We start from the raw sequence: 57,671 nt of genomic DNA, 5'->3' as shown, positions 1-57,671 counted from the left end.
GGAGCCGATCGCACGCGAGATCTTCAAACTGCCCTGGGTGGAAATCGGCACCCATACGTTTAGTCATCCCTTCGACTGGCCGGAACTCAAGGAAGGTGATCTCGCAGGCCAGGGTCAGACCCAGGCGGGCTTCGCTTATAATCTGCCGATCAAGGGCTATCGCTTTTCGCTGGAAAAGGAAGTCGCGGGTTCCACGCGCTATATCAACGAAAACCTCGCGCCGCCCGGAAAGAAGGTGAAAGCCGTGCTGTGGAGCGGCAACGCCTTGCCGCCGGAGAAGGCGCTGGATATCGCCGACCGGCTGGGCATCGTCAATATCAACGGTGGCAATACCCATGTGATGTCGGACAATCCCACGTTGACCGACGTGACGCCCATGCTGCGCCCGATTGGTGATCGTCTCCAGGTCTATGCGCCGGTGATCAACGAAAACATCTACACCAACGATATGACCGGCCCGTACTGGGGCTTCCGGCGCGTGATCGAAACCTACAAGCTCACCGACGAGCCGCGCCGCCTCAAGCCGATTGATATCTATTATCACTTTTACTCGGCGGGCCAGCCCGCGTCGTTGAACGCACTCCAGGACGTCTACGCCTATGCGCTGAGCCAGCGCACGTTGCCGATCTTTGCCAGCCAGTACAGCGAGATCGCGACCAACTGGTACGACATGGGAATCGCGCGTCGCCTGGATGGTGGCTGGCAAATCACCGGCGCCACCCAGATGCGCACGCTGCGGCTACCCGAAACGCTCGGCTGGCCGGATATCGCGGACTCGAATGGCGTGGTGGGCGTGAGCGATCTGCGTCAGGGACGTTATGTGGCGCTTTCCGGCGAGCCGCGCGTCACCTTGCGTTTGGACGAAAGTGTACCCTCGCATCCCTATGTGCGCCGCTCGAATGGGCGGATTACACAGTGGCGAAATACAGGTGGCGGTGTATCGCTGGAAATGGCGTCTGAATATGTGCCGCTCGAGATCGAGCTGGCTGGGGTAGGCGGTTGTCGTGTTTCCGCCGACGGGGCGTCGCGCCGCGGCGGCGGTAACACGGTCACGCTGCGTTACAAGGCCAGCACATCCGGGCCGGTAAGGATCGACTGTGGCTGAAAACAACGAACAGAAAGACCAGCCGAAACGCACACGCTTCGTTCGGCCGCTTACCCTGCTGATCATCACCGGCGTGCTCGTGCTCGCCCTGGTGCTGCTGTTTCCCGCGCGACGCTTTCTGTCGTTGAGCCAGGGCAAGGCGGATCAGGATAAGCCCAGCAGCGTTTCCATCACCTATCTGGAGGCATTGCTCGAAGCCAATCCGGATGACGAGCAGCTGCGTTTGAAACTGGCCCGCCAGCTGGCCGAGGCCGGGAATATTCCCAAGGCGCTCGAGGTCATGCAGCCGCTGGCCGACAGCGACGACGCCAATGCGCGCTGGCTGTATTACCAGATTTCCTGGCAGGCATTTAACGCGCTCGAGGCGAATGATCCGCGCCGTGACGCCCAGCGCGGTGAATTGCTGGCGCAGATGAACCGGCTGGAACAGAACCCGGATCTGAGTGCCGATCAGCTCGAACTGCTGGCCCAGCGCTGGCTCGAGGTGGGCGAGCCGGCGCGTGCGGCGAGCCTGTATGAACGGTTGGCCGAACAGAATCCCGATCGTGCCTATGCATGGTATGGGGAAGCCGCGCGCTGGTGGCTGGCCGCCGACGCGCCGCAACGGGCCGCCGAGGCGTGGCAGTCGGCCTTCGAGATCGCCGAGGACGAAGACCGGCGCCGCGACGCCGCGCTCGCCGCACTGGATGCCGCCCAGCAGACCAACGACGGCAGCAGCCTGCGCATGGCGGGCGAGTTCATCGATGCCTATCCGGACGATCCGACGTTCCTGGATATCGGTATCGAAATGGCGCTGGCGAACAATCGCCTGGCGCAGGCCCAGATTTGGTCGCGCCGCTACGTGCAACTGCGGCCCGACGATGAAAAGGGCCTGGAACGCAATGCCCAGATCGCGCTTGCGAACAACCAGCTCGACGAAGCGCTGGCCGGCCTGCAGCGGCTGGTGGATCGTAATCCGAACAACGTCAGCCTGCGGGCGCAGTTGGCCCAGGTCCAGGTCTGGGCTGGCCAGCCCGCGGCGGCACTGGCCAACTACAAGTGGCTGGCACGCCAGAGCGGCAACGACGAATACGATAACCAGATCATCGATATCGGCACCGATCTCAACGATACGGCTGCCGTACTGGCCGCGCTCAACCGGATTCAGTCGCGGCATCCGCTCAATAGCAGTCAACGCCGTCTGCTCGTCGATGTGCTCAACAGCGAGGGCGATCCGGATCGGGCGATCGCGCTGTTGTCGAACTGGGTCCATGGCGGTTCTCCGGATCGCGAGTTGTGGGTCCGGCTGGCGTCGCTGCAGGAGCTGAACGGCGATGTGCAGGGTTCGTTGGATACCTGGAACGAGATTGCCGCGCGATTTGGCCGCGGTGTGGAAGAAAGCCAGGCCCGTGGCCGGCTGCTGACTCGCGCCTGGCGGCTCGACGAAGCGCTGGCGGTGATGAACTCGTTGCCGAACAAACCGGGTACGGCCACCGAGCAGCAGGTCTATTACTGGGAAACCATCGGCGAGTTGGCCTGGAACCAGAACCGACCGGCGATCGCACGCGACGCCTACTATCAGCTGTATCTGGGGCGCAAGCTCACCCCGAACGGCTATCTGCGCCTGGTACAGAGCGCGGAGGCTACCGGCCGTATGGATATGGCGATGGAAGTCGCACGTACGGACTGGCGCGAAAATCAGCATGTCGACATGATCGTGTCGATGCTCGGTGCCGCGCAGCGTGAGCAACGTCCGGACCTCACCCGCGAACTGATCGCCATGGCCGAGACGCGGCCGGATCTGTTTGCCCAGTCCGCCGATTACTGGCAGCTCTACGGCGACTATCAGTTCGATCAGCGCCATCTCGACCGGGCGCGGGTGGCATATTTGAAGTCGCTGTCGCTGGCGCCGGACGATGCCGGCGTGCGCTCGGCGCTGTTGTACACGCTTGCCGAGGGCGGGTATACGGACGAACTGGCACGCTACGTCAACGCCTGGTCCGACGATGCCAAGAACGATGTCCGCCAGTGGCCGGTGTTCGCGATGGCGTACAGCCGCCTGGGCCAGACCCGTATGGCGCTGCCGTGGTTCGACCGTGCGGTTGAGCACGATCCGGACAACTATCTGCTCGTGCTCGATTATGCCGATGCGCTCGAGCGCGGGCGCCGTTTCGACTCGGCACGTCGCATGCGCGAGTACGCGTTGCTCGAACTGCGTCCGCGTCTGATGGCGAATCTGCAGTCGCAGGGCAAGCTAACGCGCGAGCAGCGCGAGGAAGACGGCCGCATTCTTGCCGTGCAGGCCACGATGCTGGGCGCCGACGACGATCGCGCCTGGTTGCGGCGCGCGCTCGATGGTCGTCGCGGCGATGAACTCACGCCCACCGATGTGGAACTGCTCTTTGGCTATTACCTGAGCCAGGAAGAGCCGGCCTATTCGCGTTACTGGCTCCTGCAGGCGCACCGTCGCCGCGTCGCTACCGAGGACTGGCAGGAACTGGCGGTGGCCCTGCAGGCCAACGACCAGGTGGCCATGCAGCGTATCCTCGCGCGATCGCGTCCGGACGGGGATATCGGTATCGCCGATCGTATTAGTGCGCTGCGCCAGCTCGATTACCGTGCGCGGGCGCTCACGCTTGCGCTGGACCACGAGCGTCCGGGTGAGCCCTATGTCACGGGTATCGACGTCGTGCCGCGCTATGCCGCCGAGCTTTATCAGGAAATGCCGCAGAACTTCGGCACCGAACTGATCGTGCGCAGCATCAGCGATCTGGATATCAATTCCGAAAGCGTGTTTCTGCGCCTGAGCGGCGAAAAGCTCTCCACGCGTGTAGAGGTTGGTACCCGCCAGCTCTCCGCGGACGATGATCTGGTGGATCTCGACGGGCTCGAGGACGAGCAGTTCGCCAATCTGGTGCTCAACTGGCGCGAGCGGCGCGGCCTGACCACCGTACGTGTGGGCGCGGTATCGACCGATGCCAAGGATGTCGCCCAGTTCGGCGTGCGCCAGGATTGGGAAATCACCAGCAACCTCGGCGCCTCGGTGTTCCTTGACATCAATTCGCTGCCCGACGAAACCGGTCAACTGCGTGCGCTGGGTCTTCGCGACGATCTTGGCCTCGGCCTGGAATGGGTGTTGAACTCGCGCGACAGCTTCTCGCTGACGGCGCGTTATTCGCAGTTCAACTCGCGCGAGGATCGTAACGACCTGGGCGACGGTTACGGCGTGGAGGCATCCTTTGCGCATTCCCTGATGGTGGGGCCGACCCATCAGGTACAGGCGCGGATTTTTGCCGATACCGAGCAGAATTTCCTCGAGGACGACCTGCCGGCGGACATGGCTGCGCGCCTGCCGGCCGGCACGAACCTCAACGATGTCGTGCCCACGCGCTATACCTTCCTCGGCGCCGGGCTGTCCTTCGCCCGCGGTATTCCGGGCGAGGAGTATCCGCTGGTGGCATCGCCGCGCTATCAGTTGAATATCGACACCGGCTATGCGCTACCGGATAACGACTTCGGTATCAGCGCCAACTTCGCGATCGGTACCCGGATTCTGGGCAGCGACGAGCTGAGTCTGAATTTCGGGGTCGATCAGACAGGCAGCCAGACGCAGGACAATTCCTACACCGGCTCGATCAAGTACCAGTATTTCCTCGGCCGGTAAACGCGCCGACTACATGAACGCTCAACACAACGTCACTCGCAGGCAGGGAGAAACCACCACCATGAAACGTACTACTCTTATCGCAAGTCTGTTCGCGCTTGCCATCGCCATGCTCTCCGGCTGTGCGGTCACCGATGTGCACCGCAGCCAGCAGCTGGACAGCTCCGCACGCTGGGCCTTGTTGCCGATCGCCAACTATGCGGAAACGCCGCAGGCCGGCGAGCGTGCCGCCTCCATTCTGACCACGCTGTTGCACCAGAAAGGCGTGAACATGCTCACGGCTGCTCCGCGCAGCGATAACGGCGGTCTGCCGGAATTCGACCAGAACGCGGCGCTGGATCAGGCGCTGAGCTGGGCGCGTAGCCAGGGTTATCAGTACGGCGTGACCGGTGCGGTCGAGGAATGGCAGTACAAGACCGGCCTCGACGGCGAGCCCGCCGTGGGCATCAGCCTGCGCGTGATCAACGTCAACACCGGTGAGACCGTGTGGAGTGGTTCCGGTGCGAAGGCCGGCTGGGGCTATGCCACGGTCAGCGGTACCGCCCAGAAGCTGATGAGTGATCTCGTCGGCGACATGCCGCTTTAAGTTACGTAAAAGCCGGCACGACAGTACGAAAGGTAGCCTATGGTCACCCAAATTGAAGACGTGAACTACCAGGTGCCACCGATCTGGGTGCGCATGCTGGAAACGGCGGTACTTACGCTACTCGTGCCGGTCGTCGGCTGGTTGTTCAACGCCGACGATCCGCTGTTCTATGGGAGTTCGTTCGCTTGGCTGATCCTGGGTCCGCTACTGGCGGGGCTGCGCTACGGCTTTCTGTTCGGCTTTGCCTCGGCGTTGCTGACGGTGGCGATCATGATGGTGGCCGCCGGCGCGGGCTGGACGACCGATGCGTTGCCGATCGAGTATGCAATCGGTGTGTTGCTCACGGGCATGGTGGCCGGCGAGTTCACCGATATCTGGCGTCGGCGCATCACGCAGATGAAGATCATCAACGACTATCAGGGCACCCGCCTTGAAGAGTTCGTGCGTAATTTTCATGTACTGCGTGTTTCCCATGACCAGCTCGCCGAGCGCCTGGCGGCCAACCCGCATAATCTGCGCGACGTATTGCTGGCGTTGGCCGAGCGTTTCGACGTGGTCGAGCCGGGCGACGACATTCTTACCGAGCGTGCGACGGATCTGTTGAGCTTCATCTCGCATGAAGGACGCGTGGAGCAGGGCGCGATCTATCGCGTCGATGAGCGTGAGCGCGTCGAACGCGAGCCGCTGGCCTTTATTGGTGGGCGACCGATCGATCGTGACATCGCGACCGATCCGATGGTGCAGGCCTGTCTTGAGCATCGCAGCATGATCAGTCTCAAGAGCGAGATGGAAGAAGAGCTGCAGGATCGGACGCAGCCGTTGCTCGCGGTCATTCCGCTGATCGACGTCAACGACAAGATCTGGGCGATCGTGACGGTCACCGAGATGCCGTTCGTCGAGTTCGAACGTGGCAATCTGCATCTGCTGTCGGTGCTGGGCGGTAACCTTGGCGATATCATCACCGAGGCCTATGCGCGTACGCCGGCAGATGCCGAGCTGGCACGCTTCCAGTTCGAGCAGCGGCTCAAACGCTGGTCGCGCTACGCCTCGCGTTACAAGCTCAATTCGTTGCTGGTGGCGTACGAGGTGCCCGGGCATATCGATAACGTCAGCAGTGAAACGCTCATCGATCTGATCTACGAGCAGCTGCGTGCACTCGACTATGCCTGGACCACGGACCTGGGCCACGACGCGAAGCTGATCTTCGTGCTCATGCCGTTGACGCCGGCGCGTGGTTCGGCGGCCTATCGCGAGCGTATGACATTGCTGCTCAACGAGCGTTTCGGCATCGATGTCGCGGAAAGCGGTCTGGTGTTCCACCAGCGCAATGTCGACGGCAAGCAGTCGGCGGCCAATCTGGTCGCCGGTATCCGCCGTCAGGCCGAGCAAAATGCGCCTGCTTAGTCTCATCCTCATTCCGCTGGGCCTGCTGATCGAAGCGCTGGCCACGTGGGCGTTCGTCATCGGCTGGCACGCACCGGTCGGCTTGATCACCATTTTGCTGGTGCATTTGGTGGCCTGTGCGGTGTTGATCGTGGGCTTGTACCTGGCCCTGCCGCCGACCTACAAACGCCCGGTCGGCGGCGGCTTTGCCTTTCTGGCCACGGCCAGCGTGTTTACCCCGCCGCTGGGCGCGATCGGCTTGACCGTAGGCATGCTCGCCGGGCTGTATTTCGCGTATCGCGAGAAACCCAAGGCCTGGGACGCACTGGCAATTCCGGATCTGCCGTTTCAGCCGGTGAGCGTGGACCCCAACGACGTATTCATGCGCGACGGGCTGTCGTCGGTGTTGACGCATTTCGATGATCGTAACCGGCGCCAGCAGGCGATTCTGGCCTGTCGCCATCTGCCACGGCGTGATGCTGTGCCGATTTTGCGCTCTGCACTCAGCGACTCCGCGGACGAAGTGCGCCTGCTGGCCTATGCCATGCTCAATTCGATCGAGCGGGATCTGGAAGGCCAGCTCAACCATGTCCGCGACGCGATCGCAGCCAGCGGCGACCCGGATGGTGAGCTGCACGAAGAACGCGCGTTGTTGTTCTGGGAGTTTTCCTATCTGGAACTGGCCAAGGGCAGCGTGAAGGATCTGATGCTGACGAAGTCTCGGGATGCGATCGACACCGCGATCGAGCGCCACGATACGGCCCAGCGTTCCTTGCTGCGTGCACGTATCTGTATGGAACTGCGTGATTACGACGAGGCCGAGGATGCGCTGCGGCGCGCCGAACGGCTTGGACTTTCCGGCGACGATGTCGCGCCGCGCTGGGCAGAACTTGCATTCGTGCGCGGCGACTATCGCGATGTGGCCCCGGCGCTCGAGCGCATGAGCGCGCGCGCGGCGAACAACCCCGTTATGCGGCCGGTAATGGAGTACTGGTTATGAAATGGCCCACCCTGCGACCCAACGACCCGCCAGCGGATGTCACGCTGCTGCTCGAAGGCACCTACCCGATGGTGCGCGGCGGCGTGGCCAGCTGGGTGGAGCAGATGATTCGCGGCTTGCCCCACCGGCGTTTTGCGATTGTCTTCATGGGCGGTAGCGAAGCCGCCTATAACGGCATTCTCTACGACAAGCCCGACAACGTGGTGCATCTGGAATGCCATTACTTGATGGATGTCGGTCGCGGCGTCGACGAACCGCGGCAGTTCGAAGGTAACCGCAAGGCGTTCAAGGCCAGCGACAATCTGCACCAGTACTTCAAGGATCCACGCAGCTCGGACCCGAACACCCAGTTGTGTGAAGTCGCACAACTACTGGGCAAGAAGGGCGGTCTGGCCCACGAGGATTTCCTCTACAGTCGCCAGGCCTGGGAACAGATCGTGGAGTACTACCGCAAGTACTGTACCGATCCGTCGTTCCTGGATTACTTCTGGTCGGTGCGCAACATGCATTCGCCGTTGTTCATGCTCGCGCGCATCGCCCGCAATCTGCCGCCGACGCGCTGCCTGCACTCGATTTCGACCGGCTATGCTGGTTTTCTCGGGGCGCTGGCGCGGCATATGCACGACCTGCCGTTCATCGTGACCGAGCATGGCATCTATACCAAGGAACGCCAGATCGATCTGACCGAGGCGGATTGGATTCGTACCTATGACGACGTGCTCACGCACGGGTTTCGTCATGACGTGAGTTATATCCGCCGGCTGTGGATTCGTTTTTTCGATGGGATCGGCCGGCTGACCTATGCCGCGGCCAACCCGATTACCACGCTCTACGAGGGCAACCGCGAACGCCAGATCATCGACGGCGCGCCGGCCGAGCATACGCGGGTGATTCCTAATGGCATCAACATCAGCCGGTTTGCGCCGCTGCGCGAACAAACCGGTCAGAACACCGCGCCGATTATCGCGCTGATCGGGCGCGTGGCGCCGATCAAGGAAATCAAGACGTTCGTGCGCGCCATGCGTATCGTGGCCTCGCGTCTGCCGGGCGCCCAGGGCTGGATCGTGGGTCCGGAATCGGAAGACCCGGAATACGCACAGGAATGTCGGGATCTGGCCGCCCAGCTGGACCTGGGTGGAATTGTGCAGTTTCGCGGTTTCCAGAAAGCCGAGGATGTCTTCGCCCGTATTCGCGTAGCCACGCTGACTTCCATCAGCGAAGCCCAGCCGCTGGTGGCTCTCGAGGCGATGGCCTCGGGCATTCCGGTGGTATGTACCGACGTCGGTTCCTGCTATGAGCTGGTACACGGTCATCCCAAGGAACGCGCTACATCGCTGACCACGCCGCCGGATCCGGCGCATGCCGCCGGCCGGATCGTGCCGATTGCCGACCCGGGCGAAACCGCGGCCGCCATTCTCGATCTACTGACCGATCGCGAGGCCTGGGAAGCGGCGCGAGAAGTCGGCATGAAGCGCGTTGACGAACACTATTCCGAGCAGCTCATGCTCGAACGTTATGAACATCTGTATGCGGAAGCGGGCGATCAACGCGCGCGGCCGATAGCGGCCGCAGGGGAGTAGGGCATGGCCGGTATCGGTTTCGAGCTGCGCAAGCTGCTACGCAAGGACAGCTATTTCGGTCTGCTGCGTGCCTACGGTTACGCCGGCATCATCAGCTCCGGCCCGTGGGTGCTGTCGATTCTGGTCATCATGGCCATCGGCCTGCTCACGCTGGGGCTGTTGCCGGATCGCTCCCAGGAGATCTGGCAGTTTCTGGTATCGGTGACCTACCTGGTTGCGTCGTCACTGAGTCTGTCGGGCATCGCGCAGCTGCTGTTCACCCGTTTCGTGGCCGATCGGCTGTTCGAAAAGAAGGACGGCACGATTCTGCCGAACCTGATCGGCCTGCTGACGATGATGAACCTGCTGGCCGCCGCGATCGGGCTGACGGTGCTCTATACGCTGTTCGGTGGCACGCCGCTGCTGTATCGCGTCGAGATGTTCGTGGGCTTCGTGCTGCTGACCAATATCTGGTGCATCACGGTGTTCATCACAGGCATGAAGGCGTATCGCCAGGTGCTGTGGGCGTTTTTCATCGGCTACAGCATCACTTTCATACTCGGTATGGCGCTGCGCCGTTACGATCTCGAAGGCCTGCTCGGCGGTTTCGTGATCGGCCAGGGCATTCTGTTCTATATTCTGCTGTTCCTCGTGCTGCGCTATTACCCGGGCGACCGCATCGCGGCGTTCGATATTCGTCACGCCAAGATGACGTATCGCTCGCTGGCCTTTACCGGGCTGTTCTATAACCTCGGCCTCTGGGCAGACAAGTTCCTGTTCTGGTACAACCCGGCGACCTCGGAACAGGTGATCGGGCCGCTGCGCGCCTCGCCGATCTACGATTTCCCGATCTTTCTGGCCTATCTGTCGATCGTGCCGGGCATGGCCGTGTTCCTGATTCGTCTGGAAACCGATTTCGCCGAACGCTACGACGCCTATTACGATGCGGTACGCGGTGGCGATACGCTTGCCCATATCGAACTGCGCCTGGATCGCATGGTCGAGACGGTGCAGCAGGGTGTTTACGATATCTTCAAGATCCAGGGCATTACCGTCGTGGCGCTGTTGCTGATTGCGCCGTCGCTGATCGACTGGCTGGGCTTTTCCCAGTACTACGTGCCGCTGTTCAATATCGATATCGTCGCGGTGGGCATGCAGGTGTTGTTCATGGCGATTCTCAACGTGATCTTCTATCTGGATAAACTCAAGATCGCGCTCGGCCTATGCCTGTTGTTCTTCGTTAGTAACGTGCTGCTGACGTTATTGAGTATGTATCTCGGGGCGATCTTCTACGGCTACGGCTTCGCCATCTCGCTGATGATCTCGTCGCTGGCGGGCCTGGCCTTCCTCGACCGCGAGTTCCAGAAGCTCACGTATCAGACGTTCATGCTGCAGCGTCAGGGGTGAACCGCCCACGGCTACGCAACCCCGCCGGCGACTCTAGCCGGCGGGCGAGTAGCCCGTTCTGTGTCGGCGGCGCTAATCCGACCTTCGCCCAAGCCCGCAGCTTCGCCGAAGCCGCGTAGGTTGGCTTCGGCAGAAGGCCGTACGCCAACGCGGAACCGCCCGATGGCCAGTTCGGAGCGCGCTGGCCGTATCGACCCGCCTGGCCACGATCCTTGTTGGATTACGCTGCGCTAATCCAACCTACGCCTGCAGGCTCCGCCGAAGCCGCGTAGGTTGGCTTAGGCCGAGGGCCGTACGCCAACACGGGACCGCTCCATGGCTGAATGTGAGCACTTCGGCTGCAAGCGCGGTGGTGGCGTGACTCCGCCGCGTTAGATGATCCCTCGTAACCCAGCGCGCGATGCTATGGTTGGCCATCGTCCACGGGAATCTCATCGCTGTCCGGCACGTCGGGCGTCTTGGTGCGGCAGCTGGCCGGGGCCTTCGTGAACCCGGCGGTCGTCGTACAGCGCCAGGTTAAGGCGTCGCCAGATGGTATGGGGCGTAGCGTCATCGTTTCGTCGGAAAGCGCACTATCGCCACTAAATCGCGCGGTGATGACGCCGTCCGCGACCACGACGCTGGACACGTAGGTGCCGCTGATATCGGCGGCCGGCGGAATGCTGCCGGTGCCGTTATCAATACCGGTCAATCGATGGCGCGCCTGATACGCGTTCGCGACCTCGGTTTTCAGGCCGCCCGCAAGACTCAGCCCTTCGGAAAACTGTGCGCGTGCCACATAGCCGTAGTACGAGGGCACGGCAATAGCCGCGAGTATGCCGATGATCGCGACCACGATCATGAGTTCGATCAGCGTGAAGCCGGACGTGCGGCGGCTGGCGTTGCTACGTAGCTTTCCGCGAATAGTATTAATGTAATCGACCGGTGTTTCGATGGGCGGTAGGGCGTGTGGCGTTGGAACGCGCTGGTCGCTAGTGTGCCGACGGGGGGCGAGCGTTTGTAGTCCGCCGCGGATTGTGAATCTCGACTGCTCTGTTCTGAAAATTTGTGGCGTAAGCTCCGGCATGGTGTAACGCCAACATCCCTTTGGTATAGCCACGCGATTATGCCGGTTTTGAGCGGCTTGCGTGTCGGGGATATCTCCTTTGCCTAGGAGTTTATGCATATGCTGGCCCCACTATTCTCCTTGCAGTCGATCCGCGTTGGCAGGACAAAAGCTATCGGTTTTGTTTTGACCGTCTTCCTGTAGAAAGGAAGTTCAGCTTGAGAGCCCTTTATGCTCCCTCGTATCGCAAACTACCCGTGCTGTCCTCGATAATGATTGTATGCAGAAACGAATAAAAATATTAATTATTACGCGTAATCTCCCGCCGCTCCTCGGTGGGATGGAGCGGCTCAATTGGCATATGGCGGCTGAACTCGCTAAGTATGCTGAGGCGCATATTGTCTCGCCACGCGGGTCGGCCGCGCTTAAGCCCGAGGCTGTCGAGGTCGATGAAGTGCCGCTCTCGCCGCTCTGGAGATTCATCGCCGTAGCCACCTGGCGAGCAATACGGGTCGCACGCAAGTTGGAACCGGACATAATCTTAGCGGGAAGCGGGCTGACCGCCCCTATCGCAGCGGTCACCGCGAAAGCCTCTGGTGCTCGAAGCGTGGCGTACGTCCATGGGTTAGACGTCAGCATTGCGAGTCTTTCGTATCGAGTGCTCTGGCTGCCATTTCTCAGGCGCGTAGACCGGGTTATCGCCAATAGTCACGCTACCGCAGATCTTACGCGTGACATCGGCGTTGCCGCCGAGCGTATCGCCATCGTCCACCCGGGCGTTGATTTGCCGGCGGCCGCTCCCGATCCAAGCTTGGGCGACGCATTCAGGCTACGTTATGGCCTTGGCAATCGTCGGTTTTTATTGTCCGTCGGCCGCTTGACTCAGCGTAAGGGGTTGCGTGAGTTTGTCGTTGAGGTGCTACCGCGCGTAGTCGAACAACATCCCGATGTACTACTCGTGATTATCGGCGATGTGCCGGTCCATGCGTTGAAGGCTGCTGCACAATCGCCCGCCGATATTCAGGAGGCTGCGAACCAGGCGGGTGTTGGAACGAATATTCGGTTTCTTGGACCGATCATCGACCGCGACCTGCTTGCTAGCGCCTATCGCGCCGCCGCCGTACATGTGTTCCCCGTGAGACATATCGCCGGGGACCCTGAAGGTTTCGGGATGGTGGCGGTGGAAGCCGCCGCTTACGGTTTGCCCACCGTCGCCTATGCGACGGGCGGCGTGATTGACGCGGTAGCCGATGGTTATTCCGGTCATCTCGTGCCTGTCGGGCAGCCGGTGGTGTTTGCCGAGTGCATCCACAGGCTCCTGGACGAGCCTTTGAGCGAAGCGGGTTTATACCAACACGCCAAGCAGTTCGCATGGCCGGCTTTTGGCCAGGCGCTCGCGCAGGAAATTAAAGGCCTATGCTTGGCCTCCAGGCGTTGAGTCGATGGACGCTGCTGTGAAACCGACCGCTATCGCAGTATGGTTTCCCACCGTGCGCACGGGTACCGGTACTGACATTTTTACACAACGGCTCGTCTGCCAGTTACGGGCGCAGGGTATACGTGCACATATCACGTGGTTGCCACTACGGGCCGAATATGCGCCATGGACGGTGTCCGTTCCCAAGCCACCCGCCTGGGCGAGGCTGGTGCACGTCAACACTTGGCTGCATCCGCGTTTTCTGCCGCGCGGTTTGCCTGTAGTTGCGACGCTGCACCATGCTGTTCATCACCCCGACCTGCGTCGCTATAAGGGCAATCTCCGTGCCGCCTACCATCGTTTCTGGATCGCGCCCCGAGAACGTCGCATTATGCGGCGCGCGGCCCGGGTAGTCGCCGTCAGTCGCTTCGTCGCCGACACCGCCAAACGCACGTTGGTTGGAGTCCCGGCCGACGTAATTTACAACGGCGTGGACACCCGTTTTTTTCGGCCGGGTGAACGAAAGCGGCGGCCAGATGAGCCTTTTCGGCTGCTGTATGTCGGCAGCTGGAGCGCGCGCAAGGGGGTGGATTTGCTTGGGCCGATCATGGACGAGCTGGGAGACGAGTTCGAGCTGTTTTATACCGCGGGCGGGGTAGTCGGCGAGAAAATGCCTCGCAATACGCATGACCTGGGACGGCTGGTTGGATCCGATGCCGTTGTCGCCGCGATGCAAAGTGCCGATGCCCTGTTGTTTCCATCGCGTAGCGAAGGCTTGCCACTATCCGTAATTGAGGCCATGGCTTGCGGCCTGCCGGTTATTGCGACACGAGGTTCTTCGCTATCCGAGATAGTCCACGATGACGTTACAGGGATTACTTGCCGCCAGGACGATGTGTTGGAGTTTGCACGCGCTATTCGTCGGCTCGCGCATGAAAATGGCTTGTGTTCTTCGCTTGCTGAAAATGCACGGCAGGCAGCGTTAAGCCGCTACTCGGCGGCAACGGTATTAAACGCCTATATCTCCATCTACGGCGATATGGTGCAGCATGGGAAACGCGCGTGAAGAGTCCGCGTGAGTTCCGCAAGTATCATGGTCGGCATGTCCAGACAGATTGGCACCGCATTCAGATTCTGCGCCATATTTGTTCGCGGGTAGACGGCGTCGAAACAATATCTCCCGTACGGGTCGTTACCGATCAACAATCGATTGACTATGAATTCGTCGAGTTGCCGTCGGATTTGGGAAAATTCGTTACTGAAGAGCGTCTATTTGACAGTTTGGGACGCTTGCTCACCCGGATGCATCAGCAACCTGTAAAAGCCGATCAGGCTTTATTCGCGCAAGGGCCTTATCCGTTAAATGATTGGGGGCTTGAGAAAGAACATATCGAGGTGCTGGAACGTAATCTGCCGATAGGCTGGCTTCACTGTGATTTATGGCACGGGAACGTTTTCTGGCGGCCGAAGTTCGGTTTTCTAATAATCGATCCGTTACCCGGGCGATTTACGTTGCGGCAAGGCTACGTTCGTGGCTGCGGGGCTATCGATTTGGCTTCTATGCATATGGGACTTCTACTCAGTCACCCCCTGCATAAACTCATGCGCTTCGATATCGAACACCATACGCGTGCGGCCGAGGTTTTCATTCAAGCGTATCTAGACGAGGCCGGTGCGTTGACGCCTCAGGCTTTACGCGCTGTTCGTAATCTCAGCTATCGTATGGCGTTGCGATTTATCAATAGCTACGAGGGGCGTTTGGCATGGCCAGTCGCGTTGGTGAAACGGCGCCGAGCGACTAAAATTCTCAATAGAGCGATTTTTCTGGACGCTTCGGGTAGTAAATGACTTCGTACCGTGACTCTCATACTGGCGATAAGGTTGGCGAACGCTACGATGCAGAACACGCGGTGCGACTCGACGCGCTCATATGGGACGCGTTTGTGAAACCGTTTGTTCGCCACCAGATCAGGCAGGCTGCTGCCGCGGGCGCAACCTGCTATCTCGATTTCGCGTGCGGCACAGGCCGCCTGTTAAAGGTGGGCCACTCGGTATTCCAGCGTTCGCTCGGGATTGATGTTTCCCAAGACATGCTCGCCGTTGCGACGCAGCGTGTACCGGATGCAGCGTTGCTGCGCGTGGACGTTACGCGCGATCCGCCAGCGGATATAGGGCCGTTTGATTGCGTGACGATGTTTCGATTCGTCCTCAACGCCGAGTCGGAGCTACGCCAACAGGCGCTCAGCTGGGTCGCCGCCCATATGTCAGAAGGTGGCATATTGATCGTAAATAATCATCGCAATAGCGCGAGTGTCAGCGGTCTGTTGTCCAGAATGGCCGTGTGGCAGCCCACCGGAGCGCGTAACGTCATGTCTCGGCGGCATATGTTCAAGATGCTGGAAGACGCCGGATTTGCGGTTGTCAGATGCGAGGGCTTTCGAGTGTTGCCGAGCATATGGGGTCGCCCTGTGGTGGGCGCGCGGCTTCAATTGGTTGGTGAACGGTTATGTCGGGCCTTGGGACTGAGCCGCTTTGGCAGCGAGTTGGTGGTCGTGGCTAGGCGCGTTCGAGATTGAAAAAGCCGGCGTGGCTCAGCCGCTGCGCGCGCCGATCGCTAACGTCTTTTGCCTGCGATAAACACGAAGCCGGCCAGCGCCATCGTCCACTCCGAGCAGGCCAGCGCTAGTGGCATGCCAACGAGCCCAAGATGCTGGACTAAAAAAATACTCGATAGCATCAGTATCACCAGTCCACCTGCCTCAAAAGCTGCTCGTACCCATGCCTTGCCTAATGCCATGAGAATAGTACCCGAGGTCAACCGTAGGGCTATCGCAGGAACGGCGATGCACGACCAGCGGACTAACTGATCCATGCCGGCGTAGGCAGGGCCGAATAGCCAGCCAAACGCGGGAGCCATCATCCATAAGACAGCTGCTAACGCCAGGCCATAGCCCGTGGCGCAGGTGAACATCCACCATGAGAGGGTAATAGCCTGACTTGAATTACTTTCGCCGTCACGGAAAAGTCGCGGTAAGGCCGACAAAGCCATCGCAGTCACCGGTAGCGTTGTGGCGCCAATTACCCGAGCACTGGCTGCATAGAGTCCAGCGGATGTCAGCGGTAATAGTCGGGTGGCTAGGGTCTTGTCGAGTTCTCCGGGGCCGGCCTTGGTGATACTGAGTGCGGCGAAGCCCGCCGCTTCTTTCAGCTCGACTGCGCGTGGGGGGCGCCATCGGGTCGGCGACGGCCAGGGTGCCGGCAGTGTTTGTACGACTAACGCAAGTGTGGCCACCGATGCCATACCGTAACCGTATGCGTAAATGACAAGCGTATCCGATGGAGATAGCACCCAAAGCCCGCCTGCAACCATGAGCCGCATGACTAAGGGAACGAGGGTAATGAGCTGTGCGCGCGCGATGCGGCCGAGCCCGTGGTGTTCCGTTACGCATAGCCCTATTAAGGGCTGCAGGAGGATTTCAGCAACGCCCACCGCAAGGATCACCTGCAGGGAGATATCAGCTGCATGTAGTACGAGCACGCATAGCGCTAGGTAAAGCGTCAGCAGAAGGCCGCCACAAAGTAGTGTCGTGGGAAGTGCGAATGATAGGAGATCGTCGCGGCGTCGCGATGCCTTTGATATATCGCCCAGCAACACGAGATGCGTGCCGAGAGTGGACAAGGTTCCAAGGACCAGGGCTAGAGCGGCAATCCCCGCGAATGCGCCGAACTGCTGCGGGCCGAGTAAGCGGGCAATAAGCAGCAGCGTGCCCGCTTGCACAAGCAGCCGGACGCCCAGAACAACACTGGTGCGCAGGGTGGCACGCGCTATCGGACCCTGCACTAGCGATAGATAACGATGGATCATCCGGTGCCCGATACGTTAGCGGCGTCTGACTAGCAGCGCAGCCGGCCAGCGCCTCAGGAATCGGAACGGCTGGCGTACAACAACTGTGTAATCTGCTCGGAAACCAGACCTATCAGGAATACCAGGACCGACGTAATTAATAACAGGGCACTCCCGTTGGTAAAACGGCCGGCAACGACGAATGTGTAGCCGTAGTAGCTCAGCCCCGAAACAAAGAAGAATGCGCTGATGGGGATGAACAGTTTCAGCGGCGAGTAAAGGGTGCCTACGCGAAAAATAATAAGTAAAAACCGCGCGCCGTCATGCAGTAGTCGGATATGGCTGGTACTCCCTTCGGGCCGTTTGTTGACGTTGATGGGTACATAGCCCACCGAATAGCCGGCGCGGAAAAAAGCCATCGTACTCGTGGTCGGGTATGAAAACCCATTGGGTAGCATATGCAGGAATTCGCGAAAAAGTGCTGCGCGGCAGGCGCGAAAACCAGACGTCAGATCAGCCACCGGCTGGCCAACGAAACGGCTCGCAAAGCGATTGTAGAAGCTGTTGGCCATCCAGCGAGCAGCACTGGCCTGTGAACTGCGCTTACGCGCCCCCACGACGAGATCGTAGCCCTCGTCGATCTTGTGTAGCAGCTTGTGGATATCCGCCGGATCGTGCTGGCCGTCAGCGTCCATGAATACGATGATGTCACCGCGTGCGTGACGTGCGCCGGTTTTAATCGCTGCGCCGTTACCCTTGGAGTATGGGTGGCTCACGACGCGTACATTTGCGGTTTCACACACGGATCGAGTTTGATCGGTTGACCCGTCGTCAACAACTAGAATCTCTACGCTAGGCTGGTATTTTTGTATACGGGGCAGCAGGCGTGTCAGCGTCTCTGCCTCGTTTTTGGCTGGAATAACAACTGACAGGGCGCAACGGGTCATAATGGTTCTCGTCTGGTGCTGGACAAGCAACAGCAGGGCTCTTACTGAACAAAATCGTAGTTGCCGCGCCCGGCGGTGCTAGCTCCGTGGCCGTCCAATAGCGGCCATGTCAATTCATGTGCGCGCTTCAAGAATCGCTTGTTCTAGGCGGTCAATTTCGCGCTGCTTTTGCCCAAGAAAAAGCTCATACCAAGCTACGCCTTTTGTTGAGCTGCGTGACTTGTCGACGTATTTCAGTGCCAGTTTGTAGTCGCCAGCGGACGCGAGCCAAGCGGCGCATTGCATCAGAATCCGGTAGTCCGGCGACGCGCTGTACGCCCTATCAGCGGCCTCTAACGCTTTATCGATAACCCGTTTATCCGCATATATCTGTGCTATTTCGTAATAGAGCATGCTTTGCGCTTCGCTCATCTGGTAATTGGGGTTGCCCAGAAGGTTGCGGCTGATCTTCAAAAGCTCGTCGAGCGAGAGCCCATCACATTGCTTGAGTACTTGTTCGGTGCGCATCAATTTGAGCATCTCGCCCACCATGGGAGTGTAGCGGCCTTGCCGCGCCATCCGTACCAATGTGGTCAAATCGATGGTGTCTAGCTTGCCATCCGTGCAGTCGACATAAAGCGTCTGAAAAGCCACGCCGATCGCGTCCGTATGGGTTGAAAGAGCCCGCTTCAGGTAGTACGTCGTGCGCGGCTTGTCGCCTCGATCGAACCAATATCTCGCGGCAAACTGTTGGGCACGAATGGAACGCGGGTTTTCGTCAGCTGATATTGCTGCCAAGCGCCAGGTATCGCCCCAGACGGCGCTTGCGTTCCATGTCGCCAGGGCACAGAGTGTAGTGAAAGCGAGTAGTCCACCCACGACAAATCGCCGCATAGCCATTCGAGCAACGAGTGCATACCAGGCAGCGGCGAACGCTGGACCGAGCAGTGGTAGATAATTCCGGTGTTCGAAGTAGAGTTCCAGATTGACCGGGCCCGCTTCCAGGGCATGGCCGGCCAGGAACCAAAGGATGCCGAACGCGAGCACCGGATAACGCCGTCGATAGAATAGGGCCGCAATGAACAAGGCGGCCAGAACAACGATTGAAAATACCGTCGTGGCAGGCTTTAGCAGGCCTTTCGACGGCACATAATCGTCATGGAACAAGCCGCTACCGTTAAGGTTGGGTAGCAAGGTGAGGCGCAAGTAGTCCATTAATACCCGCGCTTCGGTTAGAAGCCGCTCCCCCATCGTGAAATTCCGGCGCGGCAGTAGGCCGCCGTCTGAATAGAGCACGCCCCGTAGAATATAGGCCGCGAGAAGCACGATTGGCAGCCAAATGAACACTGCGCGCCAGGCGGCCCGCGGTCGTTGGTTGTATTGTGGCGCGCCGGAGGCGATCGTCGCTTCGATGACGACAATGAACAAGGGCAGGAGGATGCCATTTTCCTTGCTCAGAACCGCCAATATCCCGCCTAGGCCCACGCCAAGCGACATCAACACGTAGCCTATTAACGGTCGGGTGGCCGCGGTGCGCCGGCCGCGAAGATAGGTTACAAGCCCCGCAAGTACGAACAGGGCCGACAGCTCTGTCATTCGCTGAACGACCAGAAATACCGGAGTCAGCTGTAGTGGGTGGATCAGCCAGATCGCAGTCGCACATAGCGCAACGGCCAATGTCTGGTTTTCCGGCGTGCGGCATAGCCGGCAGAGCTGGCGTGTGAGGGTAAAGACCAGCACGCCGTTGAGGATATGAATGAGCAGATTCGTGTATTTAAAAAGCCACGGATCGCTAGGCCAGCTGACGTCGTTCATGGCAAACGTCAAAAGACTAAAAGGCCGACCGAGGGGGCCGGATTCCCCGGAAAATACGAAGCGGGCTAAGTCGGCGGCATTGCTGATACCCCCATCAAACCCGAGCGGTTCCAGGTTGCGGATATCGTCGAACAGGAAGGGGCCGGAAAGCCCGGCCCAGAACAGCCAGGCGGCAGCGATGAGTATCGCCCAGAACAGGAGTCCGTAAAACAAGCCGCGTTTCCCTGAAGACAGAGAACTTGTTCTAAAAGTGAACAAACCGGACGACCTTTTGGCGGCCACGGAGCAGGATGTCAGCCATTTAATAGCCAAGAAAAAGCCTCTGCCAATGACGGCAGAGGCTTTTCACTCAGAGTCATCTATATACAACGGTGCTTATTGATTAGCGACAGTTCGCAGGCCGATATTTGTCTTCAAGTGAGCCACCGTCACAGGTCCAGGTAATACTGCCGTCACCGGTATTGGGGGTGAATATGATTGTGTTTGAGGCAATCGGCGCGCCGCTATAGGTAACGGTAATTGCGCCGTTGTTCCCCACAGAAACACTGCTAACGTTGTTGCCAGTAATGCTTCCACTCGCAGGCAAACCAGCCTGGGTGTTGCCATTCGGCAGCGTGCCTTGCGATTGATAGAACTCAGACACGCCGGTTTTGGCGCTCGACGCGAGGCTAATACCCTCAGTCACCTTGGCGCGGGTGGTGTAGTTCTGATATTGCGGAATGGCGATGGCCGCCAGGATGCCGATGATCGCGACCACGATCATCAGTTCGATAAGTGTAAAGCCTTGCTGCTTTTGCATTTGGGTTCCCCGTTTGGCGTGAAAGAAGAGCGGCGTCTGTGATGACGTGCTGCTATCCCTGCATGGCATATGCCAGTTTTTTAGGCCTTTATTATCAATAGCCTGCGGCAGTGGTGACGTGGCTCGTCATTCTTCGAACGTCACAAGGTGACGTGTTTGGTCACTAGCGGCCGCGGTAGGTGATTCGGCCCTTGCTCAGGTCGTAGGGCGTGATCTGTACCGTGACGGTATCGCCGCGCAGGATACGGATATAGTGCTTGCGCATCTTGCCGGAAATATGGGCGGTGACGATGTGTCCGTTTTCCAGCTTGACGCGGAAGGTGGTGTTGGGCAGCGTCTCGACGACGGTGCCTTCCATCTCGATGTGGTCTTCTTTGGCCATTGACTCCTGATCTCGATTCTGACGGTTTAACCGGTGGATTATCGGTGATTTGCGTTAGTGGTTCAATCGCCGCGCTTGTTCGCGGACTTAGCGACCCAGGTGGTGGGGCTCCGCGGGAACTTCGATATCGAATTGCCAAGGGCCTCTGGGACCAGGTTTCTCGATGGCGTGGCGAACGCGCTTGAGGAACTTGCTGCGCGGTAGGTCGATCGCCCCCATGCGATAGAGATGTTCGGAGCCGACCTGGCCGTCGAGCAGGGGGAAACCCCAGGCATGCAGCTGGCGGGCAAGCCAGACCAGGGCGATCTTGCTGGCGTCGCTTTCACGCGAGAACATGGATTCGCCGAAGAACATGCGCCCCAGTGCGACGCCGTAGAGGCCGCCAATGAGCGCGCCTTCGCGCCACACCTCGATCGAGTGGGCATTACCCAGCGCGTGGAGCTTGGCGTAGGCGGCGCGCATTTCCGGGCCGAGCCAGGTGCCGGGGTTGCCGGCGCGCAGGCCGGCGCAACTGCTTATAACGCTGTTGAAGTCCTCGTCGAGGGTGACCGCGTAGTCGGCCTTGGCGAGCGTGCGCTTGAGCCGGCGGGATATATGGATCGCGTCGGTTTCGAATACGGTGCGCGGGTTAGGGCACCACCATAGTATCGATTCGTCGGGGTTGTACCAGGGGAAAATACCCTGGGCATAGGCGCGGCGCAGGCGCTGCGGCGACAGATCGCCGCCCATGGCCAGCAGGCCGTTGGGCTCGTCCAGCGCGAGCTCCGGATCGGGGAACGCGCCGTCGGGCGTATTCGGATCCAGCCAGTACACGCGTAACCGACTCACGTGCCGTGCGCGGGATGGGCGGCGAAGTTGCTGCGCTCGCGTTGTTCGCGCTGGAAGGATTCCATCATGTCCGCTTCCCGTACACAGAAGTCATCGATGGCCGCCGCTAGCCGCGGATGCGAAATCACATGATACGACCAGGTGGCCACCGGTTCGAAGCCGCGCCGGATCTTGTGCTCGCCCTGGGCGCCCGCGTCGAAACAGGTCAAGCCGTGTTCGATACAGTAGTCGATACCGGCGTAGTAACAGGTTTCGAAGTGCAGACTATGGTAATCAGTTTCGCAACCCCAATGGCGACCGTAAAGCGTATCGTCGCCGAGCATCATGAAGGCCATGCCCACGGGACGTTCGCGGTGATAGGCCACGAAAAAACGCACGCGCTCGGGCATGCGCTGGCATAGCTCGTTGAAAAACGCTGGCGTGAGGTAGGGCGCCTGACCGCGAATGGCGTAAGTGCGCCCGTAGAACGCATATAGCGTTTGCCAAAGCTCGGCGTCGATATCCTGGGGTCGTAATACGCGAACTTCGACCCCGGCATCGTGCATGCGCTTTCGTTCGCGCCGGATTTCCTTGCGGCGCTTCGACGATAACTGGGCGAGAAATGCGTCGAAATCGTCATAGCCGCGGTTGTACCAGCGATATTGACAGCCCCTTCGGGCGATTGCCCCGCTTTCGCGCAATACCGCGGCGCTGTCGTCATCGACGAACAGGCTATGCAGCGAAGATGCGTTCTGGCTGCCCGGTAGTTCAGCCAGCGCCTGGGCGAGTTCGCGCCGTGCGTTGTGATCCACCGCGAGTACACGTGGCCCACAGACCGGCGTAAAGGGCACGGCGTTCAGCAGCTTGGGATAATAGTCGAGACCGACCTGCGCATAGGCGTTGGCCCAGGCGAAGTCGAACACGAATTCGCCGTAGGAGTGATGTTTTTCGTAGAGCGGTGCGGCGGCGATGATCTCGCCGGTATCGTTCTTGAGGATACCGTGGGCAGGCACCCAACCGCTGGCCGCGCTTACGCTCTCGCTGGCTTCTAGCGCGGCCAGAAAGCCGTGGCGCACGAACGGCTGGCCGTCGCTGCACAGCGCATCCCAGCGGTCGGCAGGGATGTCGAGAATGGAATCGAGCTGGACGAGTTGCGCCATGACGGCATCACATCTTGCTAATCGGGGCAGCGAGTTGGTAAGTGGTTTACGTTGAATTCAAGGCGATGCAGTAGAGCGAACGGGTCACGGCCGCGCGAGCTTATGCATGTCGTGCGCTGCGCGCGTTGTCGCACGCGTTGACATTAACTGGGTATCAGCCGTTTAACGCCCGTGTCGGTATGCCGGTCGCATGTGAATAAGAACATAGACGGACAGCCACCGTATACGCACGGGGCAACGCGGCTGACGCATAAAGACAGCGCCGCTAGATGGTATCTAGTTGAGCGCGTACCGCTGACCCAGCGTATCGCGTAGCGCATACTGTACGCAGGCATCGTGCTCGAAGGCGTCGAGTTTGTCCTGTTCGTTGTCGGCACTGCCGGCCTCGCGCAGCCGCCCGGCATCGTCGAAACTCACGATCGCGCCCATGGTTTTGACGTGGATCTCGCCGTTTTCGTTGGCCTGATCCTCGTAGGCGACCTGGACATAGCGCAGGCGTTTGTCGGCGAACTGGGGCAGCTCGCGTTTACCCTCGGCCACCGCGGCGGCTTCGTCTTCGCTGAATTCTTCGATCGCCCCGTCCTGGGTGAGCAGGAAATGATGTACGGACATGACGTACTCCGCTATGGGTTGGGCCACAAAACCGTCGGCGCTTGGCCGTGTTTTCGATCCGGCCAGCGACCGCCGCGCGTGCTGATATTCGGCTGCGATCTCTGGTTTGATCGTACACCAGTAAATGGTGCACAAATCGCGCCGATTCAAGGTGCTGCGCTCAGGTGTTCGAGGTCTGGCTGCGCTGCGGTGGGTGGTGTCGGGTACAATTCGCGCGATGACAAGTGAATTGTTGGATTGGCAACGCCGTGTTCGATCCACGGCCGTGAAGGGCGATTGATGGCAAAGGCAGCCGCCAAGCAAACCAAAGCCAGTAAAGCAGGGCCCAAGCCCAGCGCCAAGGCGCGTGAGAAAGACACGCCCAGTGCGCCGCCGAGCCGCTATCGGCAGCGCCTGGGGCGGCTGATGCGTGAGGCCGTGCTGTTCGCGGCCGCGGCGATTACTTTATTCCTGCTGGCCGCGCTGGTGTCGTACAGCCCGCGTGACCCGGGCTGGTCGGGCCTGGGCGACGGTACGGCGATCCGCAATCTGTTTGGTGCGCCGGGCGCCTGGTTTGCCGATGTGCTGCTGAGCCTGTTCGGCTATCTGGGCTTCATCTTTCCCTGGCTGGTGCTTTACGGCGGCTGGTTGGTATTCGCCAACAGCGAGCGTGAACGCAGCGATGTGTTCTCGCGCAGTATCCGCGCCAGCGCGCTATTGCTGTGGCTGGTGTCCGGCTGTGGCCTGGCGTGGCTTGCCCTGGGCGATCAGACCCAGGTCATGCCGCAGGGCAGTGGCGGTATTCTTGGGGCAGCCAGCGCGGGCGCGATTGCCAGCGTGATCAATACGTTGGGCGCGGCGTGGCTGTTGATTACAGTGTTCGTGATCACGCTCTCCGTCGGGTTGGGCTTTTCCTGGCTGGTGGTCACCGAGCGCACCGGTCATTTCGTGCTGAGCCTGTTGCACGGCGGCTTTACCGAAACGCTCGATCGATTCCGTGCCTGGCAGGCCAACCGGGCGGAGCGTAAAGCCGCAGCCCCGACGAAACCGGCGCCCAGGAAGAAGTCGCGGATCGAGCCTAAATTCGACAATGGCGCCTCGAAAGAGGCAGAGGCCGCCACACCGGCCGTGTCCAGCGGCGGCGTGAAGGTCAAAAAGCCCAAGAAATCGGTCAAGGCCAGCCAGCTGGATCTGCCCATCGAAGCCCATGTCGATGTGCCCACCTACGATCCGGAACGCGATAGCCCGATCCCGCCCACCGCGTTGCTCGATCCGGCGCGCGAGTCCAAGCACGATCAGGACGAGGCCGTGCTGCAGCGGATGTCCGAGCAGCTGGAACAGCATCTGGCGGATTTCAATGTCCAGGGCAAGGTGGTGGCGGTCGAGCCGGGGCCGGTGATCACCCGTTTCGAGCTGGACCCGGCGCCCGGTGTGAAGGTCAGCCAGATTTCCAATCTGGCCAAGGATCTGGCACGCGCGATGTCGACCACCAGCGTACGCGTGGTCGAGGTCATTCCCGGCAAATCGGTGGTCGGCCTCGAAATTCCGAATGCCGATCGCGAAATCGTCGCGCTGCGCGAAATTCTGGAATCGCCGCTGTACTCGGGCAACAAGTCGCCGCTGACCATGGCGCTGGGCAAGGACATCGGCGGCAATCCGGTCACCGCCGATCTGGGCAAGATGCCGCATCTGCTGGTGGCGGGTACGACCGGCTCGGGTAAATCGGTGGCGGTCAACGCCATGATCCTGTCGATTCTGCACAAGGCGACCGCCGAACAGGTGCGCCTGATCATGATCGACCCGAAGATGCTGGAACTGTCGGTCTACGAGGGCATCCCGCATTTGCTGGCACCCGTGGTGACCGACATGAAGGACGCCGCCAATGCGCTGCGCTGGTGCGTGGGCGAAATGGAGCGGCGCTACAAACTCATGGCTGCGCTCGGCGTGCGTAACGTCGCTGGCTACAACACCAAGGTGCGCAAGGCCATCGAAGCGGGTACGCCGATCGAGGATCCGCTGCTCAAGAATGCGCAATCCAACGATCAGGCCGAGGCCGGCGAAGAAGTGCCCACGCTCGACCCGATGCCGGCGATCGTGATCATCGTCGACGAACTGGCCGACATGATGATGGTGGTCGGCAAGAAGGTCGAAGAACTCATCGCGCGTATTGCCCAGAAGGCACGTGCAGCCGGGTTGCACATGATTCTGGCCACCCAGCGGCCATCGGTGGACGTGATCACCGGCCTGATCAAGGCCAATATCCCCACGCGTATCGGTTTCCAGGTCGCCTCGAAGATCGACTCGCGCACGATTCTCGATCAGCAGGGCGCGGAAAGCCTGCTCGGTCACGGCGATATGCTTTATCTGCCGCCGGGCACGGGGTTTTCCACCCGTGTGCATGGCGCCTTCGTGGACGACCATGAAGTGCACAAGGTGGTGGAATATCTCAAGCAGGTCGGTGCGCCCGACTATATCGACGAAATCCTCGACGGCGGCGGTGCAGACGGCGAGGGCGGTGTAGACGACGAGGAAGACGCCGAGGCGGATCCGCTCTACGACCAGGCGGTGGCGATTGTCACCAAGACCCGCAAGGCCTCCATTTCCTACGTACAACGGCGCCTGCGGGTTGGCTACAACCGCTCGGCGCGTTTGATCGAGCAAATGGAGAATGCCGGTATCGTGAGTGCCGCCGAAGGCAGCGGCGGACGCGAGGTGCTCGCACCACCGCCGCCTGAGGACTGAATTTTTCTCCGGCTGCGGCCGTTAAGTTCTCAAACGGGCGTAATGGACGATCAGTTCAGGCGTGATTCATAGCCGGCACTTAGCATCGGCTGGCCATGCCCGACCGTTTTCTCTACCAAGGAGCGCTGTAATGCCTCTGCGTCGAATTCTCGTAGCCCTCGTTCTGCTGTGCGCCGCGCTCACCGCGCAGGCCGACGGCGTGGGCGATCTCGAAGCCTTCTATAACAATGTCGACAGCCTGTCGGCGCATTTCGAGCAAGAGCAAAAGGACGACAACGGCCAGACCCTGCAACAGGCCAGCGGCACATTTTTGTTGTCGCGCCCGGACCGGTTCCGTTGGGAATATACCGCGCCCTATAAGCAGGTGATCGTCAGCGACGGCGAGACCTTTCGTTTTTATGACGTCGATCTGGCCCAGGTCACCATTCGCAGTATCGATGCCACGCTCCAGGCCACGCCTGCGCTATTGCTCACTGGCGGCGCCGCGCTCGAAGATGCCTTCGATATCGTGTCGGCCGGTACGCGCGATGGCATGAGCTGGGTGCGTTTGACGCCGCGCGCCGATGACACCGACTTCCAGGAAGTACGCCTCGGCCTGAAAGACCAGGTACCCAGCGTCATGGAGCTGGACGACAATCTCGGCCAGACCACGCATATCCGTTTTTCCGATATCGAACTCAACCCGAAACTCGCGGACTCGCGCTTCACGCTGGATATTCCCGACGACGTGGAAGTGGTGGACGGCCGCGGAATGAATACACAGGCACGCTAATGACTCTCGTACGTGAGGATTACGCGCTCGGCCGGTTCTGGCTCGCGCTCGGGCTGCTGGGCTGCGGCGTTCTGACCTACGCCTGTCTCATGCCGCATCCACCGCAGCCACAGGTTGCGAACTTCGACAAGTTCGAGCACTTCGCCGCGTTCGCGTTGCTCTCCGGCTGGTTCGGGAATCTGTTGGCGCCGCGCTATGGGCGCGTGATCATACTGATGATTCTGTTCGGTGCGTTCATCGAGATTGCGCAGTCGTTCACGCCCTATCGCAGCGCCGACATGCACGATCTTATGGCCGATTCCTTCGGTGTGCTGGCGGGCGTGACGCTGGCCCGCTTTGGTGCCATGCGCTGGCTGGGGTATCTTGACGCGCGTGTCGCGACAAAAGCAGATCAACCTCGATAGCCCCGTAGCCAGCGCCGGTCGGCCGCTGGCCGACCGCATGCGCCCGGCGCGTCTGGCCGATTATGTCGGCCAGACGCATATTCTGGGGCCGGATAAACCCCTGGCGCGTGCGCTGGCGGCCGGGCGTATTCATTCCATGATCCTGTGGGGCCCGCCGGGTACCGGCAAGACCACGCTCGCGCGACTGCTGGCCGCCGAAGTCGATATCCGCTTCGTGCAAATCTCGGCCGTCATGGCCGGCGTGAAGGATATTCGTGCCGCCGTCGCCGAGGCCCGCCAGGCGCGTGAGGCCGAAGGCCGGGGCACGCTGTTGTTCGTCGACGAGGTGCATCGTTTCAACAAGGCCCAGCAGGACGGGCTGCTGCCCTACGTCGAGGATGGCACGGTCGTGCTCGTGGGCGCGACCACGGAAAATCCGTCGTTCGAGGTCAACAACGCGTTGCTTTCGCGTACGCGAACCTATGTCTTGCGCGCGCTCGATCCCGGCGTCATCCGTGAACTCATCGACCGCGCGTTGGCTGACGTCGAGCATGGCCTGGGCGCGCGCGATCTGGATATGTCCGACGCGCTGCGCGACCAGCTGGCTGCGCGTGCCGATGGCGATGCGCGGCGCGCGCTCAATCTGCTCGAACTGGCGGCGGATATCGCGGCCGGGCGCGATGACGGCACCGGCGAAATCACCCAGGCCGATCTCGACGAAGTACTGCGCGAGGGGCTACGGCGCTTCGACAAGGGCGGCGACTATTTCTACGACCAGATGTCGGCCTTGCATAAAAGCGTGCGCGGCAGCGACCCGGACGCCACGCTCTACTGGCTGTCGCGTATGCTCGAAGCCGGTTGCGACCCGCGCTATGTCGCCCGCCGTGTCACGCGCATGGCCAGCGAGGATATCGGCAATGCCGACCCGCGTGCGCTGCGGCTCACGCTCGATGCGTGGGATACCTACGAACGTCTGGGCTCGCCCGAAGGCGAGCTGGCCATCGCCCAAGCGGCCGTTTATCTGGCCTGTGCGCCCAAGTCGAACGCGGTGTACATGGCGTTCAACGCCGCCTGGCGCGACGCCCGCGAGCACGGCACGCTGGAAGTGCCCATGCATATCCGCAATGCGCCGACCAAGCTGATGAAGGACCTCGGGTATGCCGAGGGCTATCGCTATGCGCATCACGAGGCCGAAGGCTATGCGGCTGGCGATAGCTATCTGCCGGAGGAACTGGCCGGCACCCGCTACTACGAACCGGTCGCACGTGGCCTCGAAATCAAGATCGGCGAAAAGCTCGCGCGTCTGCGTGCGCAGGATGCACAGGCTCGCGATCAGCGCGTCACGCGCAGCCACCCGGGCGACGAATAGTCGTCGCCGCACCCGCCCTGGGCCCGTAGGGGATTCGCGAAGCGTAATCCAGCACGCAAACCAGCCCGCTTTGGCAGCGCACATGGGCACGGCCCGTATCAATCTGTCCGATCGAATTAAGGAAATTCCTTATTTGCCGATAGTTCGGACATATCGAAGCGCACGGTTTGCTTCGGTTTTTGAAAACCCCAGTAGTCGTAACGACGTGGCCCGTCATCATGCAGGCCACGGCGTTTGTTTTGGCTTGAATTCGGCAGGTTACCGGATCGCGCTGGATGACTACGCGCACGCCCATGCCGAGCATCCACTCCTGTCGTACGCGCAGATCGTAAAGCTCGAGTACCCGGCGTTTTCGCCGACATCCCTGGCGCGCGCGATCGACGCGTTGCGTGCGCGCTACCCGGATATTCAGATTCTGGCGGAAAAGATCGAAACCCGGGAAGACTTCGAACGGTGTCGCGCACTCGGTTGCGATCTTTTTCAGGGCTACTTTCTGGCCCGTCCGGAACCGGTGCATGGCCAGCTGTTACCGGCTGCCCATGTACGCGTCATCGAATTGCTAGCCCGCCTGAACGACCCGAAGGCCGACGTCGAGCAGGTGAGCAGGCTGGTCAGCGCCGATCCCTATCTGAGTTTGCGCTTGCTCAAGCTCGTCAATTCATCGACATTCGGTGTCGCGCGTAAAATCACGTCGCTCAGCCGCGCCATTCTGGCATTGGGATTAAACCGCGTACGCGCGTTCGCCAGCCTGCTGGTGTTGTCGCGGCTCGAGCGCAAACCGCGGGCGCTGCAGTACATTGCGATCAGCCGCAGTCTGATGTGTCAGCATCTTTGCGAAAAGCGCGCGGTCGGGGAGGGGCCGATGGGGTTCATGATCGGCCTGTTGTCGTGTCTGGATGCGTTCATGGACCGCCCGTTGCCGGAGATACTCAAGCAGGCGCCGTTCCATCCCATCATTATCGACGCGGTCGTAGAACGCAAAGGTCCGCTTGGCGCGATTCTGGAGGCGACCTTACGCCACGAGCGCGGCGATCTCGAAGCCACACCGTGGACCGTATTACGTGGAATCGGTATCGATACGAACGCGTTCATGGAGGCGTTTCGTGATGCCGTCGGTATCGCGGGCAGACAGGGCGAGTTGCTCGCCTAGTCGAACGCCGTGGCGTGGGCTCGGCGCCCGCCGGTGAATATTTGTGCCCCGCCTAGCCGTCGTGTTCGATGATGCGTTGTGCGACGTCAGCCAGATCCGTGCCGACGATATCGGGGACTTCGCCGACGGGGTTCATGACCGCGCCGTGGCGCGCAACGAATGCGCCGGCACAGCCGGCCCGAATAGCGCCGGTGACGTCCCAGTCATGCGCGGCGATCAGCCGCAGCGCGAACAGGTCGCAGTCGAGTGCGTTGGCCGCTACGGCATAGGCTGCCGGGTGCGGTTTGTACTTGCGTGCATGATCCACCGATAGCACATGATCGAACAGGGGCGTCAGGCCGGCATGGGCGAACTGCTGGTCGACGGTCTTTTGCGCGGAGTTGGTCAGCGCGACCAGCTTGAAGCCGTGCTCGCGCAACAGGGTGAGCGCGTCGCTGACCTCGGGGTGCGGTGCGAGGGTGGCGATGGCGTCGAAGACACGATCCTTGTCGCTGCGCGCGAGCGGCTTGTCGCCCGCGAGCGCTTCGAGACAGGCATCGGCGAGCTGGGTAAAGTCGCGGAACTCGCCGGTCAGTGTGGTGATCGTCGACCAGTGCAACAGGTTCTCGAACCATTGCTGGCGCACAGCGGCGCTGCCGAACAGGCTTTCGAACACCGAATCCAGCGGCGCGAGATCGAGCAGCGTTTCGTTGACATCGAAAACGAGATGGCGGTGGGGCATGACGCTCGGGGCGGGAAAATGCGTGTTACTCGGATGTTACGGACGCAGCCTGCGGATTGCGATATCGCGTGCGGCGAACATCAGTCCATTCAGCGCCTTGGGTCAATCAGGGGTTATGATTTGCAGCGCCTGTTTGCGCCCGACGCGCGGGTAAAACCGGCAGTGATTCCATGTCTCGATGGATAACCGGCATTACGAGCGACCGTTACGTATGGACCGAGCGCAGCGTGCGGCGCAGTCGCGGGTGTCTGTCTGCTGCAACGTCGCCTCGAAGGTATTTTCATGCAGGCTTGATAAGTCGATAAAATCGAGAGGTTTCAGGGCAGAACCGGCGGACGATCGTAGGTATGAGTCCGGCAGGTCGTTTATGATCACGGCATTGAACGTCGCCGTTGTGCTGGCTACGGCGGCCAACCTTCTAGAGGCGCGATGAAAGTCCTAATTGCAGATGACCATCCCTTGTTTCGTTCCGCGCTCAGCCAGGCGGTCAAGCAATGCCTGGATACGCCGGTGCTGGAGACGGTCGGCTCGTTCGACGAACTCAGCGATACGCTCAAGCGCGGTGGCGATCTGGATCTGCTGTTGCTGGATCTGAACATGCCGGGCGCGCGCGGCTATTCCGCGCTGGTGCATGCACGCAGTGTGGCCCCGGCGCTACCGGTGATCGTGGTCTCGGCCTACGAGGATGCCGGCGTGGCGCGTGCCGCGCTCGACCACGGCGCGGCTGGCTTCATTCCCAAATCGGCGTCGCCCGAGATGATGGCGCACGCAATCGAGACAGTGCTCGCCGGCGATCGCTGGGCGCCGGAAACGGTCGACGAAGTGCCCAATAGCGATAACGAATTCACCGACAAGCTGGCCCTGCTCACCCCCCAGCAGCAGCGGGTGCTGGTCATGCTCACCGATGGCCTGCTCAACAAGCAGATCGCCATCGATCTGGATATTTCCGAGGCGACGGTCAAGGCGCATATCACCGCCATCCTGCGCAAACTCGGTGTGCATACGCGCACCCAGGCAGTGATTGCCGCGCGCAGTCTGGACATCGACTGGGCCAGCTATGGCCGTAGCGCGCCGGGCGCGCCGAGCAATAGCGACAGCTGATCGGCTGTGCTTGAGCCCGCATCTTGTTCGCAAACGAACGCGAAGAAACGCCATTAAGACCGAAGGCCGATTCGTGCCGGGCGCGCTACCAGCACTTCAAGCGCGCCGCTAAAGTTAGCGCATTATCAATACTATGCAATCGACTGGCGCGAAGCGCGACCGATCCGCAAACCGTCTTTCATGCACGTGTATTGGCATGCATTGGCGGACCGTCTTTGCTGTTTGAAGACAGAAATCCTTGATTGCGCAGATGTCGCCGCCTGTGTGTCAGGCGAAGCCGCGCCCGGCTGCGCCCCGGAAACGTGCGCCGATTCGGCGCGCGATTCGAGTAAGTGTGTGGCCGGGTCAAGAATCCTCGCGGCGCGCGAGGGTGGCGAGGGTTGCCCGTAGCTTCGCCGGTTCGAGCGGTTTGTAGAGCACGCTTACGCCCATCTCACGGGCGCGATCGACGATTGCCTTTTCCCGGTTGGCGGTAATCAGCAGACAGCGCAGATCACGCACCCGCGTGAGTTTTTCGGCGATCGCCAGGCCATCCGGCATGCCGGCGCCGAGATCGAAATCCAGCACGGCGATCTCGATCTCCAGATCGGCCACGATCGCTTCGGCGTCTGCAGCCGGGGCGGTGATACATTCGGCCTGCCAGCGTTCGAGTAGACCGGTGAGCGCGTCCAGCGAGGCATCGTCGTCGTCCACGCACAGTATCTGACAGCCGGTCAGTGCCTGGGCCTCATCCGCGGGCCGTAGCGCCGGGGTGGCGTCGCCGCTGTCGCGACCGGCCGCGACGCGCTCGACTTCCAGGCAGAACAGCGTGCCGCGCCCGAGCTGCGAGCGCACTTCGATACGGTGGCCGAGCAGGCGCGCCATGCGATCGGCCAGCGACAGCCCTAGCCCCAGGCCACGATCGCCGGACACACTGGCCGACGCGCCACGCGAGAATTCATCGAAGATCGAGCCAAGCTGTTCGTTGGCAATGCCGGGGCCGGTGTCCCAGACCTGAATACGCACGCGATCCTGGCTACGGCGCACGCCCAGCAACACGCGGCCGCTGGGGGTGTAGCGCACGGCATTGGACAGGAAATTCTGCAGGATTCGGCGCAGTAGCGCCGGGTCCGATTTCACCCAGCAGCGGGAGGCTACGCTGTGCAGCGACAGCCCGGCTTCCTCGGCCAGAACGGAAAACTCGGCGGTCAATGGTTCGATGACCCGGGCGAGTGGAAACGCGACCGGGCTGACGTCCCAGGCGCCGGCGTCAATCTTGGAAATATCCAGCAGCGGCTCGAGCAGGGACTGGGCAGCCTCCAGCGACGTCTGAATATGGGTCAAGGCCTCGCGCTGGTCCGCCTGGCCGCGTTCGCGTGCCGTCGCCGCGAAAAGCCGGGCCGCATTGAGCGGCTGCAACAGATCGTGGCTGGCTGCGGCCAGGAAGCGGGTCTTGCTCAGATTGGCCCGCTCGGCTTCGCGCCGGGCCTGCTGGGCGGCCTGCTGGGCCGCGGCGCGTTGGTCGTTTTCGCGGCGCAGGCCTTCGTTGGCACGACTGAGCGCGGCGGTACGCTCGGCGACTCGGGCTTCGAGCTGTTCGTTGGCACGGGTCAACGCGGCTTCGGTACGCTTGAAGGCGGTGATGTCGTTGAAGGTGGTCACGAAACCGCCGCCCGGCATGGGGCTGCCGGTCATCTGCAAGACGGTGTTGTTGTGCCGGTGGCGCTCGAAACGGTGGGCACGCCCTTCGCGCATATGCGCCAGACGTTTGCGCACATGTTCTTCCACCGGGCCCGGCCCGCATTCGCCGCGCATCGCGTTAAAGCGAATCAGATCGGCCACCGGGCGCCCGGTGCGCACCAGCCCGGGCGGGTATTCGAACAGCTCCAGATACCGAGTGTTCCAGGCGACCAGGCGCAGGTCCTGATCGATCACGGAAATGCCCTGGTCGATATTCTCGAGCGCGGCCTGTAGCACGCTGCGGTTGAACTGCACGGCATCGGCGGTGCGATCGATCAGGCGCACCATGTCTTCGATGGCCAGATCGCGCTGGCGCAGCCCGGAAGCGAGCATCAGCCGCGCCGAGGCACTGCCGACCACGCCGGCCAGCCGGCGCTCGGCGAATTGCAGCATATGCGCGTCCACGAGCTGGTTCGAGAGAATCTCGCGATCGTGATTGCCGGCGTATTCGTTGAGTGCGGCATGGGCGGCCTGGACGCCAAGAAAGCGTTGTAGCAGCACTTCCAGTTCGCCGACGCGAATCGCCGGTTGGCGGGGCTCCACGCGCCGACGCTGACCCCGCTGCAGACCCAGATCGACGAAGGCGATCGCCTGGGCGCGTTCGATCAGGCTGGTCGAACTGTTCAGCGACACGGCGGTCATCACGACGATATCCACCAGCAGGATCCAGAACACGCCGTGGGTGAGGGTATCGCCGAAGTCGTAGCCAAACAGCGCGTGCGGCGCGAGCCAGCTGATATGAAACGGGCCCGTCGCCACCCAGTCGGCACTGAACCAGCCGACCGCGGCGAGATTGGGCACGACCAGCGTATAACCCCAAACGACCAGCCCCGCGGCCAGGCCGGCGACCACGCCGCGGCGGCCGATGGCACGAATATAGAGCCCGCCGATCAGCGGCGGCAGAAACAGGGCGACGCCGGCAAACGACAGCAGTCCGATCGAGGCCAGCGCCTCCGAATTACCGAACAGGCGATAACAGCACCAGGCCAACGCGAGAATGAGAACGATCAGGACACGGCGGATATGCAACAGGGCATCGCCGATATCGCGCCGGCCGATGAAGCCCAGCCGCGGAATCCGCAGGATCAGCGGCACGACCACCTCGTTACACAACATGGTGGCCAGGGTGACCGTGGCCATGATCACCATGCTGGTGCCCGCCGATACGCCGCCGATATAGGCCGCCAGGGCCACGCCCGGCGCGTCCGCGGCCAGCGGCAGGGCGAGCACGAAGCGATCGGGATTGATCGTGCCGGGTTCGAACAGCACGAGGCCGGCCGCGGCCAGCGGAATCACGAACAGCGACATCAGCAGCAGATACAGCGGGAACAGCCAGCGCGCGGTATTCAGATCGCGGGTGTCGGTGTTCTCCACCACGCCGACATGAAACTGGCGCGGAAGACACAGCGTGGCGCCCACGGCCAGAATGCAGGTGGTCACGAAGCGGGCATCCAGCAGCGGTGCGTCGAACAGCCGGTTGAACTTGTCGATTTGCCCGGCCTGGGTGAACAGATCGTCAAGGCCGTTGAACATGCCGTAGACCACGAACAGCCCCACGAACAGGAACGCCGCGAGTTTGACCACCGATTCGAAGGCAATCGCCAGGATCAGGCCCTGGTGCGATTCGCGCGGGTTCACATGGCGGGTGCCAAAGAAGATGGTGAACACCGCCATCAACACCGCTACATAGAGACCGGTATCGACCCACGGCACATGCGGCTTGGTATCGGCGTTGGCGATATGCGGACCCTGCGACAGGGTATAGAACGACATGGTCAGCGCTTTGAGCTGCAACGCGATATAGGGCAGCACCACGAACAGCGCGATAGCGGAGACAAGCGCGGCCAGGCCCTGCGACTTGCCGTAGCGCGCGGCGATGAAGTCGGCGATCGACGTGGTGTTCTGTTGTTTGGCGATCAACAGCATCTTGCGCAGGATCGGCGACAGCACGAGCAGCGCGAACATGGGCCCGACATAGATAGGCAGATAGGTCCAGCCATGCGTGGCGGCACTGCCGACGTTGCCGAAAAAGGTCCAGGACGTGCAGTAGACCGCCAGCGATAGCGCATAAACCACGGGGCGCGGGCCGGGGCGCTTGTGCGCACGCCCGCGCCGGTCGCCGAAATGGGCGATCGCGAACAGGATGCCGATATAAACGATCGAACTGACGACCAGTATCCAGGCGCTGATGATGGCGGACTTCCCCCGCGGCCATTCGTGGCCGCCTTTGATCTTCGTCGAACGCAGGCTGCAGCCCGCGGCTGTGGCCCATATAATGCCGCGCAAATCCACTGACGACGACGTTATGCTCGATCCCCGCCTGCTTCGTAACGATCCCGAGGCTGTTGCCGCGGCGCTGAAAAAGCGCGGTTTCGATTTCGATGCCGCGGCCTATGCCGATCTCGATGCGCGCCGCAAGACGCTGCAAACGCGCACCGAGGAACTCCAGGGCGAGCGTAACCGTCGATCCAAGGCGATTGGCAAGGCCAAGGCCGCCGGCGAGGATATCGAACCGCTCAAGGCCGAGGTCGGCGATCTGGGCGACCAGCTCGATGCCGCCAAGGCGGAACTCGACACGATCCAGGCCGAACAGGACGCTATTCGCGCCGGTTTGCCCAATCTGGTCGCCGACGACGTACCGGTGGGCGAAAGCGAGGACGATAACGTCGAAACGCGGCGCTGGGGCGAGCCGCGCGACTTCGATTTCGAAGTGCGCGATCATGTCGAGATCGGCGAAATACTCGACGGCCTGGATGCGGCCACCGCCGCCAAGCTCACGGGCGCGCGCTTTACCGTGCTGCAGGGCGGCGTGGCCCGACTGCACCGGGCCTTGATCGCCTACATGCTGGCCACCCATACCGCCAACGGCTATACCGAGTTGAACGTGCCCTACATCGTCAACTCGAAATCGCTCTACGGCACGGGCCAGTTGCCCAAATTCGGCGAGGATCTGTTCCGCCTGGCCGAGCCCGAGGATTATTACCTGATCCCGACGGCGGAAGTGCCCATGACCAATATCGTGGCCGGCGAGATCGTCGAACACGAAAAGCTGCCGCTGAAATTCGTTACCCATTCGCCGTGTTTTCGTGCCGAAGCCGGGGCGGCCGGGCGAGACGTACGCGGCATGATTCGCCAGCATCAGTTCGAAAAGGTGGAGATGGTCAATATCGTCGCCCCGCACGAATCCGACGCCGCGCTGGAAGCGCTGACCGCCAGTGCCGAATCCATTCTCCAGGGGCTGGAACTGCCGTATCGCATGGTCACGCTGTGTACCGGCGATATCGGCTTTGCCGCGGCCAAGACCTACGATCTGGAAGTCTGGCTGCCGAGCCAGAACACCTATCGCGAGATTTCCTCCTGCAGCAACTGCACCGATTTCCAGGCCCGGCGCATGGGCGCGCGTTATCGTGACCCGGACACCGGCAAGCCGGTGCTCGTGCATACGCTCAATGGCTCGGGCCTGGCCATCGGGCGTACGCTCGTGGCCGTGCTGGAGAACTACCAGAACGCCGACGGCAGTGTGGATATTCCGCGCGCGTTGCAACCCTTCATGGGCGGGGTCGAACGTATCGAGGCGTAGCCCGCGAGACGCAGGCGTCGTTTGTGTCTCGCAGCGAGGCGAAGGTCGAACAGTCTGCGGGTCACGCCGCATGCGAAGGGCATTCCGCAGACGGATGTATACGGGTTTCGGAAATCGACGGTGCGATGGCTTCGTTCTTCAAGCGTAACCGCAGATTACACAGATGAGCAAGCGCACCACGCAACTGCGGTTTCTTGTCTTTGATCTGCGTGATCTGCGGACTGTTCCATTTGGCTGCTGCCAACAAAGCCGAGGCATCAATACAGCCCGATCGCCCATTCTGGCCAAATAATCAATTGGCGTAATCGGCGGATAAACGGTTACTTCTTTGCTCAAGCAGGCAGGTTGGCCGCGCGTGAACGCGAAGACACGGCCATAAGGCGATTGTCCGCAGATCGACACAGATCAGCGCAGATCGAGACGAGCTACTTGGCGGCGCCGGTTTTGTTCTTTGTCCGTATCATGGACGAGCGTCGACGGCGCCGCGTTTTATCGGCGCGAATCTGCGTCGATCTGTGGACGGTTTTCGAAAAACGCAGCCGATCGCGGGAAACCATGTCCGCCGAAACGAAGCAGCCGGAATGACGCGTTTTTCTTGAGCATTTATGAAACTCGGTTCGCTATGCTCAACCAAGCGGCTTGGCCGCACATGAACGCGAAGACAAGATTACAGCTCAGGCAATTCCGCCCAGAGCCGTTCGATAAGTGCGTCGTAGCGCGTGCCCGGATAGTGTTCGAGTGCCTCGTCGATGACCGCACTGGTCAGATGCGGGGCAAAGATTTCGATGAAGCGGCGCATATAGCCGCGTAGAAACAGATTGTGCCGAAAGCCGATATGGGTGGTGCTCGAGGCGAACAGGTGGCTGGCGTCCAGGCGCACGAGATCGGCATCGGCCACCGGGTCGTAGGCCATGTTCGCGATTACGCCGACACCCAGGCCCAGGCGCACATAGGTCTTGATTACATCGGCATCCACCGCGGTGAGTACCACGTTGGGCGTACGTCCTTCGGCTTCGAAGGCGGCATCCAGATGCGAGCGGCCGGTAAAGCCGAAGGTATAGGTCACGATCGGTTGCTCGGCCAGACGCGCCAGCTCCAGGCGGGGCGTATCGGCCAGTGGATGGTCACGCGGTACGAGCACACACCGATTCCAGTGATAGCAGGGCAGCATCACCAGTTCGTCGTAATGTTCGAGTGCTTCGGTGGCGATGGCGAAGTCGGCATCGCCCGCGGCGGCCCAGCCGGCGATCTGCGGCGGCGCGCCCTGGTTGAGATGCAGCGACACCTGCGGGTATTCGTGGCGGAAGGTATCGACCACCGGCGGCAAGGCGTAGCGCGCCTGGGTATGGGTCGTGGCCACGCATAGCGAACCGCGATCGGCATCGGCGAATTCGCTGGCGGTGCGGGTGATGTTTTCGACCTCGGACAGAATTCGCCGCGTGGTTTCCAGGATGCGTGCCCCGGCCGGGGTGATACGGTCCAGATGCTTGCCGTTGCGCTCGAACACGAGCACGCCGAGTTCTTCTTCGAGCAGGCGAATCTGCTTGCTCACGCCCGGCTGCGAGGTATGCAGCGCCTCGGCGGCGGCGGTGATATTCAGCCGTCGTTTGGCGACTTCATTGATATAGACGAGTTGGCGCAGTTTCATAGGCAAAGGTCGATCGCGTTATGCCGATATCTTATTAAACCATGATTAGATAGTTCTATCGGATTTGACGACCAACTGCTAGCCTGCGCGCTTTCTTGCATGGTCCGAGAGTAGCGCAGCCAATGATTGCGTTCAGCGTAGCCGGGTTGATTGTCGGCATGGCGGTCGGCATAACCGGCGTAGGTGGCGGCTCGTTGATGACGCCGCTGCTGATTCTTATCTTCGGTTTCGCGCCGTCTGCGGCGGTGGGTACCGATCTTTTGTATGCCGCCGGCACCAAGGGTTTCGGCACCTGGTTGCACGGCCGTCAGCAGACCGTCGACTGGTCTGTGGTCGGACTCATGGCCAGCGGCAGCCTGCCCGCCGCGCTGCTGACCATCGCGTGGCTGCACCATGTGGGGCTTGCGCCCTGGGTGGAGCATCTGATGACCATCACCCTGTGCGTGGCCATTATTGCGACTGCCGTTCTTACACTGGTGCGCAAGCGCATCATGGCGCATATCGGCGACGACGAGGGTAGCGAATCCGGCCTGCCGCCGCGCCTGCTGGCGCTGCGCCCGTCGATCACTGTCATCGGCGGCGTGGTGTTGGGTGTACTGGTGACGCTGTCGTCCGTGGGCGCGGGCGTATTGGGCACCACGTTGCTGTTATTGCTGTACCCGCGCCGTGCGGCGATTCGGATCGTGGGCACGGATATCGCCCATGCCGTGCCGCTGACGCTGGTGGCCGGCATCGGTCATCTGAGCCTGGGCACCACCGATTTGCCGGTGCTGGGTTTTCTGCTGCTGGGCTCGCTGCCGGGCATTTATCTGGGTACGCGCCTGGGTTCGCGCTTGCCCGACGGGCTGTTGCGACCGATCATATCGGTTCTGTTGCTGGTGATCGGCGCCGGGATGCTTTTCGATAGCGTCACGTCGCTCGTATCCCTCGGTTGAAGGCTACGCGCCGACTGCTGTCTTGTCCGAACACGTCTCTACGCTGCCGATCTTCGTCCGTGTTGCCGAGCGCCCAGTGCTGGTGGTCGGTGCTGGCCGTATCGGCACGCGTCGTATCGAGCGCCTGCTCGACAGCGGTGCCCGGGTGCGGGTGGTGGCGCCGCGTGTTAGCGACGCCGTGCAGGCCTGGGCCGATGCCGGCCGGCTCGATCTTGTCGAGCGTGGTTTCGAGGCAAGCGATCTCGCCGGTCAGTCGCTGGCATTCGCCTGTGCCGATGACACGAGCGTGAATACATGTGTTGCCGAGCACGGCCGGGCCCGTGGCGTGCTCGTTCAGCGTGCCGACGATGCCAGCGCTTCGGATTTTCTGGTGCCTGCGGTGGTGCGCCGCGATGCGCTACAGATCGCGATTTCCAGCGACGGCCAGGCGCCCACGCTCACGCGCATCCTGCGTAGCCGCCTCGATGCCTGGTTGCCACGCGCGTACGGCGACCTCGCCCGTCTGGCCGGCGATTTTCGCGAACGCGTCAAGCAACGGTTGCCGCGTGGTCAGCGGGCGCGCTTCTGGTTGCGTGTGCTCGATGGGCCCATCGCCGAAAAAGTCTTCACCGGTCGCATGGCCGAGGCGCGCCACGCGCTGGAGCAGGCCCTGGACGCCGATCGGCCGGGCGCGCCGACGCGTGGCGAGGTCTATCTCGTCGGCGCCGGGCCGGGCGATCCGGATCTGTTGACGTCACGAGCGCTGCGGCTGATGCAACGGGCGGACGTGGTGCTCTACGACAGTCTCATTCCGAGCGCGATCGTCGAACTGGCCAACCCCGAGGCCGAGCGTATTCATGTAGGCAAGCGCGCGGCCCGGCACACCCTGCCGCAGGAGGATATCAACGCACTGATGGTGCGCCTGGCCGGGCAGGGCAAACGGGTACTGCGCTTGAAAGGCGGAGACCCGTTCGTGTTCGGTCGCGGCGGCGAGGAGATCGCTCAGCTTGCGGATGCGGGGATCGATTTTCAGGTCGTGCCCGGTATCACCGCAGCCAGTGGCTGTGCCGCCTATGCCGGTATCCCGCTCACCCACCGCGATCATGCTCAGTCGGTCACCTTTGTGACGGGGCATCTCAAACAGGGCGAGCTGGATTTGCCGTGGTCGCAGTTGGCACAGCCGGGGCAGACCGTGGTTTTTTTCATGGCGGTCAAAAGCTTGCCGGTTATTTGTGATGCGTTACAGGCGCATGGCCTGGCGCCTGATTGGCCGGCCGCGCTGATCATCGAAGGCACGACCGTACGCCAGCGGCTGGTCGTGGGTACGCTCGCCGACCTCCCGGCACGGGTGGCCGAGCAGACCATCGAAGGTCCGGCATTATTGATCGTGGGTGCGGTGGTACGCCTGAACGAAACACTCGGCTGGTTCCGGCCCGATCCCTGAGCAGACAGGCCGAGCGTTGCGCGTCGGCACATGTCGCGAATTCACGCGCATGACCGGCGAGCCGTTCCCTTGTGTCGGTTTGATTCGCGCAGCGTAGCCCAACAAGGACAGAAGCTCGGCAGGTCGTTTCAGCTCGCCCGCCTGGAATTGGCAGCGACGCCCGCGCCGTGTCATTTGCGCGTATTTGCGTAAATTTGCGGATGAGAAAGAACGTGCCGCGCGGCCCAAACGAAGCCGATTCGATTGGGTTGGGTTAACGCAATAAAAAGCCCGGAGCGCGTAACACGCTCCGGGCTTTTAAGCGGCCAAGTTAATTTCGGCCGTTCAAGACGTTATGCGCTATTCTTCACCCATGAACACGCCCAGCAACTGGAGCAGGCTCAGGAACAGGTTGTAGATGGTCACGAACAGCGTCACGGTGGCCGTGATGTAGTTGGTTTCGCCGCCGTGCACGATCTCGCCGGTCTGATAGACGATCAGGGCCGACATGAGTAGTACGAACAGGGCGGATACGGCCATCGACAGCGCCGGAATTGAAAATACGGCGGCGATGATGCCCATGACGAAGGCAACGAGAATGCCCATGAACAGCATTCCGGCCCACTGGTTGAAGCGCTTGCCGGAGGCCAGGGCATAGGCCGACATGCCAAGAAAGATCGTGCCCGTGCCGCCGAGGGCGAGCATGACGATCTCGGTGCCGTTGGAGAAATTATTGATATAGAGATTGAGAATCGGGCCGATGGTATAACCCATGAACCCGGTCAGTGCGAACACGCTGACCAGGCCCATCGCGCTGTTCTTGGTCTTTTCGACCGCGAACAACAGGCCGAAGTAACCGACCAGGGTAATGATGATACCCGGGTGCGGCGCATTCAGCGCCATGGCCGTGCCGGCCACGACCGCTGAAAACAGCAGCGTAAGCGACAGCAGCATGTAGGTGTTGCGCAGTACGCTGTTGGTAGCCAGCGCAGTCTGCGCGCGCGAAGTTCGAAGAGTGCGTTCCGCGTTCATTTGTCGGTCTCGTAGTGACTATGGTTGAGAGGCTATCACGCTTTATTCGCAAAGAAATCTTTGTCTGAACAATGCATACAAACCGCTTTCTACGGCGTAATCTGGCGTCGCTGTATAGACCGTGGCGCACGACAGACGTTCCCGCGATGGTGATGTTCTGCCTGCTTGTCGCGGGCTTTTTCGCGCCCTGCGCGTGTGCTGCCCCGTCATGGCCCGAAAGCCTTGGCATGCCGCAGGCGCCGAATACCGATATACGCCGTCTTGATAACGATGGATTCGTGGTCGGCTACGATCGCGCAAGCGCCCGGGCGGCCTGGGTCGCGTATCGTTTGACGGCGGTGGCCGATTACGTCAACCGACCGCGCCCGCCCTTCATCGCCGATCCGCGCCTGCAGACACACGCGGACACGACCATCTACGATGGGCCGGATTATGATCGCGGCCATCTGGCGCCCAACTACGCCATGAGTCAGCTCTACGGCGCGCGCGCCCAGCGCCAGAGCTTCTATTACAGCAATATCGTGCCCCAGCGGCCGAGGCTCAACCAGTTGGTCTGGCAGCGGCTGGAAGAAATCGAGATCGACGACATCGCAGCGCACAATTCGCCGCTGTGGGTAATGCTGGGGCCGATCGCGGCCGATAGTAAAGATAGACCGGTGGCCTTCTTTCGAATCTGGCTGGCACGGGATGCCACGGGTGCGTGGCAGAGCATGGCGTTTGTCGTGCCGCAATCGGTACGCGGGGACGAGCCTTTAAGCCGTTTTCTGGTGTCGATCGACCGGATCGAGGCATTGACCGGGCTGGATTTTCTACCCGCGCTGTTGCGATCGCGCCAGGCGCGGCTGGAACAATCGGCGGCGCCGGTGCGGCGGTTCGGATTGGTTGGCCTGGCGTGCATGCCCGCACGCTATGCGGCACGCTGGCGGGATCGTGATGGGATACGACTGAATTTCGAGCGCTGCGGCGATTCGTGAAAACTTGGACCGATGGCGCATATCCGCCCGGGTGAATGAGTAGAGCATCGATGCCTGAAAACAAGAAATGGGTCCAGGAATCCACGTCGTTCTGGCGGCGTCTGTCGATTCGTCAGGGGCTGATCAGCTCCGTGGTCTTCATTCTCGTGCTCTTTGGCCTGGCCTGCGCGGTCGCGTTGCTGGCATTCGAAAACGTGCATTCGGCGCGCGTGCTGTCGGGCGAGGTCACCGCGACGCTCATTCGTACCGCCGAACTCGACGAGGCCATTACACGTACCCAGAGCGCGCTGCGTGGCTATGCCTTGTCTGGTGATCCGCGCTTCGTCGATACGATCGAACGCATGGACCAACAGTTCGAAACCGCGCTCGATAACCTCTACGAATACAGCGAACGATCGGCCGGCCAGCGGCGCCGGCTCAGTCAAATCGAACAGCTTCAGCACGATTGGAAAAATCGTGTGATCACGCCCATCATGAGTCAGGTCGAGCGTGGCCAGCTGGAACAGGCGCGGCGTGCATTGACCCGTGGCGCAGATACCAGCATGACCGACCCGCTGCGCCAGACACTCGATCAGTTTCGGTTTCAGGTTCAAAACGATCTCGATCGCAGCGTCGCCCTGATCGACTATCGCCAGGAGCGCGCGCGCTGGCTGTTGCTCGGCGTTCTGCTTTTCGGTCTTTTGACCGGTCTGTTCACGGTCCGGGCGATCGTGCGTCGGGTGACCCGTCCGCTCGGCGCCCTGGCCAAGATGACCACACGGCTGGCCGAGGGCGAGCGCGCGCTGGAGATCCATTTTCGCGAGCGCAACGACGAAATCGGCCAGGTCGCCAATGCGTTGGAGAAGTTTCGTCAGATTATTCTCGAACAGGATCGCCAGTTCTGGATTCGGGATCATCGCGCGCGGGTGACCGTGGCGCTGCAGCAGTGCAAAAGCGAGCAGGAAGTCGGCAAGAAGTTGCTCGAGAAGCTGGCGCCGTTGTTCGGTGTGGGCTATGCGGCGCTCTTTACATCGGTCGCCGGCGCCGAAGATGAGGATATATTCGCCCTGGCCGCGAGTTATGGCTACAGCCGCGATGTGCCCCAGACCTTCGAGGTCGGCGAGGGGTTGGTCGGTCAGGTGGTCGCCAGCGGTGACCAGATCGTGCTCACGGACGTGCCCGAACAGTATCTGACGGTGCGCTCCGGGCTTGGCGAGGTCCGGCCCAAGGTGTTGTTGATCGCGCCCGCGCGCGCGGGCACGAATATTCTCGGTGTGCTCGAAATGGGCATGCTCCAGGAGCCCAGCGCCGCCCAGCAGGAATTGCTGGATACGTTATTGCCCAGTGTCGGTCTGGGGCTGTTGTCGTTGGCGCGTACCCGGCGTGCGGTGGAATTGCTCGAACAAAGCCGTGCCCAGACCGAGGCGCTCAAGGAATCCGAGCAGCGCCTGCGTGACCGCCAGGAAGAGCTCAAGAACGCCAACAGCGAACTGCGCATGCAAAGCGAAGAGCTCAATGCCCAGTCCGAAGAGCTGCGCGCCTCCGAAGAAGAGCTCAAGGTCCAGTCCGACGAACTGCAGGCCACCAACGAAGAACTGCGCCAGCGTCAGGAACTCATGCGCAAGCAGCAAAAGGAACTGGCGCGGCTGCATTCCGAAACCAAGCGGCGTGCCGAAGAGCTGGCACGAACCAGCCAGTACAAATCCGACTTTCTGGCCAACATGTCGCACGAGTTGCGTACGCCGCTCAACAGTCTGCTCATACTCTCGCGCAGTCTGGCCGACAACACGGCCGGCCATCTGGACGAAGAGGAAGCCGAGGCGGCGTCGATCATCCATGAATCCGGCACCGGTCTGCTGAGTCTGATCAACGATATTCTCGATCTATCGAAGATCGAAGCCGGCAAGATGGCCGTGAACCCGGAACGCACGGATGTGGACGGCATCGTGCGGCGCATCGAACGCGACTTCGCCCATGTCGCCCAGCGCAAGGGGATTGCCTTTGAAGTGCATGTAGGCGCGGGCGTACCGGATACGCTGGTCACCGATCCCGGCAAGCTCGATCAGGTCATTCGCAACCTGATCAGCAACGCCATCAAATTCACCGAGCAGGGGACGGTTCGGGTGGAAATCATGGCGCCGGCGCCGGATACGGTGTTTCGCACCCAGGGGCTGGTTGCCGAAGAGGCATTGGCCATCCATGTCATTGATGATGGCATCGGTATTCCCAAAAACCGCCTGGAACAGATATTCCAGGCCTTCGAACAGGTCGATGCGGGCACCAGCCGAACCTATGGCGGTACCGGCCTGGGGCTGTCGATATCGCGCGAGCTCGCACGCCTGCTCGGCGGCGAGATCAGCGTAGAAAGCGAACTGGGCGAAGGCAGTCGTTTTTCGATCTATGTCCGGCGGGTGCTCGATAGCGATATCGAAATATCGCCCAAGATCAGCGACAAGGCACAAACCCGCCGTATCGACGAGGAATCGAAACTGGGGCCTGCGCTCACGCAAGCGCAGAACACGGGCGCGAAATCCGCCGAGCGCGCGCACGTACTGATTATCGACGACGATGAGAACTTTGCCCGTATCGTGGCCAAGGCGGCCGAAGAGCGCGGCTTCGATTGCACGACCGCGGCCAACGGCGAGCGCGGCCTGGATATGGTGCGCCAACAGCTGCCCGACGCGATCGTGCTGGACCTGGGGCTGCCCGGCATGGATGGCTGGGCCGTACTCGACCGGCTCAAGGCCAATGAACGCACCCGCGCGATCCCGGTGCATGTCATTTCGGCTGCCGACGACACGGGCCGCTCGAAGCAGGCCGGGGCGGTGGGTTATCTGACCAAGCCGGTATCAAGACAGGATCTGGAAACGCTGTTCGCGCGCGCCGAGGTGCTCAGCGGCCGCGAGGCCCGGCGCGTGCTCGTGGTCGACGACGATCGCGACGCGCATACCGCGATCACCCATCTGTTGCGTGCCGAGAGCGTGGAGATCACGGCAGTGGTCAGCGGTGCCGAGGCGCTCGAGCGACTCGACAGCCAGGATTTCGACTGCGTGGTGCTGGATCTGAGCCTGCCGGATATCAGCGGCTTCGAGCTGCTTGAACGGATCGCCGAACGCGACGATGCGCCGCCGGTGGTGGTGTATTCGGCACGCGAGCTCTCCGAAGAGGAAACCGGGCGCCTGCGTGCGCATACCGACAGCATCGTGATCAAGGGCTCGCGGGCGCAGGAACGGCTGCTCGACGAAGTCTCGCTATTCTTCCACCATCTGAGCGAGCGCAGCGATACGCCGCCGGCCAAGCCCAAGAGCGCCGATGGCGAAAGCGCAGCGGCGGTGGCCGCGCCGGCCAATCTCGTCGGTCAGACCGCGTTGCTGGTCGATGACGATATGCGTAATACCTTTGCCTTGTCGCGGGCACTGCGCGAAAAGGGTTTGAAGGTGCTCATGGCCAGCGACGGCTTCAAGGCGCTCGACCAACTCAGCGCCAATCCGCAGGTTACGATCGTGCTCATGGATATCATGATGCCCGGCATGGATGGCTACGAGACAATCCGTCGTATCCGTGCGCAAGCCGAATACGAATCCTTGCCGATCATCGCCTTGACGGCCAAAGCCATGGCCGGTGACCGGGAAAAATGTATCGAAGCCGGGGCGACCGATTATCTGCCCAAGCCCTTGGATATCGAGGCGCTGGTTGCGCTCATGGCGCGGTTGCTCTAGGTCATGATCAAGCGTCGCGAAGTACAGGCCGAACAAGCCCTCGAAGCCGATGATATGGCGCTCGAGGTGTTCATTCATGCCCTCAAACTGCGTCATGGCTACGATTTTTCGGGGTATTCGCGGGCATCGCTCAAGCGCCGCGCGCTCGAACTCGCGCGCAAGCTTGGGGTCGAGCGCCTGGGTGATCTGATTCCCAGCACGCTCTACGAGCCCGCGCTGGTGCGCGAGATCGTGTCGCATTTGTCGGTGCCGGTATCGTCGCTGTTTCGTGATCCGGAAGTATTCCTGCGCCTGCGCGAAGAAGTATTGCCGATGCTGGCGTCCTGGCCACGAATCAATATCTGGCTGGCCGGCTGTGCCTATGGCGAAGAGGTGTATTCGCTGGCGATCATGCTGGCCGAGGCCGAGCTGACCCAGCGCTCGCAGATCTATGCCACGGATTTCAACGACTACGCGCTCGAACGCGCCGCCGAAGGGATCTTCGATCGCAAGAATCTGGCCGAATACCGCAGCAACTATACGGCGTCCGGCGGCCGGGCTCGGCTTTCGGACTATTATCACGCCCGCTACGACCTCATGCGCATGCGCCGTGAGCTGCTCGAACGGGTGGTGTTCGCCCATCATAATCTCGTCACCGACGGCGTTTTCGCCGAGGCGCATCTGATCATGTGCCGGAACGTGCTGATCTACTTCACCCAGCCACTCAAGGATCGGGTGCTCGAACTGTTCGCCGATAGCCTGGTGCGTGGCGGCTTTCTTGTGCTGGGCAACAAGGAAGCGTTAAGCCCGTCCTCGCCCGTAGCGGATCGTTTCGAATTGGTCAGTGCCAACGATCGCATCTACCGGCTCAAGGGAGCGCTGTGATGGGCGATTCGGATTATGCGGCGCTGGCGATCGGGGGCTCGGCCGGTAGCCTCGAAGTGGTCTGCGCGCTGCTCGAAGGCCTGATCGCGCCCACGCGACTGGCGGTGGTCATCTGCCTGCATACAGCCAGTCGCGAAGTCGACGAGTTGTGTGCCGTGCTGTCGCGCTATTCGCCGGTGCCCGTGGTCGAAGCCCGCGACAGTGCACCCGTCGCGCGCAACAAGGTGCATGTCGCCGGCGGCGGCTACCATCTGCTTGTCGAGCGCGCGGCGACATTCGCCCTGTGTGCGGGTCCGCGTATTCAGTATGCACGCCCGAGCATCGATGTCCTTTTCCAATCCATGGCCGAAACCTATCGGCGCTACCTGGCCGGCATGCTGCTTTCCGGCGCCAATGCGGATGGTGCGGCCGGTTTGCAGGCGATCCATCGTCTGGGCGGGCTGACCATCGTGCAGCGCCCGGATACCGCGAGCGCCCCGGTCATGCCACAGTCCGCATTGAAACGATTCGATCCCGATCGGCAGAATACACCCGGTCAACTCGTAGACGCCGTGCGCGGTCTATCCCAGGGAGCACGGTGAAAGATGATGTCCAACCCCGATAGTTCGTCCGACTACGCGCGACCGCGCATATTGGTCGTCGACGATCTGTATGCCAATCGACTGGCCATGCGGCGCGTGCTGGCCACACTGCAGGTCGACGTGATGGAGGCCGAAAGCGGCAACGACGCGCTGGCGGCCTGTATCGACACCGAATTCGCGCTCATCCTGCTGGATGTGCAGATGCCGGGCATGGATGGCATGGAGGTCGCCCAGTTCCTGCACGGCGAGGAATCGACCCAGCATACCCCGGTCATCTTCGTGACCGCCGGTGCGACTGACGATATGGATCGGCTCAAGGGCTACGACGTGGGCGCGGTCGACTACATCACCAAACCGCTCAACCCTTCGCTGCTCTCGGCGAAGGTACGCAACTTCATCGAGCTTTATGAAAGCCGGCGTGCGCTCAAGCAGGCCCTGGCCGAACTCGACGAGCGCAACAGCCAACTCGAGCGCGAAATCGAAGAACGTCGTCGCGCCGAGGATCGTGCCCAGCAGCTGGCGACCCACGATGCCCTGACGGGGCTGCCCAATCGACTACTGTTTCTCGATCGGCTGGCCACGAGCATGCAGCGAGCCAGGCGCAACGGTCAGATCTTTGCGCTGGGCTATATGGATCTGGACGGCTTCAAACCCATTAACGACGAATTTGGTCATGGCATCGGCGATATCACGCTCCAGACCATTGCCGACCGGCTGCGCGAGAATACGCGCCAGACCGATACGGTCGCACGCTTCGGTGGCGACGAATTCGCGCTGATCCTGGAAAACGTGGACGACGAAGACACCTGTATCGGCCTGTGCGAAGAATTACGGGCGCGTCTGAGCGCGCCCATTTCATTGCCGTGCGCGGGCGGCACCAACGGAATCAGCGTCGGGGTGAGCATCGGACTGGCCTTCTACCCGGCCAATGGTCAGAACGCCGATCGGCTGATGCACAATGCCGACCGGGCGTTGTATACGGTCAAGCAGACCGGCAAGGGCGCGGTGCATATTTTCAGCGCCGCCGATGACGACGATGCCCATGTCCACGGCGCCCAGGTTCACGCCAAGATGCGTTAGCGCCGGAGGCTAAGAGCGGTATTGCCCGGCTTGCGGATTACGTGCCTGACGCGACCGGCAGCGGGCGCGCGATGGCCTGTTTCAGGACGACAGCCCGTCGTCGCGTTCGTCGTCCACCGGCGCATCGAAATCCGCGACGCGCTCGCCGTCGCCTTCGGCGAGCAGTTGATCGACACGTAGTTCCGCCTGTTTGAGCGTCTGCTGGCAGGCGCGCGCCAGCGTTACGCCGCGTTCGAACTTGGCCAGAGCCTGTTCGAGTGATACGTCGCCACTTTCGAGCGCCTCGACCAGGGCTTCGAGTTCGGTGACCGATTCTTCAAAGGCCGCCAGACGGGGCTGGCTGTCGGCGGGCTCGGCGGGTGTGGTGTCTTTGGCCATGCGGTGTCTTTGCTCGGCGAAAATCTGGGCGAACAGTCTACTGGAATCGCCATGGGCATAGCGCGGGTAAAACAGGGCTCTATTGCCAGCGTTGTCGCCTTGGCTTAACGTGCCGCGCATTCGCCGATACACGGTCTGTGCAGGTCAACGCGCACCGACCGCGGCCATTGCAAGCAAGAAGAGGGCCCATGGCCAGCCGCTACGACGCTGCCGATATTGAAGTACTGTCCGGACTGGACCCGGTGCGTAAACGCCCGGGCATGTTCACGGATACTGCCCGGCCGAACCATCTCGCCCAGGAAGTCATCGACAACAGCGTCGACGAGGCGCTGGCCGGCCATGCCACCGAAATCGAGGTGGTGCTGCATGCCGATGGCTCGCTATCGGTGACCGACAATGGTCGCGGCATGCCGGTGGATGTGCATCCCGAGCAGGGCGTACCGGGTATCGAGCTGATTCTGACCCGGTTGCATGCCGGCGGGAAATTCTCCAACAAGCAGTATCAGTTCTCGGGCGGGCTGCACGGCGTGGGCGTATCGGTGGTCAACGCGTTGTCGAGTTCGCTGGTCGCCCAGGTCTGGCGTGGCGGCACGCATTACGAAATGCGTTTTGCCGGCGGCGAGCTGGAAAGCCCGCTGACTGAAATCGGCAGCTGTGCCAAGAACAAGACCGGCACCAAGCTGCATTTCGACCCCGATCCGCAGTATTTCGACAGTCCGCGTTTTGCCACGGCCCGGCTCAAGCATCTGTTGCGGGCCAAGGCCGTGTTGTGTCCGAACCTCAAGGTGCATTTCGTCGACGAGGCCGGTGAGGAAGACATTACCTGGCAGTATGCCGACGGTCTGGCCGACTATATGGCCGATGCGCTCGATGGTATCGACTGCGTGATCACGCCGGCGTTTACCGGCGGCGAAGACGGCGGCAGCCAGACCGTCGACTGGGCGCTGACCTGGCTCGCCCCCGAGCAACCGGGCGTGGACGGCGTGGCCGAAAGCTATGTGAACCTCATTCCCACCGCGTCCGGCGGTACCCACGTCAACGGTCTGCGCTCCGGCCTGACCGAGGCCGTGCGCGAATTCTGCGAATTTCGCAATCTGCTGCCGCGCGGCGTGAAGATCGCGCCCGAAGACGTGTGGTCGGGCTGTACCTATGTGCTGTCGGTCAAGATGAACGAGCCGCAGTTCTCGGGTCAGACCAAGGAGCGCCTGTCCTCGCGCGATATCAGTGGGTTCGTATCCAACGCGGTCAAGGATGCGTTTTCGCTTTGGCTCAATCGCCATGCAGAAACCGGCGAGCAGCTGGCCGCCCAGATCATCGGCAATGCCCAGGCCCGTGCGCGCAGCGCCAAGAAGGTCAAACGCAAGCGCGTGACTGCCGGGCCGGCCTTACCCGGCAAGCTCACCGATTGCGTGACCGACGATCCGTCCCGATCCGAACTGTTTCTGGTCGAAGGCGATTCGGCCGGTGGCAGTGCCAAGCAGGCACGGGATCGCAACTTTCAGGCGGTGATGCCGCTACGCGGCAAGATTCTCAACTCCTGGGAGGTCGAACCCGCCGATATCATGGCCTCGAACGAGATTCACGATATCTCGGTGGCGCTCGGCCTGGACCCGTCGAGCGACAACTTTGACCGCTTGCGTTACCACAAGATCTGCATCCTGGCCGATGCCGACTCGGACGGCCTGCATATCGCAACGCTGTTGTGTGCGCTGTTCGTCAAGCATTTCCGGCCGTTGGTCGAGCATGGGCATGTGTTCGTGGCCATGCCGCCGCTGTTTCGTATCGATGCCGGCAAGGAAGTTTTCTATGCCCTCGACCGCGACGAGCGCGACGTGATCCTGCGCCGGCTGGAAAACGAAAAGAAAAAGCGCAAGATCAGCGTCACCCGCTTCAAGGGCCTGGGCGAGATGAGCGCACTCCAGCTGCGCGAGACCACCATGGCCCCCGATACGCGCCGACTGGTACAGCTGTCGATCGACCCGGAAGCCGGCAGCGCGATGAGCGTCGACGAGCTGCTGGATATGCTGCTGGCCAAGAAACGCGCCGCCGATCGCCGTAGCTGGCTGGAAGCACGCGGCCACGAAGCCGATACCGACTGATCGACGCCGCGGCCACCGGGTCGCGATCGGCGCCATCGCGTGCCGCGTTACTGCCTCGGTGTGTCGGCGCCGAGGCGCGGTGTCGCGGGCGTTTGGGCGGTAAATAGGCGCTCGCTTCACCGTGGCGTGAGGTCATTGGCCCGGTCATTGGGCCCCGGTTCTGCCTGCGCTGCGGGGCCGGCATGAACGCGCGTACCCGTGCGCCACCCCGGCATTCAATTTACGCCGCTACACGTCGATATTCTGGGCACGAGTCGCTGAGTCGCATGCGGCTTTCACCTGCGACGGCCGGGCCGGTCCACTTCAGCTATGTAGAAGCGCCCAGGTCGGAGCTTCAACACGCGTTGTGCGCCGATATGTCCGTCGATGAAAAACAATCAGGGCGCTTTGAAGCCGGGAAGCTGAGTTGGCTATTACAGTTTCCCGAACCGATCGAAGCACGCTACGAAGCCGCGCACGGTCGCCGGCGCGTGGCCACGATGCGCGCGAGCATCGTCGTCGGTTTGCTCATCTACAACCTCTACAACATCACCAGCGTCGTGCTGTTGCCGGATATCCTTTGGTCGACGGTCGCGGTTCGCGTGCTCGGGGTAACCGTAATCGCGGTGTTATTCGCAGTGTGCCTGGACGGCTTGTCGGCGCGTTGGCGCGAACGTCTGGCATTAATTACCTTGACGGGCGCGGCGCTGCTGCCGATCGGCTTCTACTGGGTATCGAACGCGGCTTATGCCGGCTATACCGTCGGCGAATTCGGGCTGATGCTGGCGTACGGGAATATGCTGCTATGCCTGCGTTTCGTGCATGCGCTGGTGTTTACGTCGGTGCATGTGAGTGTCGCCTTGCTCGCCTTCGATACCAAGCCGGGGGGCGACCCCGGCCTCCAGTTCGCGTTTTCGTTGCAGGTCGTCAGCGCCGCGATATTCACGCTCTATGCGAACTATCGCACCGAGCGTCAGCGCTGCACCGGTTATCTCACGGCATTGGCTGCGTGGCAGCGCTCGGCGAATGCGGAGTCTGCGAGCCAGCGCTACAAGACCATGTCGCGCACCGATTCGTTGACCGGGTTGCTCAACCGGCGGGCGCTCGACGAAGAACTCCAACGCTGGTTTCGCGGCTCGCGGCGCCCGCAAGAGGCGGGTCTGGCCGTGATCATGCTCGATATCGATCATTTCAAACCCTATAACGACTGCCTCGGTCATCCGGCCGGGGACCGTTGCCTGGGCGAAGTAGCCAAGGTCTTGCGTTCGATCAGCGCAGGCCATGGGGCGCTGTGTACGCGTTTCGGCGGCGAGGAGTTCGTGATCGTGGTATTCGATATCCAACCCGGACAGGCGCAAGCCGTGGCGGATGAACTGGCTGACGGCGTCAGGGCGCTCGACATACCGCATCCCGCGCGGCCCGATGGCAAGCACTGCATCACGGTGAGCGTAGGTGTGGCCATGACGCGTCCGGGCGGCGGTTCGCACGATGCAGACAGCCTCCTCGCGGCCGCGGACGAGGCGCTCTACAGCGCGAAGGACAACGGGCGCGACCGGATCGAATTCCCGGCGATCGCGTAGCTGCGGTCCGACGAGCGGTCGCGCTTGCATGTATCGGCGCGGGTCGGTGCCGGTGCGGCCACGCCGCACGCGCCGACAGGCGGGTATCGGGCTCACATGCATTCGGGCCTTGCGTTTGCTCGCTTTGTGCGCGCGGGTTAACGTCTCGCGCGGTGGCGCGTATGCGGCCACGGGGGCGGACGCTGTTCCGCGCGCTGGCCGATCCGGTTTCGATTCAACCTTGCAGGCGTTTTTTCACGATGGCCCAGACCCTTGCGCACGATAACGAGCGTATGCCGCTCAATGCCTTCGCCGAGAAGGCGTATCTCGACTATGCGATGTACGTCATTCTCGACCGCGCCTTGCCGCATGTCGGTGATGGCCTCAAGCCGGTACAGCGTCGCATCGTCTATGCCATGTCGGAACTGGGCCTGTCGGCCGCCTCCAAGCCGAAGAAGGCGGCGCGCACGGTGGGCGACGTGATCGGCAAGTTCCATCCGCATGGCGATTCGGCCTGTTACGAGGCCATGGTGATCATGGCCCAGCCGTTTTCCTATCGCTATCCGCTGATCGACGGCCACGGCAACTGGGGCACTGCGGACGATCCGAAATCGTTTGCGGCGATGCGCTATACCGAATCGCGCCTGACGGCCTACGCGGCAACGCTGTTATCCGAACTGGGCCAGGGCACGGTCGACTGGCAGCCCAACTTCGACGGCACGCTCAACGAGCCGGTGACACTGCCGGCGCGTCTGCCCAACGTGCTGCTAAACGGCGGCACCGGCATCGCGGTGGGCATGGCCACGGATATTCCGCCGCACAACCTGCGCGAAGTCGCCGAGGCAACAGTGCATCTGTTGCACAACCCCGAGGCCGATCTGGACGCGCTTTGCGAATACCTGCCGGCGCCGGATTTTCCCACTGGCGCGGAAATCATCACGCCCGCTGAAGAGCTTCGCGAGCTCTATGCCAAGGGCAACGGCATCGTGCGCGTACGCGCGACTTACACGATCGAAAACGGCGAGATCGTGATCGACGCGTTGCCGTATCAGACCTCCGGCGCGCGCGTGCTCGAGCAGATCGCCGGTCAGATGGCGGCCAAGAAGCTGCCCATGGTGTCGGATCTGCGCGATGAGTCCGACCACGAAAACCCCACGCGCCTGATCATCGTGCCACGCAGCAACCGTGTGGATACCGAAGCGCTGATGGCGCATCTGTTCGCGACCACCGGGCTGGAAAAGGGCATCCGCGTCAATCTCAACGTGATCGGCCTCGACGGCGCCCCTAGGGTGAAGAACCTGCGCGAAATTCTCACCGAATGGTTGACCTATCGCCGCCAGACGGTCACCCGCCGGCTCGAACATCGGCTCGATGCGGTGATGGATCGCCTGCATATTCTGGAAGGTCTGCTGACCGCCTATCTGAATATCGACGAAGTCATTCATATCATCCGCACCGAGGACGAGCCCAAGCCGGTGATGATGGAGCGCTTCGGCTTGACCGGCACCCAGACCGATGCGGTGCTGGACCTGCGCCTGCGTCATCTCATGAAGCTCGAAGAGTTCAAGATTCGCGGCGAACAGGAAGAACTGGAAGCCGAACGCAAGACGCTGGAAGCCATCCTCGGCTCGCGCAAGAAGCTGGATACGCTCATCGGCGACGAAATCATGGCCGATGCCGAAAAATACGGCGATGCCCGGCGTAGCCGCCTGGTCGAACGCGGCCAGGCCAAAGCCCTGTCGGAAGCCGATCTGCTGCCCAGCGAACCGATTACGGTGGTGCTGTCGCGCCAGGGCTGGATTCGTGCGGCCAAGGGTCACGATGTCGATGCCGCGGGGCTGAATTTCCGTAGTGGCGACGACTATCTCACCCACGCGGTGGGGCGTAGCAACCAAACGCTGATCGTGCTCGATTCCACCGGTCGTAGCTATACGCTGGCAGCCCACAAGCTGCCGTCCGCGCGCGGGCAGGGCGAGCCGCTTACCGGCAGCCTCAATCCTGCGGACGGCGCGCGTTTCGTGGGTATCGCCCTCGGCGACGACGACACGCGTTGCGTACTCGCGAGTACCGCCGGCAATGCCTTTGCCACGACGCTGGGCGAGATCAGCAGCCGCAACAAGAGCGGCAAGGCCGCGCTCAGCGTGGGCAAGAACGCCGATGCGCTTGCGCCCGCGCCGATCGCCGGTGACGATCCGGAGGTCTGTGTGGTCACCAGTTCGGGCCAATTGCTGTGCCTGCCGCTCGATGAACTACCCCAGCTCGCCAAGGGCAAGGGCAACAAGCTCATTTCGCTCAAGAAGGACGAAAAGGTCGTCGCTCTGGCCGCACTTGCAGCCAGCGCGGTGCTCACGATCTATAGCGGCAAGCGGCACATGACGCTCAAGGCCGGCGAGCGCGATGCCTATCGCGGCCCGCGTGCCTCACGCGGTAAGCGCCTGCCACGCGGTTTTACGCAGGTGCAGGCGGTGCAGGTGGAAAACTGATCTGACTCCGGGCTCTCTCCGATCGTCCGCGATCCGGAAGAAGACAAGTCAGTCCGCAAATGAACGCGAATACACGCTAATGAAAGCGGGTGGGGCGATTGGATGCGCGATCGTGCTCTCGGGCTCCGGTCTGACGCTGAGGGTCGGTTGCCGGGCACCGTAAGGTGTGTGTGCAAAGCAATGCCTGGGCTTAGCCCTTTTATTATTTGCGTTAATTGGCGTTCATTCGCGGTCAGTTTTGCCTTGCGGATACCGGCACGGTGTCGAGGCGCGACTTGCGCTTAGTGGGCCACCATTCAAAGGCATGTTGGTCCGCAAATGAACGCGAATACACGCGAATGAGGGAGCGCGGGGCGGTGGGGCCGATCGCACTCTCGGGCTCCGCTTTGACGCGTACGGACGTCTGACGGATATGTTGAGTGCGTGTTCAAAAGCAATGCCCAGGCTTAGGCCTTTTATCATTTGCGTTAATTGGCGTTCATTCGCGGTCAGTTTTGCCTTGCGGACACCGGCACGGTTTCGTAGCGCGACTTGCGCTTAGTGGGCCACCATTCAAAGGCATGTTGGTCCGCAAATGAACGCGAATACACGCGAATGAAAGCGGGCGGTGTGACGGGGGCGCGACCGCGCTCTCGGGGTCCGCTTTGACGCGTACGGACGTTTCCCAGACATCTTAGGTGCGTGTTCAAAAGCAATGCTCGGGCTGGGGCCTTTTATTATTTGCGTTAATTGGCGTTCATTCGCGGTCAGTCCTGCCTTCAAGGCATAGGCACCGCGTTGAGGATCGCGATTCCCTCGCGGCCAGCTGGCTTTGATGACCACACACGACGCTGAAAACGGGTGAAAAATAAACGCGCGCGTCTATCTTGAAACCAATTCGCTGTTGCGCTATCTAAATCGGTATACCTGCAACCGTAGACCTCATCGATGAAACGTATTGCGCTGTTTTTGTTGACCAACATCGCCATCATGCTGGTGCTGACGGTCATTCTTCAGCTGTTCGGCGTCACCAGTCTGCTTGCCGCCAATGGCGTCAATCTCGATCTTCCCTCGCTGCTGATCTTTGCCGCCGTGTTCGGCATGGGCGGTTCGCTGATTTCGTTGGCCATGTCGAAGTTCATGGCCAAGCGCATGACCGGCGCGCAGGTGATTACGCAACCGTCCAACGCGATGGAAAGCTGGCTGGTTTCCACGGTCACGCGTCAGGCACGCCAGGCGGGTATCGGCATGCCGGAAGTCGCGATCTATGACTCGCCCGATATGAATGCGTTTGCCACCGGCATGAGCCGGAACAGCGCGCTGGTGGCGGTCTCAACCGGCCTGTTGCGCCAGATGAGCCATGATGAAGCCGAGGCGGTGATCGGCCACGAGGTCACGCATGTGGCCAACGGCGACATGGTCACGCTGGCGCTCATTCAGGGTGTGGTGAACACCTTCGTGTTCTTCTTCGCCCATGTGATCGGGCATGTCGTCGATCGCATGGTGCTGCGCAACGAGCGCGGCCACGGCATCGGTTATTTTCTGACCGTGATCTTCGCGGAAATGGTGTTGGGCGTGCTGGCGAGCCTGGTCGTGTTCTGGTTTTCGCGCCGGCGCGAGTTCGCCGCGGATGCCGGTGGCGCGCATCTGGCCGGCCGGGCCAAGATGATCGGTGCGCTGCGCCGCCTGCAGGCAGGCACGATTGCCACGGAATTGCCCGATCAGATGCAGGCGCTGGGTATTTCCGGCAAGAAGGCGTTAGGCATCAAGCGTTATTTCATGACCCATCCGCCGCTGGAAGAACGCATCGCCGCGCTCGAAAGCGCGGGCGTGCAGCGCGCCTAGGTGTAGCTGGGCCCGGCCGGCGCCAAGGCGTCGGCGCCGGTATCGCAATCTGGAAACCGCCCTAGATGTGACCTCTCAGTAGATTGTTCATCCGAGCCGCAAGCCTTGAAGCTGATGGGTGCTGAAATC

43 protein-coding genes (1 of these 43 running past the window's edge) are annotated in these 57,671 nt (G+C 61.5%); 29 read left to right on the top strand and 14 right to left on the bottom strand.

Annotated elements, in window-relative coordinates; all coding sequences use genetic code 11:
* The 7 genes from S4A8_RS16525 to pelG form a co-directional block, all read left to right on the top strand.
* Positions 1–1,105: the 3' portion of a bifunctional glycoside hydrolase/polysaccharide deacetylase family protein gene (locus tag S4A8_RS16525; RefSeq protein WP_353220968.1), read on the top strand. Its footprint begins 1,697 nt before the window's first position; 1,105 of the gene's 2,802 nt are visible here — the last part of the coding sequence; its start codon lies off the left edge, out of view; it ends in the stop codon at positions 1,103–1,105.
* Complete coding sequence (locus tag S4A8_RS16520; protein WP_353220967.1) at positions 1,098–4,748, top strand: tetratricopeptide repeat protein; 3,651 nt, start codon at positions 1,098–1,100, stop codon at positions 4,746–4,748. The genes S4A8_RS16525 and S4A8_RS16520 overlap by 8 nt, the downstream gene beginning before the upstream one ends.
* A gap of 61 nt (positions 4,749–4,809) precedes the next feature.
* Positions 4,810–5,334 (top strand): hypothetical protein, encoded by a 525-nt coding sequence (locus S4A8_RS16515; protein WP_353180643.1) that lies wholly within the window; start codon positions 4,810–4,812, stop codon positions 5,332–5,334.
* A gap of 39 nt (positions 5,335–5,373) precedes the next feature.
* The gene (locus S4A8_RS16510) at positions 5,374–6,738 is read left to right on the top strand and encodes a PelD GGDEF domain-containing protein (protein ID WP_353180642.1); all 1,365 of its coding nucleotides are present in this window, start codon (positions 5,374–5,376) and stop codon (positions 6,736–6,738) included.
* On the top strand, positions 6,725–7,717 hold the full coding sequence (locus tag S4A8_RS16505; RefSeq protein ID WP_353220966.1) for a tetratricopeptide repeat protein: 993 nt from the start codon (positions 6,725–6,727) through the stop codon (positions 7,715–7,717). Before S4A8_RS16510 ends, S4A8_RS16505 begins: the two co-directional genes overlap by 14 nt.
* Positions 7,714–9,297, top strand: a complete 1,584-nt coding sequence (gene pelF / locus S4A8_RS16500; protein ID WP_353220965.1) for a GT4 family glycosyltransferase PelF — start codon at positions 7,714–7,716, stop codon at positions 9,295–9,297. Before S4A8_RS16505 ends, pelF begins: the two co-directional genes overlap by 4 nt.
* A 3-nt stretch (positions 9,298–9,300) precedes the next feature.
* Complete coding sequence (gene pelG / locus S4A8_RS16495) at positions 9,301–10,683, top strand: exopolysaccharide Pel transporter PelG (RefSeq protein ID WP_353220964.1); 1,383 nt, start codon at positions 9,301–9,303, stop codon at positions 10,681–10,683.
* 403 nt (positions 10,684–11,086) lie between these two features.
* On the opposite strand, the gene S4A8_RS16490 is transcribed toward pelG, so the two are convergent.
* Positions 11,087–11,749 (bottom strand): pilin, encoded by a 663-nt coding sequence (locus S4A8_RS16490; protein ID WP_353220963.1) that lies wholly within the window; start codon positions 11,747–11,749, stop codon positions 11,087–11,089.
* 259 nt (positions 11,750–12,008) lie between these two features.
* On the opposite strand from S4A8_RS16490, the gene S4A8_RS16485 reads away from it, so the two are divergent.
* From S4A8_RS16485 to S4A8_RS16470, 4 genes are read left to right on the top strand one after another with little or no spacing between them, the layout of a single operon-like run.
* Complete coding sequence (locus S4A8_RS16485) at positions 12,009–13,166, top strand: glycosyltransferase family 4 protein (protein ID WP_353220962.1); 1,158 nt, start codon at positions 12,009–12,011, stop codon at positions 13,164–13,166.
* A gap of 16 nt (positions 13,167–13,182) precedes the next feature.
* Complete coding sequence (locus tag S4A8_RS16480) at positions 13,183–14,211, top strand: glycosyltransferase family 4 protein (RefSeq protein ID WP_353220961.1); 1,029 nt, start codon at positions 13,183–13,185, stop codon at positions 14,209–14,211.
* A complete protein-coding gene (locus tag S4A8_RS16475; protein WP_353220960.1) occupies positions 14,208–14,993 on the top strand; it encodes an aminoglycoside phosphotransferase/kinase family protein in 786 nt (261 codons plus the stop codon). Before S4A8_RS16480 ends, S4A8_RS16475 begins: the two co-directional genes overlap by 4 nt.
* Positions 14,990–15,721, top strand: a complete 732-nt coding sequence (locus S4A8_RS16470; RefSeq protein ID WP_353220959.1) for a class I SAM-dependent methyltransferase — start codon at positions 14,990–14,992, stop codon at positions 15,719–15,721. Before S4A8_RS16475 ends, S4A8_RS16470 begins: the two co-directional genes overlap by 4 nt.
* 38 nt (positions 15,722–15,759) lie before the next feature.
* Here S4A8_RS16470 and S4A8_RS16465 read toward each other — a convergent pair whose 3' ends face one another.
* The 8 genes from S4A8_RS16465 to S4A8_RS16430 form a co-directional block, all read right to left on the bottom strand.
* Positions 15,760–17,010, bottom strand: coding sequence for a lipopolysaccharide biosynthesis protein (locus tag S4A8_RS16465; protein ID WP_353220958.1), 1,251 nt, complete (start codon positions 17,008–17,010; stop codon positions 15,760–15,762).
* 53 nt (positions 17,011–17,063) lie between these two features.
* Complete coding sequence (locus tag S4A8_RS16460) at positions 17,064–17,936, bottom strand: glycosyltransferase family 2 protein (protein ID WP_353220957.1); 873 nt, start codon at positions 17,934–17,936, stop codon at positions 17,064–17,066.
* A gap of 114 nt (positions 17,937–18,050) precedes the next feature.
* Positions 18,051–19,943, bottom strand: a complete 1,893-nt coding sequence (locus S4A8_RS16455) for a tetratricopeptide repeat protein (RefSeq protein ID WP_353220956.1) — start codon at positions 19,941–19,943, stop codon at positions 18,051–18,053.
* 169 nt (positions 19,944–20,112) lie between these two features.
* On the bottom strand, positions 20,113–20,529 hold the full coding sequence (locus S4A8_RS16450; protein ID WP_353220955.1) for a pilin: 417 nt from the start codon (positions 20,527–20,529) through the stop codon (positions 20,113–20,115).
* 163 nt (positions 20,530–20,692) lie between these two features.
* Positions 20,693–20,911, bottom strand: a complete 219-nt coding sequence (infA, locus tag S4A8_RS16445) for a translation initiation factor IF-1 (protein WP_006912554.1) — start codon at positions 20,909–20,911, stop codon at positions 20,693–20,695.
* 87 nt (positions 20,912–20,998) lie between these two features.
* Positions 20,999–21,739: a leucyl/phenylalanyl-tRNA--protein transferase gene (gene aat / locus S4A8_RS16440; protein WP_353220954.1), complete on the bottom strand. Its 741-nt coding sequence runs from the start codon at positions 21,737–21,739 to the stop codon at positions 20,999–21,001.
* Positions 21,736–22,878 (bottom strand): GNAT family N-acetyltransferase, encoded by a 1,143-nt coding sequence (locus tag S4A8_RS16435; protein ID WP_353220953.1) that lies wholly within the window; start codon positions 22,876–22,878, stop codon positions 21,736–21,738. Before S4A8_RS16435 ends, aat begins: the two co-directional genes overlap by 4 nt.
* Positions 22,879–23,154: 276 nt before the next feature.
* Positions 23,155–23,490 (bottom strand): hypothetical protein, encoded by a 336-nt coding sequence (locus tag S4A8_RS16430; RefSeq protein ID WP_353178461.1) that lies wholly within the window; start codon positions 23,488–23,490, stop codon positions 23,155–23,157.
* A 279-nt stretch (positions 23,491–23,769) separates the two neighbouring features.
* Between S4A8_RS16430 and S4A8_RS16425 the strand changes: the two genes are divergently transcribed.
* The 5 genes from S4A8_RS16425 to S4A8_RS16405 all read left to right on the top strand — a co-directional run bounded on the left by S4A8_RS16425 (position 23,770) and on the right by S4A8_RS16405 (position 29,885).
* Positions 23,770–26,211, top strand: a complete 2,442-nt coding sequence (locus S4A8_RS16425; RefSeq protein WP_353220952.1) for a DNA translocase FtsK — start codon at positions 23,770–23,772, stop codon at positions 26,209–26,211.
* A gap of 130 nt (positions 26,212–26,341) precedes the next feature.
* Positions 26,342–26,983 carry an outer membrane lipoprotein periplasmic chaperone LolA gene (lolA, locus tag S4A8_RS16420; protein WP_353178465.1) on the top strand — a complete coding sequence of 214 codons (642 nt, stop codon included), beginning with the start codon at positions 26,342–26,344 and terminating at the stop codon, positions 26,981–26,983.
* Positions 26,983–27,387 carry a VanZ family protein gene (locus S4A8_RS16415; protein ID WP_353220951.1) on the top strand — a complete coding sequence of 135 codons (405 nt, stop codon included), beginning with the start codon at positions 26,983–26,985 and terminating at the stop codon, positions 27,385–27,387. Before lolA ends, S4A8_RS16415 begins: the two co-directional genes overlap by 1 nt.
* Positions 27,356–28,735, top strand: a complete 1,380-nt coding sequence (locus S4A8_RS16410; RefSeq protein WP_353220950.1) for a replication-associated recombination protein A — start codon at positions 27,356–27,358, stop codon at positions 28,733–28,735. The genes S4A8_RS16415 and S4A8_RS16410 overlap by 32 nt, the downstream gene beginning before the upstream one ends.
* On the top strand, positions 28,632–29,885 hold the full coding sequence (locus tag S4A8_RS16405; protein ID WP_353220949.1) for an EAL and HDOD domain-containing protein: 1,254 nt from the start codon (positions 28,632–28,634) through the stop codon (positions 29,883–29,885). Before S4A8_RS16410 ends, S4A8_RS16405 begins: the two co-directional genes overlap by 104 nt.
* A gap of 52 nt (positions 29,886–29,937) precedes the next feature.
* Here the strand turns inward: S4A8_RS16405 and S4A8_RS16400 are convergent, their stop codons facing one another.
* Positions 29,938–30,606, bottom strand: a complete 669-nt coding sequence (locus S4A8_RS16400) for a haloacid dehalogenase type II (RefSeq protein WP_353220948.1) — start codon at positions 30,604–30,606, stop codon at positions 29,938–29,940.
* Positions 30,607–31,035: 429 nt separating this feature from the next.
* Between S4A8_RS16400 and S4A8_RS16395 the strand changes: the two genes are divergently transcribed.
* Positions 31,036–31,707 carry a response regulator gene (locus tag S4A8_RS16395; RefSeq protein ID WP_353178474.1) on the top strand — a complete coding sequence of 224 codons (672 nt, stop codon included), beginning with the start codon at positions 31,036–31,038 and terminating at the stop codon, positions 31,705–31,707.
* Positions 31,708–32,052: 345 nt separating this feature from the next.
* Here S4A8_RS16395 and S4A8_RS16390 read toward each other — a convergent pair whose 3' ends face one another.
* Positions 32,053–35,712, bottom strand: coding sequence for a hybrid sensor histidine kinase/response regulator (locus tag S4A8_RS16390; protein ID WP_353220947.1), 3,660 nt, complete (start codon positions 35,710–35,712; stop codon positions 32,053–32,055).
* A gap of 19 nt (positions 35,713–35,731) precedes the next feature.
* On the opposite strand from S4A8_RS16390, the gene serS reads away from it, so the two are divergent.
* Positions 35,732–37,006 carry a serine--tRNA ligase gene (gene serS, locus S4A8_RS16385; protein WP_353220946.1) on the top strand — a complete coding sequence of 425 codons (1,275 nt, stop codon included), beginning with the start codon at positions 35,732–35,734 and terminating at the stop codon, positions 37,004–37,006.
* Between the two features lie 667 nt (positions 37,007–37,673).
* On the opposite strand, the gene cysB is transcribed toward serS, so the two are convergent.
* On the bottom strand, positions 37,674–38,654 hold the full coding sequence (gene cysB / locus S4A8_RS16380; RefSeq protein ID WP_353178480.1) for an HTH-type transcriptional regulator CysB: 981 nt from the start codon (positions 38,652–38,654) through the stop codon (positions 37,674–37,676).
* Positions 38,655–38,776: 122 nt separating this feature from the next.
* On the opposite strand from cysB, the gene S4A8_RS16375 reads away from it, so the two are divergent.
* Entirely contained in the window at positions 38,777–39,589 is an 813-nt protein-coding gene (locus tag S4A8_RS16375) for a sulfite exporter TauE/SafE family protein (protein ID WP_353178482.1), read from the top strand.
* A 22-nt stretch (positions 39,590–39,611) separates the two neighbouring features.
* The gene (gene cysG / locus S4A8_RS16370) at positions 39,612–41,012 is read left to right on the top strand and encodes a siroheme synthase CysG (protein WP_353220945.1); all 1,401 of its coding nucleotides are present in this window, start codon (positions 39,612–39,614) and stop codon (positions 41,010–41,012) included.
* A 339-nt stretch (positions 41,013–41,351) separates the two neighbouring features.
* On the opposite strand, the gene S4A8_RS16365 is transcribed toward cysG, so the two are convergent.
* Complete coding sequence (locus tag S4A8_RS16365; RefSeq protein WP_353178484.1) at positions 41,352–42,023, bottom strand: Bax inhibitor-1/YccA family protein; 672 nt, start codon at positions 42,021–42,023, stop codon at positions 41,352–41,354.
* Positions 42,024–42,250: 227 nt separating this feature from the next.
* On the opposite strand from S4A8_RS16365, the gene S4A8_RS16360 reads away from it, so the two are divergent.
* From S4A8_RS16360 to S4A8_RS16340, 5 genes are read left to right on the top strand one after another with little or no spacing between them, the layout of a single operon-like run.
* Entirely contained in the window at positions 42,251–42,997 is a 747-nt protein-coding gene (locus S4A8_RS16360) for a DNA/RNA non-specific endonuclease (RefSeq protein ID WP_353220944.1), read from the top strand.
* A gap of 50 nt (positions 42,998–43,047) precedes the next feature.
* Positions 43,048–46,695: a response regulator gene (locus tag S4A8_RS16355; RefSeq protein WP_353220943.1), complete on the top strand. Its 3,648-nt coding sequence runs from the start codon at positions 43,048–43,050 to the stop codon at positions 46,693–46,695.
* A 3-nt stretch (positions 46,696–46,698) separates the two neighbouring features.
* A complete protein-coding gene (locus tag S4A8_RS16350; protein ID WP_353178488.1) occupies positions 46,699–47,559 on the top strand; it encodes a CheR family methyltransferase in 861 nt (286 codons plus the stop codon).
* Positions 47,559–48,140 (top strand): chemotaxis protein CheB, encoded by a 582-nt coding sequence (locus tag S4A8_RS16345; RefSeq protein WP_353178490.1) that lies wholly within the window; start codon positions 47,559–47,561, stop codon positions 48,138–48,140. The genes S4A8_RS16350 and S4A8_RS16345 overlap by 1 nt, the downstream gene beginning before the upstream one ends.
* A gap of 6 nt (positions 48,141–48,146) precedes the next feature.
* Complete coding sequence (locus tag S4A8_RS16340; protein WP_353178491.1) at positions 48,147–49,220, top strand: diguanylate cyclase domain-containing protein; 1,074 nt, start codon at positions 48,147–48,149, stop codon at positions 49,218–49,220.
* Between the two features lie 81 nt (positions 49,221–49,301).
* Here the strand turns inward: S4A8_RS16340 and S4A8_RS16335 are convergent, their stop codons facing one another.
* On the bottom strand, positions 49,302–49,598 hold the full coding sequence (locus tag S4A8_RS16335) for an exodeoxyribonuclease VII small subunit (RefSeq protein ID WP_353178493.1): 297 nt from the start codon (positions 49,596–49,598) through the stop codon (positions 49,302–49,304).
* A 188-nt stretch (positions 49,599–49,786) separates the two neighbouring features.
* On the opposite strand from S4A8_RS16335, the gene parE reads away from it, so the two are divergent.
* From parE to htpX, 4 genes are all read left to right on the top strand, one after another.
* Positions 49,787–51,697, top strand: a complete 1,911-nt coding sequence (gene parE, locus S4A8_RS16330; protein ID WP_353178494.1) for a DNA topoisomerase IV subunit B — start codon at positions 49,787–49,789, stop codon at positions 51,695–51,697.
* A 356-nt stretch (positions 51,698–52,053) separates the two neighbouring features.
* Positions 52,054–53,256, top strand: a complete 1,203-nt coding sequence (locus S4A8_RS16325) for a GGDEF domain-containing protein (protein WP_353220942.1) — start codon at positions 52,054–52,056, stop codon at positions 53,254–53,256.
* 239 nt (positions 53,257–53,495) lie between these two features.
* Positions 53,496–55,718: a DNA topoisomerase IV subunit A gene (parC, locus tag S4A8_RS16320; protein WP_353220941.1), complete on the top strand. Its 2,223-nt coding sequence runs from the start codon at positions 53,496–53,498 to the stop codon at positions 55,716–55,718.
* Positions 55,719–56,645: 927 nt separating this feature from the next.
* The gene (htpX, locus tag S4A8_RS16315) at positions 56,646–57,542 is read left to right on the top strand and encodes a protease HtpX (RefSeq protein ID WP_353178499.1); all 897 of its coding nucleotides are present in this window, start codon (positions 56,646–56,648) and stop codon (positions 57,540–57,542) included.
* Positions 57,543–57,671 lie beyond the last annotated feature (129 nt).

The organism is Salinisphaera sp. S4-8 (genome assembly GCF_040361235.1).
In the GTDB taxonomy this organism is placed as follows: domain Bacteria; phylum Pseudomonadota; class Gammaproteobacteria; order Nevskiales; family Salinisphaeraceae; genus Salinisphaera.
This window is presented reverse-complemented; position numbering and strand designations above follow the sequence as displayed.

Coding starts and splice junctions, on each gene's coding strand:
- S4A8_RS16515 (WP_353180643.1), top strand. CDS start 4,810: ATGAAACGTACTACTCTTATCGCAAGTCTGTTCGCGCTTGCCATCGCC.
- S4A8_RS16510 (WP_353180642.1), top strand. CDS start 5,374: ATGGTCACCCAAATTGAAGACGTGAACTACCAGGTGCCACCGATCTGG.
- S4A8_RS16505 (WP_353220966.1), top strand. CDS start 6,725: ATGCGCCTGCTTAGTCTCATCCTCATTCCGCTGGGCCTGCTGATCGAA.
- pelF (WP_353220965.1), top strand. CDS start 7,714: ATGAAATGGCCCACCCTGCGACCCAACGACCCGCCAGCGGATGTCACG.
- pelG (WP_353220964.1), top strand. CDS start 9,301: ATGGCCGGTATCGGTTTCGAGCTGCGCAAGCTGCTACGCAAGGACAGC.
- S4A8_RS16490 (WP_353220963.1), bottom strand. CDS start 11,749: ATGCCGGAGCTTACGCCACAAATTTTCAGAACAGAGCAGTCGAGATTC.
- S4A8_RS16485 (WP_353220962.1), top strand. CDS start 12,009: ATGCAGAAACGAATAAAAATATTAATTATTACGCGTAATCTCCCGCCG.
- S4A8_RS16470 (WP_353220959.1), top strand. CDS start 14,990: ATGACTTCGTACCGTGACTCTCATACTGGCGATAAGGTTGGCGAACGC.
- S4A8_RS16465 (WP_353220958.1), bottom strand. CDS start 17,010: ATGATCCATCGTTATCTATCGCTAGTGCAGGGTCCGATAGCGCGTGCC.
- S4A8_RS16460 (WP_353220957.1), bottom strand. CDS start 17,936: ATGACCCGTTGCGCCCTGTCAGTTGTTATTCCAGCCAAAAACGAGGCA.
- S4A8_RS16450 (WP_353220955.1), bottom strand. CDS start 20,529: ATGCAAAAGCAGCAAGGCTTTACACTTATCGAACTGATGATCGTGGTC.
- infA (WP_006912554.1), bottom strand. CDS start 20,911: ATGGCCAAAGAAGACCACATCGAGATGGAAGGCACCGTCGTCGAGACG.
- S4A8_RS16435 (WP_353220953.1), bottom strand. CDS start 22,878: ATGGCGCAACTCGTCCAGCTCGATTCCATTCTCGACATCCCTGCCGAC.
- S4A8_RS16430 (WP_353178461.1), bottom strand. CDS start 23,490: ATGTCCGTACATCATTTCCTGCTCACCCAGGACGGGGCGATCGAAGAA.
- S4A8_RS16425 (WP_353220952.1), top strand. CDS start 23,770: ATGGCAAAGGCAGCCGCCAAGCAAACCAAAGCCAGTAAAGCAGGGCCC.
- lolA (WP_353178465.1), top strand. CDS start 26,342: ATGCCTCTGCGTCGAATTCTCGTAGCCCTCGTTCTGCTGTGCGCCGCG.
- S4A8_RS16415 (WP_353220951.1), top strand. CDS start 26,983: ATGACTCTCGTACGTGAGGATTACGCGCTCGGCCGGTTCTGGCTCGCG.
- S4A8_RS16400 (WP_353220948.1), bottom strand. CDS start 30,606: ATGCCCCACCGCCATCTCGTTTTCGATGTCAACGAAACGCTGCTCGAT.
- S4A8_RS16395 (WP_353178474.1), top strand. CDS start 31,036: ATGAAAGTCCTAATTGCAGATGACCATCCCTTGTTTCGTTCCGCGCTC.
- serS (WP_353220946.1), top strand. CDS start 35,732: ATGCTCGATCCCCGCCTGCTTCGTAACGATCCCGAGGCTGTTGCCGCG.
- cysB (WP_353178480.1), bottom strand. CDS start 38,654: ATGAAACTGCGCCAACTCGTCTATATCAATGAAGTCGCCAAACGACGG.
- S4A8_RS16375 (WP_353178482.1), top strand. CDS start 38,777: ATGATTGCGTTCAGCGTAGCCGGGTTGATTGTCGGCATGGCGGTCGGC.
- S4A8_RS16365 (WP_353178484.1), bottom strand. CDS start 42,023: ATGAACGCGGAACGCACTCTTCGAACTTCGCGCGCGCAGACTGCGCTG.
- S4A8_RS16360 (WP_353220944.1), top strand. CDS start 42,251: ATGCCGCAGGCGCCGAATACCGATATACGCCGTCTTGATAACGATGGA.
- S4A8_RS16355 (WP_353220943.1), top strand. CDS start 43,048: ATGCCTGAAAACAAGAAATGGGTCCAGGAATCCACGTCGTTCTGGCGG.
- S4A8_RS16350 (WP_353178488.1), top strand. CDS start 46,699: ATGATCAAGCGTCGCGAAGTACAGGCCGAACAAGCCCTCGAAGCCGAT.
- S4A8_RS16345 (WP_353178490.1), top strand. CDS start 47,559: ATGGGCGATTCGGATTATGCGGCGCTGGCGATCGGGGGCTCGGCCGGT.
- S4A8_RS16340 (WP_353178491.1), top strand. CDS start 48,147: ATGTCCAACCCCGATAGTTCGTCCGACTACGCGCGACCGCGCATATTG.
- S4A8_RS16335 (WP_353178493.1), bottom strand. CDS start 49,598: ATGGCCAAAGACACCACACCCGCCGAGCCCGCCGACAGCCAGCCCCGT.
- parE (WP_353178494.1), top strand. CDS start 49,787: ATGGCCAGCCGCTACGACGCTGCCGATATTGAAGTACTGTCCGGACTG.
- S4A8_RS16325 (WP_353220942.1), top strand. CDS start 52,054: ATGTCCGTCGATGAAAAACAATCAGGGCGCTTTGAAGCCGGGAAGCTG.
- parC (WP_353220941.1), top strand. CDS start 53,496: ATGGCCCAGACCCTTGCGCACGATAACGAGCGTATGCCGCTCAATGCC.
- htpX (WP_353178499.1), top strand. CDS start 56,646: ATGAAACGTATTGCGCTGTTTTTGTTGACCAACATCGCCATCATGCTG.